The 56,823-nt window shown below is 68.9% G+C and carries 51 protein-coding genes and 1 pseudogene (1 of these 52 only partly in view); 36 read left to right on the top strand and 16 right to left on the bottom strand.

Features of this window, described 5'->3' with window-relative positions; translation table 11 throughout:
* Positions 1-25, top strand: partial view of a universal stress protein gene (locus ACFZDE_RS37850; protein ID WP_391213276.1) — the 3' end only. 446 nt of this gene lie to the left of the window's left edge; 25 of the gene's 471 nt are visible here — the last part of the coding sequence; the start codon falls outside the window, past its left edge; it ends in the stop codon at positions 23-25.
* 121 nt (positions 26-146) lie between these two features.
* On the opposite strand, the gene ACFZDE_RS37845 is transcribed toward ACFZDE_RS37850, so the two are convergent.
* On the bottom strand, positions 147-2,918 hold the full coding sequence (locus tag ACFZDE_RS37845) for an aconitate hydratase AcnA (protein WP_391213268.1): 2,772 nt from the start codon (positions 2,916-2,918) through the stop codon (positions 147-149).
* Positions 2,919-3,271: 353 nt separating this feature from the next.
* Between ACFZDE_RS37845 and gap the strand changes: the two genes are divergently transcribed.
* Positions 3,272-4,279, top strand: a complete 1,008-nt coding sequence (gene gap, locus ACFZDE_RS37840) for a type I glyceraldehyde-3-phosphate dehydrogenase (RefSeq protein ID WP_391213258.1) — start codon at positions 3,272-3,274, stop codon at positions 4,277-4,279.
* Between the two features lie 144 nt (positions 4,280-4,423).
* Here gap and ACFZDE_RS37835 read toward each other — a convergent pair whose 3' ends face one another.
* From ACFZDE_RS37835 to ACFZDE_RS37825, 3 genes are all read right to left on the bottom strand, one after another.
* Positions 4,424-5,674: an FAD-dependent oxidoreductase gene (locus ACFZDE_RS37835; RefSeq protein ID WP_391213250.1), complete on the bottom strand. Its 1,251-nt coding sequence runs from the start codon at positions 5,672-5,674 to the stop codon at positions 4,424-4,426.
* 2 nt (positions 5,675-5,676) lie between these two features.
* Positions 5,677-6,801: a transaldolase gene (gene tal, locus ACFZDE_RS37830; RefSeq protein WP_391213243.1), complete on the bottom strand. Its 1,125-nt coding sequence runs from the start codon at positions 6,799-6,801 to the stop codon at positions 5,677-5,679.
* Positions 6,802-6,970: 169 nt separating this feature from the next.
* On the bottom strand, positions 6,971-7,372 hold the full coding sequence (locus ACFZDE_RS37825; protein ID WP_391006477.1) for a cyclic nucleotide-binding domain-containing protein: 402 nt from the start codon (positions 7,370-7,372) through the stop codon (positions 6,971-6,973).
* Positions 7,373-7,883: 511 nt separating this feature from the next.
* Between ACFZDE_RS37825 and ACFZDE_RS37820 the strand changes: the two genes are divergently transcribed.
* From ACFZDE_RS37820 to ACFZDE_RS37745, 16 genes are all read left to right on the top strand, one after another.
* Entirely contained in the window at positions 7,884-8,957 is a 1,074-nt protein-coding gene (locus ACFZDE_RS37820; RefSeq protein ID WP_391213231.1) for a CNNM domain-containing protein, read from the top strand.
* A gap of 168 nt (positions 8,958-9,125) precedes the next feature.
* Complete coding sequence (locus ACFZDE_RS37815) at positions 9,126-9,509, top strand: DUF202 domain-containing protein (protein WP_391213312.1); 384 nt, start codon at positions 9,126-9,128, stop codon at positions 9,507-9,509.
* Positions 9,509-9,883, top strand: a complete 375-nt coding sequence (locus ACFZDE_RS37810; protein WP_391213216.1) for a DUF202 domain-containing protein — start codon at positions 9,509-9,511, stop codon at positions 9,881-9,883. The genes ACFZDE_RS37815 and ACFZDE_RS37810 overlap by 1 nt, the downstream gene beginning before the upstream one ends.
* 281 nt (positions 9,884-10,164) lie before the next feature.
* On the top strand, positions 10,165-10,302 hold the full coding sequence (locus tag ACFZDE_RS37805) for a hypothetical protein (protein WP_391006469.1): 138 nt from the start codon (positions 10,165-10,167) through the stop codon (positions 10,300-10,302).
* A 356-nt stretch (positions 10,303-10,658) separates the two neighbouring features.
* Complete coding sequence (locus ACFZDE_RS37800) at positions 10,659-11,165, top strand: DUF6328 family protein (protein WP_391006466.1); 507 nt, start codon at positions 10,659-10,661, stop codon at positions 11,163-11,165.
* A gap of 245 nt (positions 11,166-11,410) precedes the next feature.
* Positions 11,411-12,823 (top strand): sulfatase-like hydrolase/transferase, encoded by a 1,413-nt coding sequence (locus ACFZDE_RS37795; protein ID WP_391213193.1) that lies wholly within the window; start codon positions 11,411-11,413, stop codon positions 12,821-12,823.
* A gap of 38 nt (positions 12,824-12,861) precedes the next feature.
* Positions 12,862-13,638 carry a bile acid:sodium symporter gene (locus ACFZDE_RS37790; protein ID WP_391213185.1) on the top strand — a complete coding sequence of 259 codons (777 nt, stop codon included), beginning with the start codon at positions 12,862-12,864 and terminating at the stop codon, positions 13,636-13,638.
* A gap of 283 nt (positions 13,639-13,921) precedes the next feature.
* On the top strand, positions 13,922-14,437 hold the full coding sequence (locus tag ACFZDE_RS37785) for a DUF2231 domain-containing protein (protein ID WP_391006460.1): 516 nt from the start codon (positions 13,922-13,924) through the stop codon (positions 14,435-14,437).
* 289 nt (positions 14,438-14,726) lie between these two features.
* Positions 14,727-16,511 carry a glycoside hydrolase family 15 protein gene (locus ACFZDE_RS37780; protein ID WP_391213168.1) on the top strand — a complete coding sequence of 595 codons (1,785 nt, stop codon included), beginning with the start codon at positions 14,727-14,729 and terminating at the stop codon, positions 16,509-16,511.
* Complete coding sequence (locus ACFZDE_RS37775) at positions 16,508-16,990, top strand: hypothetical protein (protein ID WP_391006454.1); 483 nt, start codon at positions 16,508-16,510, stop codon at positions 16,988-16,990. The genes ACFZDE_RS37780 and ACFZDE_RS37775 overlap by 4 nt, the downstream gene beginning before the upstream one ends.
* 110 nt (positions 16,991-17,100) lie before the next feature.
* On the top strand, positions 17,101-17,598 hold the full coding sequence (locus tag ACFZDE_RS37770; protein WP_391213153.1) for a VOC family protein: 498 nt from the start codon (positions 17,101-17,103) through the stop codon (positions 17,596-17,598).
* Between the two features lie 22 nt (positions 17,599-17,620).
* Positions 17,621-17,983: a DUF488 family protein gene (locus ACFZDE_RS37765; protein ID WP_391213148.1), complete on the top strand. Its 363-nt coding sequence runs from the start codon at positions 17,621-17,623 to the stop codon at positions 17,981-17,983.
* Positions 17,984-18,128: 145 nt separating this feature from the next.
* Complete coding sequence (locus ACFZDE_RS37760) at positions 18,129-18,587, top strand: cyclic nucleotide-binding domain-containing protein (RefSeq protein ID WP_391213139.1); 459 nt, start codon at positions 18,129-18,131, stop codon at positions 18,585-18,587.
* A 493-nt stretch (positions 18,588-19,080) separates the two neighbouring features.
* On the top strand, positions 19,081-20,127 hold the full coding sequence (locus tag ACFZDE_RS37755) for an alcohol dehydrogenase catalytic domain-containing protein (RefSeq protein ID WP_391213130.1): 1,047 nt from the start codon (positions 19,081-19,083) through the stop codon (positions 20,125-20,127).
* A 36-nt stretch (positions 20,128-20,163) separates the two neighbouring features.
* Positions 20,164-20,673, top strand: a complete 510-nt coding sequence (locus tag ACFZDE_RS37750; RefSeq protein ID WP_391213125.1) for a gluconokinase, GntK/IdnK-type — start codon at positions 20,164-20,166, stop codon at positions 20,671-20,673.
* A 285-nt stretch (positions 20,674-20,958) separates the two neighbouring features.
* Positions 20,959-21,627 carry an FCD domain-containing protein gene (locus ACFZDE_RS37745; RefSeq protein WP_391213116.1) on the top strand — a complete coding sequence of 223 codons (669 nt, stop codon included), beginning with the start codon at positions 20,959-20,961 and terminating at the stop codon, positions 21,625-21,627.
* Positions 21,628-22,238: 611 nt separating this feature from the next.
* Here ACFZDE_RS37745 and ACFZDE_RS37740 read toward each other — a convergent pair.
* Positions 22,239-23,003, bottom strand: coding sequence for an SDR family oxidoreductase (locus ACFZDE_RS37740; RefSeq protein ID WP_391213108.1), 765 nt, complete (start codon positions 23,001-23,003; stop codon positions 22,239-22,241).
* A gap of 123 nt (positions 23,004-23,126) precedes the next feature.
* Between ACFZDE_RS37740 and ACFZDE_RS37735 the strand changes: the two genes are divergently transcribed.
* The 9 genes from ACFZDE_RS37735 (at position 23,127) to ACFZDE_RS37695 (ending at position 33,308) form a co-directional block, all read left to right on the top strand.
* Positions 23,127-23,762 (top strand): bifunctional 4-hydroxy-2-oxoglutarate aldolase/2-dehydro-3-deoxy-phosphogluconate aldolase, encoded by a 636-nt coding sequence (locus ACFZDE_RS37735; protein WP_391006431.1) that lies wholly within the window; start codon positions 23,127-23,129, stop codon positions 23,760-23,762.
* Positions 23,759-24,703 (top strand): PfkB family carbohydrate kinase, encoded by a 945-nt coding sequence (locus tag ACFZDE_RS37730; RefSeq protein WP_391213086.1) that lies wholly within the window; start codon positions 23,759-23,761, stop codon positions 24,701-24,703. The genes ACFZDE_RS37735 and ACFZDE_RS37730 overlap by 4 nt, the downstream gene beginning before the upstream one ends.
* Positions 24,700-25,584, top strand: coding sequence for an SMP-30/gluconolactonase/LRE family protein (locus ACFZDE_RS37725; protein ID WP_391213077.1), 885 nt, complete (start codon positions 24,700-24,702; stop codon positions 25,582-25,584). The genes ACFZDE_RS37730 and ACFZDE_RS37725 overlap by 4 nt, the downstream gene beginning before the upstream one ends.
* Positions 25,585-25,942: 358 nt before the next feature.
* Positions 25,943-27,118 carry an enolase C-terminal domain-like protein gene (locus tag ACFZDE_RS37720; protein WP_391213069.1) on the top strand — a complete coding sequence of 392 codons (1,176 nt, stop codon included), beginning with the start codon at positions 25,943-25,945 and terminating at the stop codon, positions 27,116-27,118.
* 111 nt (positions 27,119-27,229) lie between these two features.
* Entirely contained in the window at positions 27,230-28,549 is a 1,320-nt protein-coding gene (locus ACFZDE_RS37715; RefSeq protein WP_391213062.1) for an extracellular solute-binding protein, read from the top strand.
* A gap of 8 nt (positions 28,550-28,557) precedes the next feature.
* Positions 28,558-29,508 carry an ABC transporter permease subunit gene (locus ACFZDE_RS37710; protein ID WP_391213044.1) on the top strand — a complete coding sequence of 317 codons (951 nt, stop codon included), beginning with the start codon at positions 28,558-28,560 and terminating at the stop codon, positions 29,506-29,508.
* On the top strand, positions 29,505-30,326 hold the full coding sequence (locus tag ACFZDE_RS37705; RefSeq protein ID WP_391006412.1) for an ABC transporter permease subunit: 822 nt from the start codon (positions 29,505-29,507) through the stop codon (positions 30,324-30,326). Before ACFZDE_RS37710 ends, ACFZDE_RS37705 begins: the two co-directional genes overlap by 4 nt.
* An 83-nt stretch (positions 30,327-30,409) precedes the next feature.
* On the top strand, positions 30,410-31,078 hold the full coding sequence (locus tag ACFZDE_RS37700) for an FCD domain-containing protein (RefSeq protein WP_391213018.1): 669 nt from the start codon (positions 30,410-30,412) through the stop codon (positions 31,076-31,078).
* 403 nt (positions 31,079-31,481) lie between these two features.
* On the top strand, positions 31,482-33,308 hold the full coding sequence (locus ACFZDE_RS37695) for an AMP-binding protein (protein WP_391213008.1): 1,827 nt from the start codon (positions 31,482-31,484) through the stop codon (positions 33,306-33,308).
* 225 nt (positions 33,309-33,533) lie between these two features.
* On the opposite strand, the gene ACFZDE_RS37690 is transcribed toward ACFZDE_RS37695, so the two are convergent.
* Entirely contained in the window at positions 33,534-34,289 is a 756-nt protein-coding gene (locus tag ACFZDE_RS37690; protein WP_391213305.1) for a methyltransferase domain-containing protein, read from the bottom strand.
* Between the two features lie 261 nt (positions 34,290-34,550).
* Complete coding sequence (locus ACFZDE_RS37685) at positions 34,551-35,864, bottom strand: MFS transporter (RefSeq protein ID WP_391213003.1); 1,314 nt, start codon at positions 35,862-35,864, stop codon at positions 34,551-34,553.
* A gap of 576 nt (positions 35,865-36,440) precedes the next feature.
* Here ACFZDE_RS37685 and ACFZDE_RS37680 point away from each other — a divergent pair.
* Entirely contained in the window at positions 36,441-37,352 is a 912-nt protein-coding gene (locus ACFZDE_RS37680) for an alcohol dehydrogenase catalytic domain-containing protein (protein ID WP_391212993.1), read from the top strand.
* Between the two features lie 134 nt (positions 37,353-37,486).
* On the top strand, positions 37,487-37,990 hold the full coding sequence (locus tag ACFZDE_RS37675; protein ID WP_391212984.1) for an ATP-binding protein: 504 nt from the start codon (positions 37,487-37,489) through the stop codon (positions 37,988-37,990).
* Positions 37,991-38,324: 334 nt separating this feature from the next.
* Here ACFZDE_RS37675 and ACFZDE_RS37670 read toward each other — a convergent pair whose 3' ends face one another.
* Positions 38,325-39,866: a hypothetical protein gene (locus tag ACFZDE_RS37670; protein ID WP_391212974.1), complete on the bottom strand. Its 1,542-nt coding sequence runs from the start codon at positions 39,864-39,866 to the stop codon at positions 38,325-38,327.
* Between the two features lie 632 nt (positions 39,867-40,498).
* Here ACFZDE_RS37670 and ACFZDE_RS37665 point away from each other — a divergent pair.
* The gene (locus tag ACFZDE_RS37665; protein WP_391212969.1) at positions 40,499-41,965 is read left to right on the top strand and encodes a hypothetical protein; all 1,467 of its coding nucleotides are present in this window, start codon (positions 40,499-40,501) and stop codon (positions 41,963-41,965) included.
* Between the two features lie 166 nt (positions 41,966-42,131).
* Here the strand turns inward: ACFZDE_RS37665 and ACFZDE_RS37660 are convergent, their stop codons facing one another.
* The 3 genes from ACFZDE_RS37660 to ACFZDE_RS37650 all read right to left on the bottom strand — a co-directional run bounded on the left by ACFZDE_RS37660 (position 42,132) and on the right by ACFZDE_RS37650 (position 47,325).
* Positions 42,132-42,665, bottom strand: a complete 534-nt coding sequence (locus ACFZDE_RS37660; protein ID WP_329324642.1) for a TetR/AcrR family transcriptional regulator — start codon at positions 42,663-42,665, stop codon at positions 42,132-42,134.
* A gap of 872 nt (positions 42,666-43,537) precedes the next feature.
* The gene (locus ACFZDE_RS37655; protein ID WP_391212953.1) at positions 43,538-44,635 is read right to left on the bottom strand and encodes an RICIN domain-containing protein; all 1,098 of its coding nucleotides are present in this window, start codon (positions 44,633-44,635) and stop codon (positions 43,538-43,540) included.
* Positions 44,636-44,856: 221 nt separating this feature from the next.
* Positions 44,857-47,325 (bottom strand): LuxR C-terminal-related transcriptional regulator, encoded by a 2,469-nt coding sequence (locus ACFZDE_RS37650; protein ID WP_391212943.1) that lies wholly within the window; start codon positions 47,323-47,325, stop codon positions 44,857-44,859.
* An 801-nt stretch (positions 47,326-48,126) separates the two neighbouring features.
* Between ACFZDE_RS37650 and ACFZDE_RS37645 the strand changes: the two genes are divergently transcribed.
* The 3 genes from ACFZDE_RS37645 (at position 48,127) to ACFZDE_RS37635 (ending at position 49,893) form a co-directional block, all read left to right on the top strand.
* Positions 48,127-48,588, top strand: a complete 462-nt coding sequence (locus ACFZDE_RS37645; RefSeq protein ID WP_391212931.1) for a carotenoid oxygenase family protein — start codon at positions 48,127-48,129, stop codon at positions 48,586-48,588.
* A gap of 335 nt (positions 48,589-48,923) precedes the next feature.
* Positions 48,924-49,166 carry an alpha/beta fold hydrolase gene (locus tag ACFZDE_RS37640; protein ID WP_391212923.1) on the top strand — a complete coding sequence of 81 codons (243 nt, stop codon included), beginning with the start codon at positions 48,924-48,926 and terminating at the stop codon, positions 49,164-49,166.
* Between the two features lie 595 nt (positions 49,167-49,761).
* On the top strand, positions 49,762-49,893 hold the full coding sequence (locus ACFZDE_RS37635) for a hypothetical protein (RefSeq protein WP_391212911.1): 132 nt from the start codon (positions 49,762-49,764) through the stop codon (positions 49,891-49,893).
* 72 nt (positions 49,894-49,965) lie between these two features.
* On the opposite strand, the gene ACFZDE_RS37630 is transcribed toward ACFZDE_RS37635, so the two are convergent.
* A complete protein-coding gene (locus ACFZDE_RS37630) occupies positions 49,966-50,169 on the bottom strand; it encodes a hypothetical protein (protein ID WP_391212905.1) in 204 nt (67 codons plus the stop codon).
* 183 nt (positions 50,170-50,352) lie between these two features.
* On the opposite strand from ACFZDE_RS37630, the gene ACFZDE_RS37625 reads away from it, so the two are divergent.
* A complete protein-coding gene (locus tag ACFZDE_RS37625) occupies positions 50,353-50,934 on the top strand; it encodes a S26 family signal peptidase (RefSeq protein WP_391212899.1) in 582 nt (193 codons plus the stop codon).
* A 29-nt stretch (positions 50,935-50,963) separates the two neighbouring features.
* A complete protein-coding gene (locus ACFZDE_RS37620) occupies positions 50,964-52,838 on the top strand; it encodes a BTAD domain-containing putative transcriptional regulator (protein WP_391212892.1) in 1,875 nt (624 codons plus the stop codon).
* Here the strand turns inward: ACFZDE_RS37620 and ACFZDE_RS37615 are convergent.
* The 4 genes from ACFZDE_RS37615 to ACFZDE_RS37600 form a co-directional block, all read right to left on the bottom strand.
* Complete coding sequence (locus tag ACFZDE_RS37615) at positions 52,819-54,780, bottom strand: ATP-binding cassette domain-containing protein (RefSeq protein ID WP_391212885.1); 1,962 nt, start codon at positions 54,778-54,780, stop codon at positions 52,819-52,821. The two genes, ACFZDE_RS37620 and ACFZDE_RS37615, sit on opposite strands and share 20 nt — an antisense overlap.
* A 2-nt stretch (positions 54,781-54,782) precedes the next feature.
* The gene (locus ACFZDE_RS37610; RefSeq protein ID WP_391212873.1) at positions 54,783-55,286 is read right to left on the bottom strand and encodes a TlpA family protein disulfide reductase; all 504 of its coding nucleotides are present in this window, start codon (positions 55,284-55,286) and stop codon (positions 54,783-54,785) included.
* A 10-nt stretch (positions 55,287-55,296) separates the two neighbouring features.
* Positions 55,297-55,869 carry a MauE/DoxX family redox-associated membrane protein gene (locus ACFZDE_RS37605; RefSeq protein WP_391212866.1) on the bottom strand — a complete coding sequence of 191 codons (573 nt, stop codon included), beginning with the start codon at positions 55,867-55,869 and terminating at the stop codon, positions 55,297-55,299.
* A gap of 80 nt (positions 55,870-55,949) precedes the next feature.
* Positions 55,950-56,147, bottom strand: coding sequence for a hypothetical protein (locus ACFZDE_RS37600; protein ID WP_391006656.1), 198 nt, complete (start codon positions 56,145-56,147; stop codon positions 55,950-55,952).
* Between the two features lie 122 nt (positions 56,148-56,269).
* Here ACFZDE_RS37600 and ACFZDE_RS37595 point away from each other — a divergent pair.
* Positions 56,270-56,666, top strand: a pseudogene (locus tag ACFZDE_RS37595) (transposase); the annotation flags it as partial.
* Positions 56,667-56,823: the final 157 nt, after the last annotated feature.

Genomic DNA, 56,823 nt, shown 5'->3' with positions numbered 1-56,823 from the left:
GGACGTCGGCACCCAGGCCGAGTGAGACGGGGCCCGCTGCGGATAAGGGCCCTCGTTGGCGCCTCATCCCGTGGCGCACAGGCGAGGACGACTTTCGTGGGTTTCCGATGATTCGGGAAGCCGGCGGTGCGCTTCTCGGCGCGGTGTCATGTGGGGAGCAGGGCGCGCAGGGCGTAGGGCAGGATGCCGCCGTGCCGGTAGTAGTCGGCTTCCGTTGGGGTGTCCAGGCGCACGCGTGCGGTGAACCGTTTGGTGCCGCCAGCCCCTTCCGCGTCGACGGTGACCTCGTGGGGCAGCTCGGCAAGGCCCTGGATGGTGTACTGCTCCTCACCGGTCAGGCCCAGAGAACTGGCGCTGTCGCCGGGGGCGAACTGCAGCGGCAGGACGCCCATCCCGATCAGGTTGGAGCGGTGGATTCGTTCGAACGACTCGGCAAGGACGGCCCTGACACCCAGCAGTGCGGTTCCCTTGGCGGCCCAGTCCCGCGACGATCCGGAGCCGTATTCCTTGCCGGCGATGACCAGCAGGGGGATGTCCTCGGCGGCGTAGCGCATCGCGGCCTGGTAGATGGTGGTCTGCTCGCCGCCGGGCAGGTGCCGGGTGTAGCCGCCCTCGGTTCCGGGGGCCAGCAGGTTGCGCAGCCGGATGTTGGCGAAGGTGCCACGGATCATCACCTCGTGGTTGCCGCGCCGGGAGCCGTAGGAGTTGAAGTCCCCGGGGGCGATGCCGTGGGATTGCAGGTATTCGCCTGCCGGTGAGTCCCGTTTGATGGCGCCGGCGGGGGAGATGTGGTCGGTGGTGACCGAGTCGCCGAGCAGGGCCAGTACCCGGGCACCGGTGATGTCGTCCGGGGGCCGCGGACTGCGGGGCATGTTCTCGAAGTAGGGCGGCTTGCGCACGTAGGTCGAGTCGGGATCCCAGGCGAACAGGTCACTGTCGGGGGTGGGCAAGGCCCGCCACCGCTCGTCCCCGGTGAACAGGTCTGCGTAACCGTCGGTGAACATGCTCGGCCGCAGGCTGGTGGAGGTCACCTGCTGGATCTCGTCCTGGGTGGGCCAGATGTCGCGCAGGTGGACGGGCCGGCCGTCGTTGTCGGTGCCCAGCGGGTCGCGGGTGAGGTCGACGGCCATGGATCCGGCCAGCGCGTAGGCGACGACCAGCGGTGGTGAGGCGAGGTAGTTGAGTTGCGTCTCGGGGTGGATGCGGCCTTCGAAGTTGCGGTTGCCGGAGAGCACCGAGGCGACGGTGAGGTCTGCCTCGGTGACCGCCTGCGAGACCGCGGGGATCAGCGGACCGGAGTTGCCGATGCAGGTCGTGCAGCCGTACCCGACCAGGTCGAAGCCAAGCGTGTCCAAATATCGGGTCAGGCCCGCGCGTTCAAAGTAGTCCATGACGATCCGCGACCCCGGCGCCAGGCTGGTCTTCACCCAGGGCTTGGACCGCAGGCCGCGCTCGACGGCGTTCTTGGCCAGCAGCGCGGCGGCGACCATCACCTGTGGGTTGGAGGTGTTGGTGCACGAGGTGATCGCGGCGATCACCACGGCGCCGTGCCCGATCTCGAAGCTGCCGCCGTCCTCCAGTGTCACCGGGACACGCTCAGGCGGCCGGGCCTTGCCCGTTCCAGTCGCGTCGAGGCACCCCGGCCGGTCACCGGGGTGGCTGCCGGTGACGGCCACCGGATCGGAGGCCGGGAAGGACTCCACGCCACTCTGGTCCAGCCCGACCGGGGCCGCATCGCAGGTCACGTCGCCGTCCAGGACAGCGGTGAGGACCCGCGATGCGTCCGCCAGGGCGATGCGGTCCTGCGGCCGTTTGGGCCCGGCGATCGACGGGACGATGGCCGACAGGTCCACGTCGATGGTCTGCGAGTAGTCAGGGGTGTGGCCGGGATCGTGCCACAGTCCCTGCTCCTTGGCGTACGCCTCCACCAGCGCTACCTGGCCGGGGTCCCGGCCCGTGAGCCGCAGGTAGGAAAGGGTCTCGGCGTCGATCGGGAAGATCGCGCAGGTCGCGCCGTACTCCGGGCTCATGTTGCCGATGGTGGCCCGATTGGCCAACGGCGCCTCGGCCACGCCAGGTCCGTAGAACTCCACGAAGGCGCCCACCACGCCGTGCTGACGCAGCCGCTCGGCGATGGTCAGCACCATGTCCGTGGCGGTGCTCCCTTCGGGCAGCCCGCCGGTGAGCCGCACGCCGACGACCTTGGGGATGAGCATGCTCACCGGCCGGCCGAGCATCGCGGCCTCCGCCTCGATGCCTCCCACTCCCCAGCCGAGCACGCCGAGCCCGTTGACCATGGGTGTGTGGGAATCGGTCCCGACCAGAGTGTCTGGAAAGGCCGTGCCGTCCTCGGCGAACACCACACGCGCCAGGTGCTCCAGGTTCACCTGGTGACAGATGCCAGTGCCCGGTGGCACGACGCGCAGGTTCCGCAGCGCGGTCTGCCCCCAGCGCAGGAACTGATAACGCTCCTGATTACGCCGGTACTCCAGCTCCACGTTGCGGCCGAACGCCTCGGGAACGCCGAAGTAGTCGGCGATCACCGAGTGGTCGATCACCAGCTCCACTGGCCGCCGCGCATCGATGAGCGCCGGATCGCCGCCGAGCGCAGCCATGGCCTCGCGCATCGCCACCAGGTCCACGATGCACGGCACGCCGGTGAAATCCTGCATCAGCACCCGCGCAGGCGTGAACTGAACCTCGGTCGCCGGCTCCGCCGCAGGGTCCCATCCGGCCAACGCCGCAATCTGGTCGGCAGTGACGGTGCGACCGTCCTCATGGCGCAGCAGGTTCTCCAGCAACACCTTCAGGCAGTACGGCAGCCGTTGGGAGTCAGGCAGGGCGTCGAGCCGGTGGAGCGAGTAGGAGGCACCGTCGGCGTCGAGCGTGCCGCGGGCGGCGAAGCTGTCCAGGGACATGGGCGTGCCTCCTCGGTACGGACCGGGCGGAGGCCGGCACGCGCCCGGGTCCCACCCACGCGCCCCGGTGCAGGATCCGCGCCTGGATCGGCGGTCCGTCCTGGAACGCGTGTGGATACCTTCGGCGCAACTCCCAGCGCAGTACCGCCTAGACGGGCGGAACCAACCATGGCCAGTCTCGACCACGCACACCCGGCCCGCAATCGGGGCGAAACCGGAAACCAAGGGGAGGGGACCGAGACGCGGGGGCTCCGGTCTCGGTGCATCCCGCCTGCACGCGGAGCGGAGGGGTGATAGGACGGATCGAGGGTTTCGTCCGCATTTGCCCGAAATTGATGAGAAGGAAGTGCCGGATGGCGAAGATCGCGATCAACGGGCTCGGACGCATCGGACGAGCCGCGTTCAAGATTCTGCACGACCTCGACGGGGTCGAAGTGGCTGCGGTCAACGACCTGGTCTCCGCCGAGAATCTGGCCTACTTGCTCACCCACGACACCGTCTACGGACGCTACGGAAAATCCGTCACCACTGCCGGTGACGCGCTGGTCGTCGACGGACACACCGTCCCGCTGTACAGCCGCCGCGACCCGGCCGAGCTGCCGTGGCGCGAGCTGGGCATCGATCTCGTCCTTGAGTGCACAGGAGCGTTCCGGCGAGAGGAGGAACTGTCCCGGCACCTCTCCGCGGGCGCACGATTCGTGATCCTCTCGGCGCCCGCCCGCACCGAGACGATGGCCACCGTCGTCCACGGCGTGAACAATTCCCCGGCCGGGCAACAGGTCATCTCCTGTGCGAGCTGCACGACCAACTGCATCACCCCGGTGGTGGAGGTGATGAACCGCAGAATCGGCGTGGAGCGGGCCGTGATGACCACCATCCACGCTTACACCTCCACCCAGCAGCTCATCGACGGGCCCAGCAAGGACCTGCGGCGCGGCCGGGCCGGGGCCGCAAACATGCTTCCCGCCTCCACCGGCGCCGCGCTCGCGACCACCAAGGCACTTCCGGAGCTGGCCGGCCGCTTCGACGGCGTGGCTGTCCGGGTCCCGATCCCGGTCGGCTCGATCGCCGACATCGTGCTCGTCACCGCCCGCCCGACATCGATCGAGGAAGTGAACGAGTGCTTCCGTGCGGAGGCCACCACCGACCGCTACAGCGGCGTCCTCGGCGTCTCGGACGAGCCGATCGTCTCCAGCGACATCATCGGCGACTCACGCGCCTCGATCGTCGACGCGGCGATGACCCGGGTCGTGGACGGCACCCTGGTCAAGATCATGAGCTGGTACGACAATGAGTGGGGCTTCACGCATCAGATGGTCCGCGAGGCGCTCTCCGTGCTAGGCGTCACCCAACCGCGGTGAAACACCTCACCGAAGTGGGAGGGCGATGACGTCAGGAGGAGGCGCTGCGGGAGTCGGCCGGCACGACTACGACGTGCACCGCTACCGGGGCAGCCGCTGTCACACCGCACCGGCCACAGTTGTGGCCGGCGGTCGCTGAACCGCTCACGGGTGCCGGGCGCCCGGAACGAGAGCATCGAGGGGCACCTGTGGGTCGGTGAGCATACGTGCGTCCACTGGCTGAGTGGTGCGGACGAGGGCCTGGAGCTGGTCGTTGACGTCCCACATATTGACGTTCATGCCTGCGAGCACCCGATTGCCGGCGAGCCAGAAGGCGATGAACTCGCGTCCGGCCACGTCACCGCGGAAGACGACCCGGTCGTAGCCGCCGGGCTCGACGTATCCGGCGTACTCCATGCCCAGGTCGTACTGGTCGGTGAAGAAGTACGGAACCCTGTCGTACACGGCGCCCTGCCGGCCGAGCATGGCCTTGGCCGCGGTCTGCGGCTGGTTCAGCGCGTTGGCCCAGTGCTCGACACGGATGTGCTTGCCCAGCAGCGGGTGAAAGGCGTTGGCCACGTCACCGGCGGCGTAGATGTCCGGGTAGGAGGTACGCAGCCGTTCGTCGACGCGGATGCCGTTGTCGACCTCCAGGCCCGCCTCCTGCGCCAGCCCGATGTTCGGCGTGATGCCTACCCCGACGACGACCACGTCGGCGTCGATGCGGGTGCCGTCGGACAGCCGTACCCCGTCCGCCGCGCCGCCACTGCCGGTGATCTCGGCGACCTGCGCGCCGAAGCGCAGATCCACACCGTGCTCGCGGTGCAGGTCCGCGAAAACCTGGGCGACCTCGCGACCGAGGACCCGCAGCAGCGGCAGCTCGGCCATCTCCAGCACGGTGACCTCCACACCGGCCGCGCGGGCAGCAGCGGCCGTTTCCAGTCCGATCCACCCCGCGCCGATGACCACTGCCCGTGAGGCGGACTGGAACGCTTCCTTGATCTGGTCGCTGTCCTCCACCCGCCGCAGGTACAGCACCCGCTCCAGGTCCGCGCCCGGGACGGGGAGGCGGCGCGGGGAGGATCCGGTGGCCAGCAGCAGCTTGCCGTAGCCGACCCGGCCGCCGTCGGCGAGTGTCACCTCGCGCGCGGCCGGGTCGACGGCGGTGACCGTGATGCCCAGCCGCAGGTCCACGTTGTGGTCGGCGTACCACTGCGGCGGATGGACGTAGATCTGCTCGCGCGGGTCCTTGCCCGTCAGGTAGCCCTTGGACAGCGGCGGCCGCTCGTAGGGCCGTTCGCTTTCGTCGCCGATCAGAAGCAGCGGACCGTCGAAGCCCTCCTCACGCAGGGTTTGCGCGGCCTTGGCCCCGGCCAGGCTGGCCCCGACGATCACACACGCGTCGTTCTCGGACATCGTCAGTTCCCTTCCCGGGCTGCGACGGGACGGCTCCGCAACGTGTCGGCGAGCTGCTCGGACAGCTGCTCCCAGCTGGCGTCGAACTTCGACACGCCCTCGTCCTCAAGGGTCTGCACGAGGTCGCCATAGTCGACGCCGACGGCCCGCAGCTCGGCGAGAACCTGCTCGGCGCCGTCGTAGTGGGCGCGGACCGAGTCGGCCGGTACTCGGCCGTGGTCGGCGACCGCGCGCAAGGTGGCCTCCGGCATGGTGTTGACCACGCCGGGTGCGACCAGTTCCGTCACGTAGCGGGTGTCGGGGTAGGCCGGGTCCTTCACGGAGGTCGAAGCCCACAGCGGACGCTGCGGATGGGCTCCCGCCCCCCGAAGAGCCTGCCAGCGGGGTGAGGAGAGAACCCGCTCGTAGTGCTGGTAGGCCAGCCGTGCGTTGGCGATCGCCAGACGGCCGCGCAGCTCGGTCGCCCGCGCGGTGCCGGCCTTGTCCAGGCGTGCGTCTGCCTCGGCGTCGACGCGGGAGACGAAGAATGAGGCCACCGAACCGATACCGGAGAGCTCCCGGCCCGCGTCGCGGGCACGTTCCATCCCGTCGAGGAAGGCGTCCACGACCTCGTCGTAGCGGGCGAGAGAGAAGATCAACGTGACGTTGATGCTGATTCCCTCGGCCAGGCACGCGGTGATCGCCGGCAGGCCCTGCCGGGCGGCCGGGATCTTCACGAACAGGTTGGGCCGGTCGACCAGCCACCACAGCGCCCGCGCCTCCGCGATCGTCGCCGCCGTGTCGTGGGCGAGCCGAGGGTCGACCTCGATGGAGACCCGCCCGTCGACACCGTCCGTCGCGTCATAGACCGGGCGCAGCACATCGCACGCCCACCGCACGTCGGTCGTGGTCAGCGCCCGCAGCGCCTCACCGACCCCGACTCCGCGGGCCGCCAGGTCACGGATCTGCCCGTCGTAGGCGTCACCGCTGGTGATGGCCTTGGCGAAGATCGTCGGATTGGTGGTCACCCCCACCACCCGGTCCCGCGCGACCAGATCCGCCAGGCTCCCGGACACGAGCCGCTCACGGCTGAGATCGTCCAGCCAGATCGACACTCCGGCATCGCTCAGTGTGTTCAAGGGATTCATGACGCCGCCGCTCCTCCCGCACGCCTGACCGACGGGCTTCCTGCTGCTCGTCCGCGGCCCGCACCAGAGCTTGCCTGTCGTTCCATCGTCTCCAGGAGGCCAGTGGCCCGCATCCGCACACCGGCCCAGGTCGACAGTTCGTCGGCCTGCGTCATGACCGCTTGCCTCGTCAGGGCACTTCGCCGGCGCCGTAGGGCGCGTAGAGGTCGAGCAGCCGCACCCGGGCGGATCTGAGCCGGCTTCCGATCACCTCGGCGACATAGGCCCACAGCTCGTGCCGCAGCTCCGGGTCCTTGCCGTACAGCTCGCGGACCTCAGTCGCGTCGAACTCGTAGGCGCGCACCGGGCTGGCGGCCTGGGCTCCCAGGTACCAGTGATGGGGAGGGACCAGCCAGGACCAGCCCAGCAGTTCGCCGGCGCCGAGTCTCTCGATGACTGCTGCGGGGCGGCCGGGCACGCGGACGTCGAGGGCGACGGTGCCCGTGCGGATAATCCAGAAGCGGTCGGCCTTGCCGCCCTCGTCGAAGATGCGCTCGTCGACGTCGAACGACACCTCACGAGCGAAGGACATGAGCTGATGGCGATGCTCATCGGTCAGGGCGCTGAAGACGCCGGTTCTTGCCACCGCAATCGCCTTCCCTATTCTCCATGAGCGCGAAGTGGAGGCGGGCTCCGGTGAGTTCACGGACGCGTCTCACCACGCCTGCTGCTCTGGACGGCGCAAGCACCGGTCACCTCCAGAGGCACCACTGCGCATCCGGCGCGGTGCGTCTGCTGCACATCGGTCTTGCACGACGGACCGCACAGCAGCCTCGGCGAGGGCACCCCGATGCGTCGGGCCGGTGCCGCAGGGCCTCCTCCGTCGCGGACGTGTCGGTGTTCTGCCGTTGGACGCGCAGGTGGAGCAAGCCGATCCAGCATGCGAATGCACGCCACAGAGGCAAGGAGAACCACCGCGACCGTGCCGAGGGACAACCCGGTGGTCCGATCCCAGCCCATGACTCCACGATCGTCGCAAATCGGCAGGGTGCAACCCGAGCCAGAATCTTCTCCGCTTGCCACCGTGCCGGCGGACTGACCTGGTGCTCATCGCCGTGCTGATCGTGTTCAACGCGCTGTTCGCCGGCAGCGAGGTCGCACTGATCTCACTGCGTGAAAGCCAGGTGCGCCGCCTGAACCGTGGCGAAGGCGCGTCCGCGACTCGGCTTGTACGTCTTGTTCAGGAGCCCAACCGGTTTCTGGCCACCATCCAGATCGGCATCACCCTGGCCGGATTCCTGGCCTCGGCCACAGCTGCGGTGTCCCTGGCCGAGCCCTTGGTGCCCGTTCTCAGCTTCGCCGGACAGGCAGCCAGGCCGCTGGCCGTCGCCTCGGTCACTCTCACGCTGACCTTCGTCACCCTGGTGGCAGGTGAACTTGCACCCAAGCGCCTGGCCATGCAGTACGCGGAGCGGTGGGCCCTGCTGGCCGCACCCCCTCTCGACATCCTCGCGACCATGGCCCGCCCCGCCGTGTGGACGCTGAGCCAGGCCACAAACCTGATCGTGCGCCTGTTCGGCGGCGACCCGCGGCAAGGTCAGCGAGCTCCCAGCCGCGAAGAGCTGCGCGACATCGTCGTCAGTCACCGAGGTCTGACCGTCGAACAGCGCACCATCATCTCCAGCGCTCTGGAAATCCACGACCATCCCTTGCGTGCCATCCTCGTCCCTCGCGGCTCGGTGTTCACACTGTCCGACGGAATGCCGGCGGAGCAGGCACGCCTCGCCCTGGCCCGTTCTGGTCACTCCCGTGCCCCGGTTCTCCGCGCGGGTCACATCGACGACGTACTCGGCGTCGTTCACCTACGCGACCTGCCCCTTGCCGACGACGCCAGTTCCGTCGCCGAGGCCGCCCGCCCATCGCTGGCCGGGCGCACCTGGACAAGCGCGCCGAGCGCCCCTTGTCCCGACGCCCTCGACACCGAATCCGCCCAGGCGGCCTACGACAACGGCGTCCTCACCCTGCACATCGCACCGGCCGCACACACCAAGCCCGGCAAGATCGCCCTTTCCCTCGGCGCGCGCAAGCGACACGACCAAACGCCCATCCGGCTCCTCACCGCGACGAGGTTGTCCGAGCGGTCCTTGAACACTACGAGGACGTCTGATTCGATGTAGTTCAGGGGAGATTGCGTTTTATGCGTCTCGCAAGGTTGCGGCGGTTTCGCCGATTGCTCGTTTGGCGAGGTTGGGGATGTGCGACGAGTCGGATCGAGCTCTCGGGGTCACGGATAGGAGTCCGAGGCCGAGCAAGGTGCGGCTGTGATCGGCTCCGGTTCCGGCTTCATGCCGCATCTGCGACTGTGGTTCGCGCCCGAGCGAATGCGTGACGAGGGCGGGACCCCCGACTACCGCTTCTCGCTCGCCAACGAGCGCACCTTCCTGGCCTGGATCCGTACCGCTGTAGCCCTGGTCGTCGGGGGCTTCGCGGTGGGCCTGTTCCTGACGGGCCTGTGGGCGCCCGTCCGGATCGGGACGGCGCTCACGCTCCTTGCGGCCGGCGCACTGGTGGCCCTGCGGGCGACGCATCACTGGGTACGGTGCGAGCGAGCCGTGCGACGTGGGGAGGAGCTGCCGGTGTCCCGATTCCCGGTGCTGCTCAGTCTGGTCGTGGGCATGGTGGGGCTGGTGATGCTGGCGGTCGTGCTGTCCCGCTGGGGCGAAGGGTGATGAGGGCGCCCCGGCCCAGCGACCCCGGCCTTTCAGACCGCGGTGCCGGGGGGTCCCGCCCGCCAGATGGCGGACTGAGGGATCCCGGCCTGCAGCCGGAGCGCACTCGGCTCGCCTGGCGACGTACGACGCTGGCCTGCACCATCGTCGCCGGGCTGGCCGGCAGACAAGCCGTCCACGAGGGGGTCACCGCGCCTCGGGCGGTGACAGTGGCGCTGAGCGCGCTGCTCTGGCTGGGCTTCCTGGCGGTGGCGCACCGGCGGATCAGAGCTCTGACGGCCGCCCGGCCGGTGCCGCTCGCCCGGCGCGCTGCGGTCGCCGCGGCGGCCTGCGTGATGGTACTCGCCTGGCTCGCGCTGGCAGCCGCGTTCTGAGACCTGCTGGGTCAACGTGCGTGCGCCGAACTGGCGCGTGCAACGCTTGTTCTCACAGCTGACGGTGCCTGACGGTGGACGTCACCCCCTGGCTCGCACCGGCCAGCCCGAACCGCTCACGTCTACGGCCGCAACGGCCGGTTTTCGGGCGCCCGGCGAAAATTCACCCGGACGGCTTACATGCTCCCGCGGTGAGCGAGCGCCGTTTCCCTGCTCGGATCAGTCTGGCTAGGAGACTCTGCCACCGCATTCCCGTGATCACCGCTCCACCGGGAGGCGTCATGGCCATGATTGCCCTGCTCCTGCCGGTCCTGCTCATGCTCATGCTGTTCGGGATGGAAGCCTGGGAGGACTTCCTGTTTCGCTCGGACACGGAACGGTCCCAGTCCGACGCAGGAGAACCTCCCAAACTGCTTTAGGCCAGGAACGACGACCAGCGGTCCCAGGGTTTCCCCGGGAGTATCCCCTGCGTGCCCTTTTCTCGTGTATCTACGGCGAACGAATATGTAGCGCCGCATGCGTGAGCCCGCAGCCGTTGCGGACACGGATGCTGGGCGCATACTGGCCTTGTCATGCCGGGTTTGTTGCGGCTTATTGAAACTTTGACGCGGTGCTCCAAGAAGCCCTCGTACCAGCAGCCATCGGTCCAGACCGACAGCCGCAATCTGGCAAGCCGCTGAGACCCAACGCCGCCCGTCGCCAGGTGCGGTTGCAGCCCTACGGACGCACGGCGGCACGGCAGTTGTGCGCCGCCGTGCGGGCAAGGATCCTCTTCATGAAACAAGGAGAAAACGCCGATCCCGATGCCGGCGAGTCCGACCGCCGGGACTCCGGGCGGCGCGAGACGGAGATGGAGCAGGCCGACCGCAACTATGCCGAGGTGCTGCAGGAACTGCGTGTGGCTCAGGTGGGCGTGCAGATCCTCGTCGCCTTCCTGCTTTCCCTGGCCTTCGCTCCGAGGTTCGCCGACTTGGACGACTTCCAGCGCGGCACCTATGTGGTCACGCTGCTGCTCTCGGTGACTGCCATGGCGCTGCTGACCGCCCCCGCCCCGCTGCACCGAATGCTCTATCGCCGCCACGCCAAGAGGCTGATCGCCGATGCGTCGTCCCGGATAACGAGCATGGGGCTCGCCATCCTCGCCCTGGCCCTGTCCGGCTCGATGCTGCTCGTCGTGGACTTCGTGCTCGGGAGGGCTCAGGGGGCGGCAGTCGCCGGAGCCTCCCTGGTCCTGTTCACCGTGTTGTGGGCTGGCCTGCCGTGGTATGTCCGTTCGAAGTAGGGCGGCCATGTGGACCACCTTGCGGGCCGAGCCGAGTGCGGCGCCACGGACCGACCTGCCCTGTTACGGCAGCGGCTCTCGATCCAGGCGCTTCGTGCGCCACCCTGACGTATCGGTTCCCTCGCACTCACGCAAAGTCTCGATTGCGGACAGGAACGTCAGCGCTGCGGTCGTTTTGCGCACAGCGTCGCGCGGTACCCGGTGCGAAAACTGGAGGCTCCGCGAGAAGAGTGGAGGATAGTTGTATGTCGAACATTATCCCCGGCAAGCAATTCTCGTTCGAGAGCCTGAGACGCGGTCGACCGGCCAGAGTCCCCAATATCTTGTACGTCCTGGCCGACGATCTGGGGTGGGGCGATCTGGCGTGCTACGGCTCGGCATCGATCCGGACCCCGAACCTTGACCGTCTGGCTGCGGAAGGAGTCCGTTTCACTCACGCCTATGCGGGCTCACCGTGGTGCTCCCCGACCCGTATCAGCCTGTACACGGGGCGGTTTCCGACCAGACTGCCGGCGGGTTTGGAAGAACCTCTTGCCACACATGCCGAGGGAAACGGCATCCCGGAGGGGCATCCCACGCTGCCCTCTCTGACGGCCGACGTAGGGTACCGGACCGCTCTGTTCGGTAAGTGGCATTGCGGTTGGCTGCCCTGGTACAGCCCTTTGCGCATCGGCTTCCACACGTTCTTCGGCAATTTCGACGGCGCGATGGACTACTTCGAGCACGTCAACACGATCGGCGAGCACGACCTGTACGAGGGCGAGACTCCGGTCGAACGCGTGGGTTACTACACGGATCTCATCTCCGACCGCGCCGCCGAGTTCGTTGCCGCGGAATCCGCCGAGCCCTTCTACGTGCAGCTCAACTACACGGCGCCACACTGGCCGTGGGAGGGGCCTCACGACCGAGAGGTCGGTAGGGAGATTCGCCGCAGGTACGACGAGGCTTGGACCCATTCGCCGCTGATGCATTTCGACAGAGGATCGCTGGCGAAATACGGCGAAATGGTCGAGGCCATGGATGCCGGTATTGGCCGCGTTCTCACGGCGCTGGCCAACGCGGGTAAGAGCGACAACACCATCGTGGTGTTCACGTCGGACAACGGCGGTGAACGCTGGGCGAAGAACTGGCCTTTCGTGGGGGAGAAGGGAGACCTCACCGAAGGCGGCATTCGGGTGCCGCATCTGTTGCGCTGGCCTGAGGCCGTGGCGCCTGGCCAGGTCAGCGACAAGCCGGTCAGCACCATGGACTGGACAGCCACCCTGATCGATGCCGCGGGGACCTCTCCAGAGCCCGGCTGGCCGCTGGACGGGATGAGCCTGTTGCCGTGGCTGTTGGACGGCGCGGACTTTCCCGAGCACGATCTGTTCTGGCGCACGTCCAACCAAGGGGCGTTGCGCCGAGGCAAGTTCAAGTATCTGTTCGACAAGCGCGACCGCCCTGTGCTGGGCAACTGGCCACGTTGGCCGGGCGACTACCACCTGCTCTACGACGTGACGGTCGACGGCCGGGAACAGGCCAACGTCGCCGAGCACCATCCCGACCTGCTCGCCGCGATGAAGTCCACGTGGAATCGCATCGAATCCGAACTGCTCCCCTACCCTCCAGAGCATCCGGGCGTACCTCGCGAGGGGCTGGTGGTCAGCGAACCCGACTGACAACCTGCAGGGCTTCATGAACCGGAGAGGGACCTCGGGTGTCGAACTCGCTCTCCTACATCATCCCGGTAGCAGTGCTGGTGTACTCAGTGGCCTCCATGCTCTCGGTCGGCCTGGGTACCGCTCTGCGAAGTGTCCTGGGGCCCCTGCGTGATGTGGGTGCGGTCTCACGTGCCCTGATCGCCAATTTCGTGCTGGTTCCCCTGTTGGCATTGGGAATCGTGCGGCTCGTGCCACTCGACTGGCCACTGGAAACCGGTCTGCTGCTGCTCTCCACGGCAGCGGGAGCACCGTTTCTGGTCAAGCTGACCGAGGCCGCCGAGGGGCGGATGGGCACGAGCGCGGCCCTGCTGGTGGCTCTGCTGCCGGTGACGGTGCTGTATATGCCTCTCGCTGTGCCCGTGCTCGTGCCTGGGACCACGGTCAGCGCGGTGGCCATCGCTACACCGCTCGTTTTGACCATGCTGCTGCCACTGGTGGCCGGGCTCGTCTTCCGTGCGCGTCTGAAGGAGTGGGCGCCCCGGTTGCTGCCGCGGGTGCAGACCGTCTCGACGGTGGCGTTGCTGGTGTTCGTCGCGGCAACGATATGGCGCAATGCCGCCACGATCGCCGACCTGCTCAGTCAAGGGACGCCGATTCTGGCCGGCGTCTCAGCGATCGTCAGTGCGTTCGTGATCGGCTACGGTTTCGGTGGTAGACAGCGGCACCGCCGCGAGGTGCTGGGGCTGGGTACGGCACAACGCAACGTCGCGGCATCCATGGTCGTCGCGACGCAGAGCTCCACGACCCTCGCGTCAATGCCATGGTCGTGGTGACCTCGTTGCTCACGCTGGTCGTCCTGTTCCCCATCGCTTTCACGATGAGAAGGCTGCGCCCCCCGGCACCGCGAGACAACCGACCACCGCCTGGGCGGCGACCCCGGTAGCTTCCGCGTAGTAGACAACGGCCCGTCGCCCTGAGAAACCCTTCGGGCCAGCCGAGTTGAGAGGCCAAGGCTCCTCGGTGCGCGCAATGCCGGAACTGTTGACCGGCCCGCGTTGGCGCTCCTGTCCATCGAGGGAGAGCCTGGAAAGGAACGGACAAGCGCCTGGAGGTGCCATGTACAGCAAGGTCACCATCGCAGGTCATCCCCTCCACCCGATGCTCGTCGGTTACCCCGTGGCCTGCTACACCGGAACCCTGGTGGGTTTCGCCGTCTATGCGGCCAGCGGGCAGCAGTTCTGGCTCAACCTGGCCATCGCCCTCAACATCGCCGGAGTCGGCACGGCACTGCTGGCGGCCCTGCCGGGCATAGCCGATCTGGCGTTCGGCGTTCCCCGCCGGTCGGCGGCCAAGACCGTCGGCATCGCCCATGGCAGTCTCAATGTCGCGGCGCTAGGCCTCTTCGGCGCGAGCCTTGGTATCTACGCCACCCACTGGGACGGCCCCGCGAGAAGCGCCACCGCCGGACTGGCCCTGTCCGCGGCCGGACTCGCCTGCACGCTCGGAGCCGGCTTCCTGGGCTGGATGCTGGTCCAGGACTACCACGTCGGTATCCGGCTCACCCCCCTCCAGGAAAGCGACGAACAGGCGGTGCAGAGCGCCCAGCCGCTCCACCTGCACCGCGTGAGTTGACCAGGCGTAGGCAGGCCGCTCCCCGGCCGAAGCCGTACGGGCGGACCTGTCCCGCAGCACTACCGTCATGTCGAACGGGGCTAGACCGGCCTCCGGCGCGATGGTGGCCCGAGGCGCACCGCTGGCGTCACCCGGCGTATGACGCCGATGCACTCCCTACTGGGAGGGTGTCTTCGTGACATCCACACCGTCCGCTTCGGGACCTGCGTCGCCACCGCCGGACAGGCCCCGGAATCGGCAGGAGGCCCTGCCGGCTCTGCCAGATGCCCCGACAGGGTGGCCGGTACGCGTGGACGGGTACGCGGAGCTGCGGGACTACGCGGTGATCGGTGACGGCCGTTGCGTCGCGCTCATCGCTCGGGACGGCGCGGTGGACTGGCTGGCCTGGCCGGACCTGGACTCGCCGACCCTGTTCGCCGCCGTCCTCGACCCCGTCCGCAGCGGCAGGTTCCTCCTCCAGCCCGACGTTCCCTGCAGCGTCGCCCGCCGGTATGTGCCCCACACCAACGTGCTGGAGACGACGTTCACCACCGCGGACGGCACGGCCCGGGTCACCGACGCGCTGACCATCGCCACCTCCGACGACCTGGCGCCCGGGCGGGAGCTGGTCCGGCGGATCGAGGGCCTGGCGGGCAGCGTCCCCATGCGCTGGAGCGTCCAGCCGCGCTTCGGCTACGGTACCCAGGCGCCGCACATGACCCACCGCGCCGGCGTCCCGGTGGCCACCTTCGGACCCGATGCCGTCGCGGTCCGCGCCTGGAACGCGGGACAGCCGCGGCTCACCGGTGATGCCGTCACATCCGAGTTCCGGACGGAGCTCGGTACCCGTGCGCTGCTCGCGCTGCCGTACGCGCACCAAGAGCCGCTGATCCTGCCCACGCGCGCCGAGTGCGAGGCCCGCCTGGAGCACACCAGCGCCACCTGGAGGCACTGGGCGGACAAGCGCTCATACGCGGGCCCCTGGCGCGAGGCGGTGCTGCGCAGTGCGCTCGCCCTCAAACTGCTGGTCTTCGCGCCCTCCGCCGCGGTCGCAGCCGCCGCGACCTGCTCACTGCCCGAGGAGCTCGCAGGGGAACGCAACTGGGACTACCGCTTCAGCTGGATCCGCGACTCCGCCTTCACCCTGAACGCCTTCCTCAAGCTCGGCTGCGCGCCGGAGGCGACCGGCTACTTCTGGTGGCTGATGCACGCCTCCCAGCTCACCCACCCCCGCCTGCACGTCCTGTACCGCCTCGACGGCGGCACCCGGGCACCGGAAAGGACGCTTCCGCTGGCGGGCTACCGCGGCTCGGCGCCCGTACGCGTCGGCAACGCCGCCGTCGACCAGCTCCAGCTGGACACCTACGGGGAACTGCTGCAGACCGCCTGGCTGTACACCGCCGCGGGCCACCGGCTCGACGCCGACATCGCCCGCCGGCTGGCCGAGACCGCCGACTTCGTCTGCACGGTCTGGCAGATGCCGGACGCGGGCATCTGGGAGGTACGCAGCGACCCTGAACACTTCACTCAGTCCAAGATGATGTGCTGGATCGCCCTCGACCGCGCCCTCGACCTCGCCCGCCGGCAGCTGATCCCGGACCGGCACGCGGCCCGGTGGCAGCGCGCGCGACAGGCGATCGCCGAGTTCGTCGACGATCGCTGCTTCTCTGCGCGGTTGAACAGCTATGTGCGCTCCGCCGGCGGTGACGAGGTGGACGCCAGTCTGCTTCTCGGGCTGCTGCACGGCTACCGTCCGCCTGACGACCCGCGCATGCGCGGAACTCTCACCGCCGTCCAGCAGGCGTTGCAGGACGGCCCCTACGTCCACCGCTACCTCGGCGCGGACGGCGTCCCGGGCAGCGAGGGCGCCTTCCTCGCCTGCTCCTTCTGGCTCGCCGAAGCCCTCGCCCGCTGTGACCGTGCCGACGAAGCCGTGTCACTCATGGAGCGGCTCGTGGCGCTCAGCAACGACGTCGGCCTCTACAGCGAGGAGATCGACCCGCCGACCAGTGCCTTCCTGGGCAACCTGCCCCAGGGCCTGACCCACCTGGCCCTGATCAGCGCGGCCTGCGCGATCGAGGAGGCGGCGCGATGAGCATCTGGGCGGCCCTGGCGGGCGGGTTCGTCGGCACCCTGGTCCTGACCACGGGTCTGCGCGCAGCCAACGCTCTCAATCTGACCCGCGTCGACCTGCCGTTCCTGCTGGGGACCGCCTTCACCGGCGACCGGACTCGCGCCAAGGCCCTCGGCTACGGCGCGCACTTCATCAACGGGCAGATCTTCGCCCTGCTGTACTACGCGGTCTTCGCCGCCATCGGCTACAGCAGCTGGTGGCTGGGATGTGTCTTCGGCCTGGTCCACGGCCTGTTCGCCGCCACCGCACTGGTCAACATCCTGCTGCCCCTCATCCACCCGCGCATGGGTACCTCCCAGACCAGCGCCCCCGACGTCGCCCTGCTGGAACCACCCGGATTCCTCATGCTCAACTACGGCCCCAGCACCCCCACCGTCACCCTCGCCGCACACCTCGCCTACGGAACCCTCGTCGGAGGCTTCCTCGCCTGGCCGGCCTGACAACGCGTTCCCTGCGTGATTCCGGTGGGCAAGACGCAGGCCGAGTAGCGTGGAAAGGGAACCGGAAATGCGTACCGAACCTCGCACAACGGTTGAAAATGGAAGGACTCATGGCGCATCCACATGAAGCGGCGTCTTCCAGTCGGCGCCCTGCACCGCTTCCGGACGGTTCAGATCCGACCGGTACCGGACCCGACGGGTACGGGCCGCGGCTGGCCTCGGTCGTGCTGTTCGTCCACGACCACGACGAATCAGCGGACTTCTACCAGGAGCTGCTGAAGATGGAGCTCACGGTCCGCACGACCACTGCCGCGCTGCTCGTGAGCCAGGGCGGCTTCCAGGTATACCTGCGCACGGTGGGCCCCAAGGCCATGCACCCGGTGGGTCACGTCGGCGCGCAGTACGTCATCTGGACGGCAGACGGACCCGACGACTTCCAGCGGTGCGAGCGCGTGCTCAGAGCCCGCTCCGATCGTGTCAACACCCGGCAGGGGGACGGCTTCACCCTCATCGAGGGCCGGGATCCCAGTGGCCTGCCCGTGCTGGTGGCCCATCCAGGACCCGACGAAGTGGCGCGGCTCGAGATCATCGCTCGCTACTACGTATGACGCCCCACCAGGAGGTCCCGTGATGGCACACAACAAGGCCGTCCACGTCCGCCGCATCTACGAGGAGCCTGCGCAGACCGATGGCACCAGAGTGCTGGTCGACCGCATCTGGCCCCGGGGAATGACCAAGGAGCACGCACACCTCGACGAGTGGTGCAAGCAGGTCGCCCCCTCAACAGAGCTGCGCAAGTGGTACAGCCACGACCCTGAACGATTCCATGAATTCAGCCGCCGCTACCGGACCGAACTCAAAGACCCCGCACACGCGGACGCTGTGGCACACCTGCGCGAGCTCGCCCAGCAACGGACCCTGACACTGCTCACCGCAACCAAGCATCCCGAGATCAGCGAAGCCGAAGTACTCGCAGAGCTGCTCCGAAACTGACAGCACCGGTGCAGCTCCCCACTCGCCCAGCCGGGAGGTGCCACAACATCGCCGGCGGCAACACCGGGCACGGGGCGTAGTGACGTATGGCTGCCGCCCTGGCACGGGCCCTCCGCAGATTCCGCCCAGAAACGGGAGGACGGCCATGAGGTCCACGACAAACCTGCTGGAAATGCTCTCGCCCGCACACCGCGACCGGCTGCTGGCATGCGCGACCCACGTGTCCTTCCCGACGGGCGCCCGCATCTTCGAGGAGGGCACCAGAGCGGACAAATTCTGGGTCATCCGCACCGGCAGGGTCACCCTCGACATCCATGTTCCCGGCCGCAGGGCGGCCACCATCGATGCCCTCGGCTCAGGCCAGTTGCTCGGCTGGTCGTGGCTCGTCCCGCCGCACACCTGGCAGCTCGGCGCCGAAGCGCACGGCACGGTCCACACACTGGAATTCGACGCCGCAGCAGTGCGCACCATGTGCGAGGAAGATCCGGTGCTGGGGCAGGCGGTCACCCGCTGTGTGGTCACCGTGGTCGGGAACCGGCTGCAGTCCACCCGGACGCGGCTGCTGGACCTTTACGGGCCGGCCGGCAGCGGGCTCCGACTTTGACCGTCAACTCGACTCAGTGTGCTGCCGCAGCCGTGGTGGGCTCGCGCAGCGCTCGCGCACGGATCAGCCAATAATGGAAGCGATCGACTCCGGCGAGACGTGAGCGCACGGCGCGCCTTGGGGCTGCGTATGAACGATCAATCCATGCCGATGGAGTGGGCGGCTGTGTCGCCGCGGCACATCGCCCCGGAGGAATGGCAGCGGTTCGAGGGCTACGTCAAGGAGATCTTCGAGGCGCTCGGCCTGGCTGTGGGTTCAGCGGCCACCGCGGACACGCCCCGCCGCCTCTACCACCCACTGGCGGGGCACCTAAGACGTGCGGGGCCGGCGGTGTGCGCGGCGCTCCCGCCCATACAGGCTCGGGACCTCGCATCCCCCCGCCTGACCATTTGGTGCTGAAGGCTCTGGGCGGGACACACCTCGGAGAAGGACAACCGGAAAGCAGCGGCGCGCGGACTTCAGGCGCCGACGGACGAGTGGGACGAGGTTGGCGATGCGTGCATTGACGGTGCGGCCCGGCGCGCGGGGATCCGTTGAGGTACGGGATGTGCCGGAGGCCGTCCCGGCAGCCGGTGAGCTGTTGGTGCAGGGCCTTGCGGCGGGGGTGTGCGGAACGGACAGGGAGATCGCACGCGGTGAGTACGGCTGGCCCCCTCCGGGCCGTGAGTGGCTGGTGCTCGGGCATGAGTCTCTCGGGCGGGTGCGCCAGGCGCCTCCTGGCAGCGGATTCTCGGCCGGTGACCTTGTCGCCGGGGTGGTGCGCCGGCCGGACCCCGAGCCCTGTGGGGCCTGCGCCCGGGGGGAGTTCGACATGTGCCGCAACGGCCGCTACACCGAACGCGGCATCAAGGAGATCGACGGTTATGGCGCGCAGGTGTGGTGCGTGGAAGCCGACTACGCGGTGAAGCTGGAGCCCCATCTGGAGCGCGTGGGTGTGCTCATGGAACCGACCACCGTGGTGGCGAAGGCGTGGGAGCAGGTCGAACGTGTCGGTGCCCGTTCGTGGTTCGAGCCGCACCGCCTTCTGGTGACCGGTGCGGGTCCCATCGGCCTGCTCGCTGCTCTGCTGGGTACACAGCGCGGGTTGGAGGTCCATGTGCTCGACCGGGTGACCGAAGGGCCCAAGCCCGCTCTGGTGCGTGACTTGGGTGCCGCGTTCCACACCGAGGGCATTGAGCAGGTCGTCTCCGCCGTGTGCCCGGATGTCGTCATCGAAGCCACCGGGGCAAGCGAGCTCGTCTTCGCCTCGCTGACGGGCACCGCGCCCTACGGGGTGGTGTGTCTGACCGGTGTGTCGCCCGCAGGCCGCAGAGTGACCGTGGACGCGGGCGCCATCAACAGGGAGATCGTGCTGCAGAACGACGCGGTCGTGGGATCGGTCAACGCCAACCTGCGCCACTACCGCCAGGCTGCAGAGGCACTGGCCGAAGCCGACCTGTCATGGCTTGAGCGCCTGATCACCCGACGTGTGCCGCTGGAGCGCGCGGCAGAGGCATTCACGCCGCAACCAGACGACGTCAAGGTGGTCATCGAGTTGTAGCGGGCACGAGCCGTAGGCAGGCCCTAGCCTGGACGGATGTCGCAGAACACCGCTCCGCTGGTCGTGATCATGGGCGTGTCGGCCTCGGGAAAGACCACGGTGGGCCAGATGCTTGCGCAGCGCCTCGGGGTTCCTTACGCCGAGGCGGACGACTTCCACCCCCCAGCCAATGTGGCGAAGATGCGAGCCGGCCACCCGCTCGATGACGAAGACCGAGGCCCCTGGCTGGACGAGATCGCACGATGGCTGGCTGATCATGCGGACAGCGGGGGAGTGGTGTCATGCTCAGCGCTGAAGAGGCGCTACCGTGACCGGTTGGCTTCCGCCGCGGCGCACGTCTTCTTTCTGCACCTCGATGGCTCGCGTGAGCTGATTGCCGCACGGATCACTGCGCGAAAGGGCCACTTCATGCCGCCCGACCTGCTCGATAGTCAGTTTGCCGACCTCGAACCGCTGGGCGACGACGAAGCGGGCGCGGCCATCCCGGTTGACGGTACGCCGCAGGAGACCGCTGCCCTGGCTCATGCCGCCGTCACCTCCTCCTGAAGCTCGCGTCGCGCGGGTGGTCGCAGGTTGCCGAGCGTCCTCCCTGATTGTGGAGGGCGAAGGTCGACTCGGCGCAGCAGCTGTGCGTTGAGGGCGACGACGATGGTGGAGACGCTCATCAGCGCTGCGGCGAGAGCGGACGGCATGTTGACCCCAGGCCGCGCGAGGCACCGAACGACGACGTGTAGCGATTGACGACGGCGAACGTCGCGGCGTCCATGGCTATTGAGTACGTGTGCCGTGAAGGGGATGCCCGGCGAGTAGGATATCGCATACGATGAACGGATGACCGCGATGAAGTGGGCCGGGCGTCTGCCCGCCGTGAAGAGCAAGGCCGACCTCGTCTACGACAGCGTGCGTGCCGCTGTCGCTTCTGGGGAGCTCCGCCCGGGGGAGCGGATCAACATGGATGAGCTCGCCCGTGCCTTCGGGGTGAGCAAGATTCCTGTGCGGGAGGCCGTCAAGCGCCTGGAGTCGGAGGGACTTCTCATCTCGCGTGTCCACTCGGGTGTGACGGTGAGTGAGGTGGACAAGAACGAGATCCGCGGGGTGTTCCTGGCGCGTGAGGCCATCGAGGGGCTGGTCGGGCGTCTGGCGGCGCAGAATGCCGACCCGGGGCTCATCTCGGGTTTGCAGGATGTGCAGCGGCGGATGCGGGCTGCGGTGGGGGCGGGGGACGATCAGGTGCTGTCGGCTCTCAACACCGATTTCCATCGACGTCTGGCCGCGGCCAGCGGTTACCGCGTCCTGGCCGAGCTCACCGAGCAGTTGCTGTTGACGATCCAGCGCTACCGCCTGATCGCTCCGAAGGAGGGGATGGACTGGAGTTCGGTGGTCGAGGAGCATGAAGCGGTGATCCGGGCCCTGCGCGGTGGTGATCCCGAGGCGGTCGCGGCCGCGGCGAGCGCGCATACGGTCTCCCAGTCGCGGCTGGAGGGGGACCGGGATCGCTGAACGCCGGCCCTTCCGGGGCGCAGCAGGGGTGGGGGTGCACCGGTGATCTTGAGTAGTGCGCTGCTTCGTGCAGTGGTGGTGGAGCGCGTCCGGTGCTTCGGTTCCGGCTGTGCCGGTGCGCTGCGGTGGGCGGCACGCGGGTGTCCTGGCCCGGTGCCTGCGGGGTGGCGGGCCCTGGCGGTGTGCGGGCGCCCCCGGCGGTTGGGCCGACGCGGTTCGGTGGAGGGCCTGCCCAGCCGCGCCCACGCGTGTGCCAGGTGCCGACCCGTGCTGCGGGCGAGGCCGGCGCGGAGGTTCCGGGTGTGGCCCTTGGGGGTGCGTACATCGGCGTCGTGCCCGCCCTGGTCAGGACGGTGATGTCCGGCTGCCGGAGTTGCGTCGTGCCTGAAGGGCCGCCTGGCGCGGATGCTTCGTACGCTCTTGCTCACGTCGGCGGGCCGACCGTGCGGCGCACGGGTGGGTCAAGCGGCCGTCCCGACCGCCGGTCCGGAGCCGGGACGTCTGCCCGGCGCTGGTGGGTTCGGTGGCCGTCCCGACCGCCACCGGGGTGCGCTCACCGGGTCACGCCTGCCGCTGTCCCCAGGGCGGGTCTCCGGTCACCGGTGGGGGCGTCACAGGGGCGGTAGGCCCATCTGCCGGCGGTGGGTGTCGCGCAGCAGGCTCGCCGGGCTCACCACGGAAGCTCCGGCGTCCAGCACGAGTTCGGTCCCGGTCAGCAGCGCGGCCCCGGGGCCCGCGGCGTAGGCGACGGCGGCCGCGATCTGCTCGGGTGTGCCGAGCGTGCGCAGGGGGTTGCTGTGCCGCAGGCGCTGAAGGTCCTCCTGGTCGCCGAGCCGGGATTCCGTCGCGGGAGTGCGCACCCAGCCGGGTGAGACGGTGACGAAGCGGATGCCGTGCTGCCCGTAGTCGACGGCGAGCTGGCGTGTGAGGGCTGCGATCGCCCCCTTGGCCGCCGCGTAGGCGGGCAGTCCGGGCGCCGCGGTGCGGTGCAGCACGGACCCGACAGTGACGACCGAGCCGGAACCCGCGGTGATCATCCCGGGCAGGACTTCGCGCACACACAGGTAAACGGAGGTGAGGTTGGCCCGCAGTACCGCCTCCCATTCCTCTGCGGTGGTCCGGTGCAGGGGCCGGCCCTCGGTGAGGCCCGCGCAGGTGACCAGGGTCTGCACGGCTTCACCGGCGGGCACCGCGCCGCGTACCGCGGTGGCGACCTCGGCGGCATCGGTCACGTCCGTGTGGACGTAGGTCACGCCGGGCAGTTCGGGGTCGCTCAGGTCAAGGCCGACGACCCGGGCGCCATCGGCGGCGAAGCGGGCCGCGACGGCCCGGCCGATTCCGCCGGCTGCTCCGGTGATCAGGACGGTACGGGACATCTGTCAGCACCTCACGGTCGGCCGCCCGACGCGGAGCGGACCGGTCGCGGCGGCGGGTTGAACTCGACTCTCCCAGAAGGTATACGATCTACTAAACATCCTCAATGTGCATCGGAGGGTCCCTTGCTACGCCCTGACCTCCTCGCCGCACTCACGACCCGGCGTCTGCTGGCCATCGTGCGCGGCAACAGCCCCGAGGCCGCGCTCGACACGGTGGTGACACTCGCCCGGTCGGGGATCGACCTGATCGAGGTCTCACTCACGTGCGCCGACGCCCTGCGGGTCATCGAACGCGCGCGCGCCGTTCTCGGACCGGATGCGCTGCTCGGCGCCGGGACGGTGCTCACCGCCCAGGACGCCGGGTCGGCGGCTGACGCCGGTGCGGCTTTCATCGTCACGCCGGGCATCACCGACGCGGTCGCCGCGTCCCGGGCCATGGGCCTTCCCGTCCTGGCCGGGGCGTTGACTCCCACCGAGGTCGCACAGGCTCTCGCCGAGGGCGCCACGGCCGTCAAGCTCTTCCCCGCGGGACCGGGGGGCGGACCGCAGCTGCTGAGAGCCCTGCGCGGGCCGTTTCCTCAGGTGCCGTTTGTGCCGGTCGGCGGGATCGATGCGGCAGCGGCCCGTGCGTATCTGGCCGCCGGAGCCGTTGCCGTCGGAGTGGGAAGCCCTCTGGTCGGACGCGCGGCCGACGGTGACCCGGCGGGACTGCGCACCCGTGCCGAGGCTTTCCGTTCCCTGGCCGGGGAGGACCTGTGACCGACGTGCTGACCTTCGGCGAGGCCATGGTGTCGCTGCGCGCCGACCAGCCTGTGCGCACCGGCGGAGCGCTGCGCATGTCCGTCGCGGGCGCGGAGGCCAATGTCGCCATCGGCCTGGCGCGCCTGGGGCACCGGGTGCGCTGGATCGGCCTCACCGGAACCGACGAGCTCGGTGCTCTCGTGCTGCGCACGCTGCGCGCCGAGAACGTCGACACCAGTCACGCGGCACAGGCCGACGGGCCCACCGGGCTGGTCGTCTTCGAGCCGCGCATCGCCGATCTGACCCGGGTCTCCTATTACCGGGAGGCGTCGGCCGGTTCCCGTCTCATACCGGCCCACATCGAGCCGTCCCTCAAGCAGGGCGCCCGCATCGTGCATACGACCGGCATCACGGCGGCGCTCGGCCGGGGTGCACTCGACGCGGTAGAGGCCGCGGTCCGTTCCGCGCCCGCGGCCGGGGCGACGGTGTGCCTGGACGTGAACTACCGGTCCAAGCTGTGGTCTCCCGAGCAGGCGGCCGCGGCGCTCAGACCGCTGATGCCGCACGTGGACGTGCTGGTCGCCTCCGAGGACGAACTCGCCCTGGCGGCGCCGGCCGGGGCGGCGGGTGAGGCCAAGCAGGTCCAGGCACTGCTGGAATGCGGTGTGCGGGAGGTGGTGGTCAAGCGCGGAGCGGAGGGCGCGGAGGTGTTCGACGCGTCGGGAGCGACGGCGCAGCGAGCGGTCGCGGTCACTGTCCGGGACACGGTGGGCGCCGGAGACGCCTTCGTCGCCGGTTATCTCTCCGCCCTGCTCGACGGGGAGCCGGTCGCCGGCCGGCTGCGTCGGGCCGTGGCGGTGGGGGCGTTCGCCGTCGCATCCAGCGGCGACTGGGAAGGCCTGCCCACACGTGAGGACCTCACCCTGCTGAGAGCCGCGCCCGGCAGCGCGATCCGGTGACGGCCGCCCGGAGGCCCGCTCCCTGGCGGCCTCTCACCTCCACCCGGTACCAACTGGCCGAAGGGGCACGCTGGACCGCGGACGGACGGCTGCTCTTCGTCGACCTCCTGCGCGGCGACCTGTACCGGTGCCGGGCCCCGTCCACGGGTGTCCGACGGCTGCTGAGCCTGGGGGTGCCGCTCGGCGCGGTCGCCCCGGCGGCAGACGCCGGAGCGGGATGGATCGCCGCGGCCGGCGACGGCATCGCCCTGTGCACTACGGCAGGCCGGGTCCATTGGCTGGCCCGGCCCGCCGCGGTCCGTGGCCGCGTCATGCGCATGAACGACGGCGTGTGCGATCCCGCGGGCCGCTTCTGGGCGGGCAGCATGGAGGCCGGCGCCGCGGACGGCGCCGGCTCGCTGTTCCGCACCGACCCGGACGGATCGGTCCAGCAGGTCCTCGACGGACTGACCGTGCCCAACGGGCCGGCTTTCACCGCCGACGGGAAGCGCCTCTACCTCGCGGACAGCGCCCGCGGCACCATCACCCGGCACACCGTCGACCCGGCCACGGGTGCACTGGCCGGCTCGGAGCCCTTCGTCCGCCTCGCGCCGCGCGAAGGCCGCCCGGACGGCATGACCGTGGACGACGACGCCAACCTGTGGGTCGCTCTGTGGGGGAGCGGTCAGGTCCGCTGCTACGCGCCGGACGGCCGGGTACTGCGCATCGTCGCCGTGCCGACTGCGCACCCGAGCAGCGTCGCCTTCGGGGGCGGCCTGATGTTCGTCACGACGGCCAGACATCGGCTGCGGCGGCCCGGCCCCTGGGCCGGAGCCGTGCTCGCCCGCACCAGCACGGTGACAGCTCCCCCCGCCTGCGCATACACGGCAGACGGCCTCTGACCTCGGGCGCTCGGGCGTCGCCGACCGCGGAACGGGAGAAGTTTTCTCGCCACCCCTCTAGCAATTATTTCGTATATGGAATACCTTCAGGGGTGTCGGGAGCACCGTGACCCGGCAACCGCACTCAGGCGGTGTACGACCCTCGCATCACACTTCCTGGCCCTCACCGGGCCGGCCGGCGAACCGGCACCCACTCACCGGCTGCGGCCTCACGACGGCCGCCCGGTGCAGGGACGGTCCCGCTGAGCGCGGGCTTCTGCGGCCCGCACGGCCCTCTAGTCCCGCCCCTCGCGGCGCCCGGCCCATGCCGCCGGGCGGCACGTCAGCCGGCGGCACCGAACACCTGGAGAACCACCCCATGTCCACGCCCTGCGTGCGCATCACCAAGATCGAGGCGCTGGCCCTGTCGGCCAGCTTCGACGATCTGTACGACTCCCCGGAGGACGTACCCGACTGGCTGCGCTACCCGGCCTCCAGCCACCTCGTTCTGCCCCGCCGCGGCCAGTACGCGACCCTGGTCAAGGTGCACGCCGAGGACGGATCCGTGGGCATCGGCGAGTGCTACGGCCTGCCCTCGCCCCAGGTGACCGCCACGGTGGTCTCCACCGTGCTCGCCCCTCTGCTGATCGGCCAGGACGCCACCGCGAGTACCGCCGTGTGGCAGCGCCTCTACCAGGGACAGGCCGCCGGCGGCCACAACCGCGGCTTCTACCTGGAAGCGCTGGCCGGCGTCGACCTCGCGCTGTGGGACCTGCGCGGCAAGATCACCGGCCTGCCGGTGCACCGGCTGCTGGGCGGGCCGATCCGTGAGCGCGTCGACTGCTACGCCAGCCCTGTCGCCCTGCACGCCGACCCCGCCGACTCCGCACGCCAGGCACTCGGCTTCGTCGACAACGGCTTCCGCGCCCTGAAGGTCAAGATCGGCCGCGGGGCCCGCACCGACCGGGCCCATCTGAACGCGGTGCGGCAGGCCGTCGGGGACGACATCGAGATCCTCACCGACGTCAACTGCGCCTACGATCTCGACGAGGCCACCCAGGTCGGATCGGTGCTCCACGACCTGGGCATCTCCTGGTTCGAGGAACCCCTGCAGGTGGACGACCTGGCCAACCTCGCCGAACTGCGCCGCCGCACAGGCCTCACCATCGTCAACGGCGAGACCCACTTCACCCGGTTCGACCTGCGCGATTCACTGCTGCACCGGGCGATCGACGTCTTCATGCCGAACGTAGCCCGCTGCGGTGGCATCACCGAGGCGTCCCGGCTTTCGGCACTCGCCTCGGCCTTCCACGTCGACATTGCCCCGCACGGCGTTGGCTCCGGCGTCAGCCTGTGCGCGGCCCTGCAGTTGTGCGCCGCCGTCCCCAACCTGCGGACCTACGAGTACAACCGCCTGCCCAACCCCATCCGGGAACGGATCCTGACCAACCCGCCCGAGTTCCGCGACGGGGCCCTGACGGTCCCCACGGGCCCCGGCCTTGGAGCGGAGATCGACGACGCGGTCGTGGACCGCTACACCGTCGCCCGCTACTGACCTTCCATGACCCGCGGTGCGCCGCCCGCCGGGCAGCCACCGCTGACCCCGCACACCCCCTTCCTGTCCACTTCGTCACTTTTGTAGCCATCAGTTCAAGGAGACTGCACCATGGCACGACCCAGACGCCGTCTGCTGCTCGCCGCGTCCCTGGCCACCGTCTGCGCGATCACCGCATCGGCCTGTTCGACGTCCAGCTCCCCCGACTCCTCCGCCGGGGGCCGATCCACCGTCGAGTTCTGGTCCATGCCGTTCTGGATCGGCCAGGACAGCAAGGTCAAGGAACTCGTCGATGAGTTCAACAAGTCCCAGGACAAGGTGACCGTCCGCCTCACCCAGCTGGAGTGGAAGGACGGCCGGGAAAAGATCAAGCAGGCGGTGGGTGCCGGCACCGGACCGGACGTGTGGCTGATGAACAACGGGCTGGAACTGCAGTACCTCAAGGCCGGCTCGCTGGCCCCGCTGGACAGCCTGGGCTACACCAAGGAGGACACCGACAAGTACCTGGACCTCGCCAAGATCGACGAATACAACGGCAAGCTCTACGGCGCGCCGCTCTACTTCGACGTCGGCGTCATGATGTACCGCACCGACATCCTCAAGAAGTACGGCTTCGCCGAGCCCCCCGCCACCTGGGAGGAGCTGAAGTCCACGGCCTCGACCATCACCAAGCGGTCGGCCGCCGACGGACACAAGGTCAGCGGCTGGCAGTTCAAGGGCATGGACGACCACCTCAACGCCATCAACTCCACCTGGGAGAGCTTCCTCTGCCAGGCCGGCGGCAGCCTCACCTCCTCCGACTACACCACGTCGACGCAGAACTCGGCCGCCGGCAAGACCGCGATGAAGTACATGAAGTCCTTCTACACCGACAAGATCTCCCCCGTCGGGACCAGCGCCCTCAACGGGTTCATCGACGGCAAGGTCGCCATGTTCCCCTTCTTCCAGTCGGTGATCGCCGATGTCCAGGCAGGCGGTGAGAAGACAGACGGCAAGTGGGCCGTCGCGCCCATGCCCAAGGGACCCGCCAGCGGCTGTTCCATGGTCGGCGGACACAGCCTGGTGGCCAACTCGCGCGCCAAGGACCTGAAGGCCGCCGGCACGTTCATGAAGTGGCTCGCCTCACCCGAGCGCAGCGCACAGTACATGGACTTCCACGCGATCTTCCCCTACCAGCCCTCCAAGGTCTCCGCCGAGGCCAAGGCCGCGTTCGACAAGAAGGTCAACTCCGACCCGAGCTGGAAGCCGATCCTGGAACAGCTCAGCCGTAACTCGCCCGACCTGGTGCTGCAGGACCGGCACGCCTGGGACACGCGCTGGGAGGCTCAGAAGGCTTCCATCGTCGCGGGCGTCGGCGGCCAGGTGCCGGTGGGTGAGGCCCTGAAGTCCATCGACGACCAGGTCGGCAAGGCCCTGGAAGCGGAGAAGTAGCAGCCGCCATGCCCACCTTCACCGAGCTTCCCGCAAAGCTCCCCACGCGCAACGGGGGCGGCAGCCACAACCGCCGCCCCCGCGGCGCCGGGCGCAGACGGCGCCTGCCGACCGGCGCACTCGCCGGCTGGCTGTCCGTCGCCCCCGCCCTGCTGGTCATCCTCGGCTTCACGTTCTACCCCATGGTCCAGTCGATGCTCCTGAGCACCGACCGGTGGAACCTGCTGGGCCCCAAGCAGTTCGTCGGCGCGGACAACTACGCCACCCTCCTCGGCCCGGGCCCCTTCCGGGAGAGCCTGGTCAACACCCTGGTGTTCACCCTTCTCACCCTCATCGGCACCTACGTGCTGGCCCTGGCGACAGCCATGGCAGCCAACCGGGAGATGGCCTCAGCCCGCCTCGTGCGCACCATCACCGTGCTGCCCGCGGTCATCCCGATGGTCGTGGCAGGCCTCATCTGGAAGTGGCTGTACGAACCCGACCACGGACTGGTCAACAACCTCATCGCCCTCGTCGGCGTGGACGGCGCCCGATGGCTGTTCGACCAGCACCTCGCCCTTCCGGCCGTGGCCCTGGTCAGCATCTGGAAGGACTTCGGCATCTACGCCCTGATCCTCCTCGGCGGACTCCAGCGCATCCCCGCCGAACTCTACGAGGCGGCGACCATCGACCGCGCCGGCCCGTGGCGGCAGTTCCGCTCCCTCACCCTGCCGATGCTCCGGCCGGCGAGCGCAGCGGTCTTCCTGCTGCTGCTCTTCAACTCCTTCAAGGTCTTCGACCAGGTATGGGTGATGACCGAAGGCGGACCGGGCAACGCCACCCTGACCGTGGTGACCTTCATCTACACAAAGCTGCTCACCGATGTCGGCGTGGCCTCCGCGGCCTCCGTCGTGCTGTTCGTGATCCTGCTGGTCATCACGATGATCCGGCTGCGTCTGTCCTCCCGGGAGGAATCATGAGACGTCTTCCCAGCGCACTGCCGCGAGGACTGTGGCTCACCCTCATCAGCATCTTCGCGGGCCTGCCGGTCGTGTGGATGGTGCTGACCTCGCTGCAGCCCATGGAAGACCTCATGGGCACCGAGGCGAGCTTCCTCCCCGACACGGTGTCCCTGGATGCCTACCGCGAGGTCCTCTCCCGCTTCCCCTTCTGGCAGTGGTTCGCCAACTCGGTGATCGTCTCCGGCGCCGTCGTAGCGGGCAACCTCGTCTTCGACACCCTGGCCGCCTACGGCCTCAGCCGGATCAGGTTCAAGGGCCGCCAGGCCGTCCTCACCCTCATCCTCGCCACCCTGATGATCCCCACCCAGGTCATCCTCGTCCCGCTGTACCTCGTCATGCGCGACCTCGGCTGGATCGACACCTACTGGGCCCTGATCATCCCCTTCCTCGCCAGTCCGACCGGCATCTTCCTGCTGCGCCAGCACTTCATCACCCTGCCCGCACAACTCGACGAAGCGGCGGCCATGGACGGAGCCGGCCGGATACGGACCCTGGTGAGCATCCTGCTGCCCAACTCCTGGGCAGCCCTGGGCACCGTCGCAGTGCTGAAGTTCATGTGGACCTGGGGCGAATTCGCCTGGCCCAGCCTCGTCACCAACAACGAACTGCTGCGCACACTCCCGGTCGGTCTGGCCCGGTTCCAGAACCAGTTCGCACCCCGCTGGGACCTGCTCATGGCCGGCTCCGTCATGGCAGCCATCCCCGTCGTGCTCTGCTTCGTCCTCCTGCAGCGCTTCTTCGTACGCGGCCTCACCGGAGGCGCCGTGAAGGAATGAGTCCCAGGGGCCGGCCGGCCCCTGGGATGCGTCTCCGGTGGACCGCCCCACACTCGCTGCTATATATCGCATACGATGATGCGGTGACGCAGAACAGCTGGGCAGGGCGACTCCCTACGGTGAAGAGCAAGGCCGACCTCGTCTACGAGAGCCTGCACGCGGCCATCGCCGACGGGCAGCTGCGCCCCGGCGAACGGATCAACATGGACGAGCTCGCCCGCACCTTCGGAGTGAGCAAAATCCCGGTCCGGGAAGCAGTCAAGCGCCTTGAGTCCGAAGGACTGCTCACCTCCCGCGTCCACTCCGGTGTGGCAGTCGCCGAGGTCGACACCAAGGAGATGCGGGGTGTCTTCCTGGCCCGGGGCGCGATCGAGGAACTCGTCGGCCGGCTGGCCGCGCAGAACACCGACGACACGCTGCTCGCCGGCCTCGACCGCGTCCAGGACGCGATGCGTGAGGCTCTCGGCAGGAACGCCATGAGTGAACTGCCGGAGCTCAACTCCCGCTTCCACCAGCTCCTGGCCGAAGCGAGCGGTTACCGCATCCTGGGCGAGCTGACTGACCAGCTCTTGCTCACCATCCGCCGCTACCGCATCGTCGCCCCTATCGACACGGCGAACTGGCGGTCGGTCGTCGAGGAACACGAAGCGATCATCGATGCCTTGCGCGCCGGTGACGCGGACGGCGCAGCCCGGGCAGCGCGCGAGCACACCGCCTCCCAGGCCCGCCACGAGGTCTCCGAGGACAACTGAACCTGCGGCAAGCAGTGCGCTCCGCCCGGCCTGGTCCTCTCCGCAGGGCGGGGGCACCGCGGAGCGCGCCGCAGGACCGAGCCGGGCCCACCGCCGGGCGACGGCGTCCGCGGATCCGGCCGCTTGGCCGCACCGCAGTACACCCCTCATGAATTGCGGGGCGCCTGAACCGTATCCGCCCCCTACACCGGACGTGCTTGAAGGGCGCAGGCCGTGGAGAGGCGCGAATCGCAAGGTATACTAAATCCTATTCGTGGCGGGGGGTTCCAGTCCGCGGTCAAGGCCTGAAAGGGTCCTCGCGCGCCGGACCCTGTCTCCAGACGGCTCTCCGCCTGTCGGCTGCGGCCTGGCGGCGACCCGCGCGCGTTGTAGCCCTGCGGCGGCAAATTCTCCAGGAGGACAAGTGAACGGCTCCGGGCTGCGTGAGGTCACCACTCCCGCGGCATTCGTTCCGCCGAGGGCCGGCGGGCTCGCGGACCTGGTGTTCGACCGCGCCGGGGATCGCCGGGGGCGGGTCGCCGTCCAGGCACAGGAGGGCGGGGGCCTGCGCGATGTGGACGCCGGCCGCTTTCGGCAGGACGTTCTGTCGCTCGCCAAGGGGTTCCTGGCCGCGGGAGTGGGACTCGGTGACCGTGTCGGCGTGATGTCGCGCCCACGCTACGAATGGACCGTCCTCGACTTCGCCCTGTGGTCGATCGGGGCGCTGCCCGTGCCGGTGCCCTACGGTGCCTCCACCGCGCAGGTCGAGTGGATACTGGGCCGGTCCGGGGCGCGTGGCTGCGTCGTGGAGGACGTCGGACAGGCCATGACGGTGGGCCCGTTGACGAGCAGGCTTCGTGGACTGCGCGACCTGTGGCAACTGGACACCGCCGCGATGCGCGACCTGGCCGAGGCGGGCCGCGGGATCGACGATGACGAGGTCCATCGCCGTCGGCGGTCCGTCATGCCTGACTCGCCGGCGACGGTGGTGCACACCGCGGGGACCACGGGCAGACCGAAGGGCTGCCTCCTCAGTCACGGCAGCCTCATGACCTCGGCCGGCAACCTCCTGCACGTCTACGCGGCCGTGCTGCGGAAAGGCCCTGCGAACAGTACGGGGATCCTGCTGCACGCCCCCCTTGAGCATCTCACTGCCCGCGTGACACAGATCGCCGCGGTGTCCGGCGGGGTCCCGCTCGCCTACCAGCCGCCCTGCTCGGCCCCCCAACTCGTGGACACCCTCGGAATCGTACGTCCGGGAGTACTGCTGGCCGGCCCCCGTGCCGTGGAAGGGCTGGTCGCCGCATTCCGTGAGACGGCGGAAATCAGCGGGCGGGTCGGCTCGTTCGGACTGGCGGTCGACGTGGCGGTGCAGCACGCGGAGCTGAATGAGCGACGGACGCGCGCCCGTCGCGGCGCCGGGTTCGGCGTGCAGCACGACCTGTTCGAGCACGGTGTCTACTCCGCTTTCCGCAGCTCTCTGGGCGGCCGACTGCGGCATGTGATCCTCTGCGGTTCCGGTGTGCGCCGACGCCTGGGCCTGTTCATGTCCGGCGCCGGCATCGACGTTCACGAGAGCTACGGCCTGACCGAAGCCGGTGGCCCCGTCACGCTGGGGCCACCGGACCGTCTCCGGCACGGTACGGCCGGACGCCCTCTGCCCGGCAACTCCCTCTACATTGACGACGACGAACAGATCTGGGTGCACGGCGCGCAGAACTTCGCGGGCTATCTCGGCGGCCACGGTCACGCAGTCCCGGCACCCGGCGACTGGCTCGCCACCGGCGACCTGGGCCGGCTCGATGCCGACGGCCACCTGACGATCGTCGGTCGACATGGCGACACCTTCGTCACCGCGGGCGGGAACCGCGTCGTCCCCCTGCCGCTGGAGGAGGAGATACGTTCCCACCCGCTCGTCGTCCACTGCGTCGTCGTCGGCCGGGGGAGGCCGCATGCCGCAGCCCTGATCACACTCGACCATGAGGCCGTCGCCCACTGGCTGCACGTCTCCGGCCGTCCGCAGGTGCCCGTACGCCGCATGCCCGACGACTCCGCACTGCAGTCCGAGATCAACCGCGCCGTTCTCGCCGCCAACAAGAAGGTGCCGCCGCAGTCAGCTATCCGCACCTTCCGGCTGCTGACCCGGCAGTTCACGGCTGGGCATGGGCTGGTGACCAGCTCCTTGGAGCCCCACCGCGCGGAGATCGAGGAGCTTTTCCGGGCTGATGTGGAAGCCCTGTACGAGGTGTGAGACGCCGCGCGCCCAGCAAGCCGGGCAGTATGCTCACGGCGGTGAGAGAGCGAGTGGGCCCGCGCGAAGCACCTGGAAGGCGGACCCGATCGGGGCACTACCTCCTGCCGCGCTGACCGGCGAGGGAGGCAGCGGACCAGCCGGTTCCCCCCGTAACGCGAGGGCCCCCGGCGGGGCGTCCTGCGAGCAACCGCGCGGTCCTGCCAGAGACTGAGAGCCCGGTGTCTATGCCTTGCTCGCGACCACCATGTAGTTCTCGGCCTCGAGATCGAACGTGCTCACTTCCGTCCGGAGTCCGGCCCGGTCCAGCTCGACTTCGAGCTCCTCGTACCGGTACGGCCAGCAGGACAGCAGCTCCGAGCGGACAAGAACCAGCCCAGTCGCATCAACCTGGGCGATCGCAATCTCGATGTGGTGCTCATCCTCCCAATGCGGCGCAATCTCCCAGCGGTAGACCACGACGGCATCGCGACCGTTCCGGCGGACGAGTCGGTCCCGGATGTCCAGCCGAGAACCTCTGGCCCTCACGAGCTCCCAGGTGCGGGATGTGAGCACCAAGCGCCCGCCGGGCCGCAGAAGCCGTGACATCGACTCCAGAGCAGCACCCCTGCCTGTCGCGCCCGCGGCATGGTGAAGCGAGTTGCCGACGCAGAACACCATGTCGAACGTGTCGTCCTCGAAATGGTCGGGCAACTCTTCCCAGTTCGCCCGCACGGCCCGGACGGAGGCCCCGAACTCCTCAGACAACTCTGCAGTCCGGCGAACCATCGCATCGCTGGCGTCAGTTGCGACAACCTGCATGCCACGACCGGCGAGGCCGACCGCCAACTGTCCGGTTCCGCACGAACAGTCGAGGACGTGAGCGTTCGACGGCAAGAGACTGAGGACGTCGTCGAACGACGCGGCAAACTCGGCTGGAGGCAACTTTGCATCCGAGATGAGCCATTCGTACACCTCGGCAAGCACGTCATATTCCGTCACAACCACTACCTCCGTCACACAGCAGACTCACGGCAGGACGTCAGCCCATCAGAGGAGCAAGCCGGGGCGCCAAGGGTTTTCCCAAGGACAACCCGTCCGCCCATGCCGCGGGCAGCGCGAGCTGATCCGCTCGGTTTCGTCAGCCCGGCGGTCCGCCGATGCCTCCGGACCCGGTGTGGGGGAGAAGTCATGCCGGATTCGGAGGCCGGAGGTCCCATAGGGCCATTTCACAGTCCTGCCGCAGGTGCCGGGGCGATTGGCTCAGCCGTACGCCTCCTGGTCGTAGGCGGTCTCCCGGCCGGCGTACACGGCGATCGCGGTGAGCAGACAGCTTGCGACGACGTAGAGCGCCACCGGGGTGATGGAGCCACTGGCTGCGTGCAGTGCGGCACCGATGAAGGGCGCTGTTCCTCCGAAGATCGCACCGCCGAACTCGCGGCCCACGCTGACGCCGCTGTAGCGGATCCGGGGATCGAAGAGCTCCGCCACCAGGGCGGCCTGGGGACCGAAGACCATGTCCTTGCACACCGGGATGGCGAGCACCATCGCAAGGACGATCAGGGGAGTGCTTCTGGTCTCGAGCAGCGCGAAGAACGGGAAGACGTACATCACCGTGCAGAACAGGCCTACCCCCACCATGGCGCGTCGGCCGATCCGATCGCTCAGCCAGCCCCAGAACGGGATCGCCGCGATCTCCAGCGCCGATGCCATGGTGATGGCCCAGAGCATGGTGGACTTCTCGATGCCCAGCGTGTCGGTGGCGTAGGCCAGGCCGAACGCCTGGATCAGGTAGCCCCACACGAAGCCGGAGACAGTGATGCCCAGAACCCGCAGAACGGCGACCGGCTGCCGCCGGACGGTCGCCAGCAACGGGTGCCGTTCCCGGGCACCGGCCTCCTCCAGTTCGGCGAAGACGGGTGTCTCGCTGATGCCATGGCGTACCAGCAGGCCCAGCAGCGTCAGGACCGCGCCGGCCAGGAACGGCGCGCGCCAACCCCAGGACTCGAAGGCCTGGTCGGGCAGCATGGAGACCAGACCGAACACGCCGGCGGCCAGGACGAATCCCGCGCCGGTGCCCATCGCCGGAATCGCGCCGAACAGGCCTCGCCGGCCGGCCGGGGCGCCCTCCACCGTCAGCAGCGTGGCGCCGGCGAACTCGCCGCCCACCGCGATGCCCTGGCACACCCTCAGGACGACCAGCAGGAGCGGCGCCCAGATGCCTGCTGTCTCGTAGGTGGGCAGGACACCGATCAGTGTCGTGGCCGCGCCCATACCGAGCATCGTCATCAGCAGTACGTGCTTGCGGCCGACGCGGTCGCCCAGATGACCGAAGATGAGGCCGCCGATCGGCCGCGCGGCGAAGCCCACCGCGAAGGTGGCGAACGAGGCGAGGGTTGCGGCAGTGCCGGACGAGCCGAAGAAGAACGGGCCGAACACCAGGGCCGAGGCGAGGCCGTACAGATTGAAGTCGTACCACTCCATGACGGTGCCGAGGGTGCTCGCCACTATGGTGCGCCGGTCGGTGGGGCGGTGCGGCAGGGGCCGGGAGTCTTCGGTCACTACGACGGTCGTCATTGCAAGGGCGCCTTGAAGTCGGGATCAGAACAGACGGGAAAGTATTCGATATACGGTACGTTTGGCCAGGGGTTGGGGCCGGTTCCTTCTGGGCGCCGGAGCGGGCCGGTGGTTCCGGCGCCGGTCAAGCGTCGATGGCCTGGACGGCCATGCAGGCAAGTGCCGCACCCGCTCACCGGATCGGTATCGCCGTCCAGGCTGACGACGCCGCGATCTTCCAGCACGGCGGCCACCGCGCGCGTGACGTGAGGGGGGCGCTGGCTCCGGAGTGTCCTGAACCGTCACAGGCGGGATGCCCGTCGGCGCGAGGGTCTGCGGCAGCGGTCTGCCGGGATCGCCGGGCTCGCGGTCTCGTCTCCTGATGTGGGTCATGGCGCACATCCCCGGTCTTGCGGCTGTCGTCTGAGCGTGTTGCCTTCACGGATGGCGGCGGCCGGGCCGGATACGGCGACCCGGCCGCGTGATGGAGCGGAGGCCCTCCCGCTCGTATGCCTCACACTGAAGCATCTAACACACAAAGTGTATGATAGCTTGCGTTGAAGTAGTCAACGACTTTGGACAGAGGCGGAGACCGGCATGAGCGTTGCCATCACCTACGAGAAGTTCGGCGGACCTGATGTTCTGCAGTTCACCGACACCCACCCCCCGGTCCCCGGCCCGGGCCAGGTCCGCATCCAGGTACGGGCCGCGAGCGTGAACCCTATGGATGTCAAGCTGCGCAACGGCGACCTGGCCAAGGTGTTCCCCGCCGAATTCCCGGTGACTCCGGGAATGGACGCCGCCGGGGTGGTCGACGCCCTCGGCGAGGGAGTCGACCACCTCAATATCGGCGACGAGGTGTTCGGCCCCACCGCCACCGGGGCATATGCCGAGCACGCGATCATGCGCGTCGCCGCCCCCAAGCCGGCGGAGGTGAGTTTTGAACTGGCCGCCGCCCTGGTGACCGTCGGCGAGGCGGCATGGCGAGCACTCGCCCACCTTGACCTTGCCGAGGGAGCGACCCTGCTGGTCCATGGAGCCGCGGGCAACGTTGGCTCACTTGCCGTTCAGCTGGCGCGCGGGCGCGGCATCAACGTGATCGGATCTGCCCTCGCCGAGCATCTGGACCAGGTCAAGGCCCACGGCGCGCAGGCCGTGACCGCCGGTACCGACCTGGTGGCACAGGTACGCGCACTCGCCCCCCGCGGCGTGGACGGTGTACTCGACGCCGCCGGGGCAGGTGTCCTGCCCGAGTCGGTCGAACTGACCGGCGACCCCGCCAAGGTGGTCACCCTCGCCGACCCCCGTGCCCGGGAACTGGGCGTCCGGTTCACGGGCATGACCCCGCAGGACCGGATGTACGACTGCCTGCCCCAGCTCGCCGAGCGGATGGCGGCAGGAGAGCTGGTCCTGCCCATCTGGCGTGTCCTGCCCCTGGCGCAGGTCGGCGAGGCCCATCTCGCCATCGAGGAACGTCGCGCCGAAGGAAAGATCATCCTGATCCCCTGAAAGCCCCGCTGCCGGGCGTCGCGCACGCACTGAGGCCACAAGCCGTTGGCCCCGACGGGCCGCACCGGCACCCCATCCCCACTCCGGCCGCCCCGCGACCGGTTCCAGCCCCAACCCCTGCGGGAGGTCTGGACATGAAGGCCATGACACCTGCGGCAGCCGGTACCACCACCGCCGTCATTCCTTCCCCCTCCGTGCTCCGGACCGGGTGGGAGGTGTGTATCTCCTGCACGCCCACCAGCGGCGGCCGAAGGCCGCACAGCCAGGACGCCTGGCCCCGCCGACTTCGCCGCCTGGCCCGGCTGACACTGCGGTCCCAGGCCACAGCCCCGCTGACGGACGACGTCGAACTGGTGCTCACGGAACTGACCAGCAACGCGCTGCGCCACGCAAGTTCCGGTGACGTGAGCATCCGCCTGCTCGTCGCTCCTGAGTCCGTGACCATCCAGGTCAAGGACACGACGAGCTCCCCGGCGGTGCTGCGCAGGGTCGGGCCCCTGGAGGAGAGCGGCCGGGGACTCTTTCTGGTGGACGCCCTCAGTAGCGCCTGGGGTGTGAGCGACGCAGGCACCACGACCTGGTGCCGTCTGACGCTCACGGCGGACACGGAACACGTGCCCGCACGCACTCCGCACTGAAGACGTCCCCTGAGCAAGAGTGGAGAAGGGGGCCGGCCGCCGGGCACCACCCGGCGGCCGGCCCCCTTCTTCCGTGCCCAACTGTGGCTGTTCCTGCCCAACATGCTGCCTGATGCCGGACTCGAGGGTCGGCGACCCGCGACCCACGACGCCTCCAGGGCGTTGAACGGGATGCTTCACAGCTCAACCCGCAGCCGGGAACGCGTGAGTCAGGGCGGGACCCGGGCCTGGCGGTGAGCCATGGCCGGGCCTCGCCCTGCTGCAAGGCGACGCTGCTCTCTTGGTGGAGCGCACCGGTGCTCTGCCGAGTGAACCCGCAAGAGCCGCCGCGGCGTCAGTAGTTGCGGATCCAGAACTCGATCGAAGACGGGGGCACCGTGATGGTTAGGGTGGGCCCGGCCTTGGCGCCCAGGTGCTCGTTGGTTGTCGTGAGACCGAAGCGGTAGCCCTGGAAGGTCGCCGCCGTCTGGGAGTCGATGGTGTACGTGTACGGGGTGTCCGCGGAGCGGTTGGTGAGGGCGAAGACGGGCTTGCCCCCGGGGGTCTTCCAGGCCATGATCCGGTGGTCCGGAGAGACGGCGGCCTCGTCGACGCCGTACCGGACCGAGTCCCAGGGCATGTAGCGCACGAAGCCGGCAACACCGTTCCAGTTCTGCGGGTTCCACGTCCAGTGACCGGCCTGCAGGTCGGGGAACCGGCTGAAGTCGGTGTCCGACGGCGGCCTCCAGTAGCCCAGGGCGTAGCCGGTGGCTTCACTGTTCGCGATCGGCTTGAGGGCGTGAAGCCAATACCAGGTGCGGGCGTTCTGGAACGTCATCCAGTTCATGATCGACTGCGCGGTGTTGACGCACTTGTAGGCGGGAGGCTTGTCCGAGGAGGGGCCCGCGACGAGGTACTCGAACTCGTTGTTGTACACGAGGCGGTTGCCGTTTTGGTCCTTTTGACTGTCGTTGGCGTCGGCATAACTGGACTTGCCGGCGAGGCTGTAGTAATCGGATGTCCTGGCGTCTTCACTGTTGGACCCGATGCGGTGATATGTCCAGGCATCCACGTACTTCAATGCCTCCGGGTCGGCGCGCAGGAGTTGCCCCCGTAGTCCTATCGCGCCGTCCAGGCTGTCGGCGTGGATCTGGACGTGGGGAAAGTTTGCACGGATCTTCGGGGCGATCCTCTTGAAGGCCTTCAGGTAGTTCTGAGGCTCGTAGTAGCAGCAGGAGTACATCCGGTCGCCGTAGTTCGGCTCGTTCTGCAGTCCCCAGGCCGAAATCGGCACGCCGTACGAGGTCAGGTACGTCAGGTCGGCCACCATGGCGTCGCCGAGGGCGTTCAGTTTGACGTCGTCGAACGCAGTGAGGGTTCCGCCGACGAACGCGCCGGTGGTCTTCCAGTACGTTGCCGGCGACCAGTACTCCGCGGAGATGCCCTCGATGCCGGCCTGGCTGATCATGTCAGCCAGAAGCGCGGTCTGACCGGGGTAGCGGCCCTTCAGGCGCTTCTTGTCGTCCGACAGCCCTCGGTAGTACAGGCCCATGGCGAGGCGGCAGTAGCGGAATCCGCGATCACTTCGCCCGCCCTTGAGCATCTCCTGGTAGAAGCGGGTGCGCTCGCTGGGCGTCAGGTCGTAGGGGACCCCCGACACATTCTCGGGCAGTCCGTTGTTCCCCGAGCCTATGGAGTCGGACTGGATCTCGAAGCCCAGGCCGAGGATGGTCTGCTTCGGGCCCTGGTCGAAGCGGATGACGTACTCGCCCGACGTCGAGGCAGCCGCGGCCGGGGTGGCCCTGAGCAGGGGCGTCACTGCGGCGCCCGCTGCGGTGAAGGCTGCGCCGCGCAGGAGGGTTCTGCGGTGGACGTGGTGTGGCTCGGACGGTGACATGCCCTACCTCCGGTGTGTAGCTGGGTCGTCGTCCCGGGAGTGCCGAGGCTGAACAGTGGGCTTTGAACCACTGGATCCAGCCAAGATATTCGATATACGAAAGGTCGCCAAGGGGTGAGTGTGAAGATTCGTGCCCGCACAAGTGGTGAGGCCTGCCATGCGTGATGAGGCAGCCATGCGGTCTCCCGTGCTCGAACCGGCGCTGCGGGCGACTGTCGCCGGTGAGCCAGGCACGGGCATATCTGGCTCGCCGAGGGGCCCCGCGCGAGCCGCGCACGCCCCCGAGCGACCGGCGCCTGCTATCTGCCCTTGACCTGGAGGGACGACCGGGAACGCGGCCGCTCCGCGGGCATTGGTGACGAGGGCGTGAGACGTGGTGGCCAAGGCGATGGCCGCAAGGTGATCGCCGAGGAGATTTTCAGCAGGCCCAAGCGGATTCCTGAATCGCGCTCTTCGGGCTGCCCTGCCCCGGGCCCCAGCCTCCGGCCCCGAGTCGGTGGACTCGAGCGCGCTACCCCTTGGCAAGATTTCGTATATCGAATAACTTACCCGCGTCGATGGTCGCCCAGGCGCTTTCCAGTCATCTGCACCCGGGGCCTCGATACCGATCATGTGCCACGAGGAGGCAGGTCATGTCACCGTCCGAGCCACACCACTTGCACCGCAGAACCGTCCTGCGCGGCGCAGCTGCCACCACAGCCGGCGCGCTGCTGATGCCCGTGCTCAAGCCGACACCGGCGGCCGCCGCTGAGGGCGGGTACGTCATCCGCTACGACCAGCCCAAGCAGCAGACCATCCGCGGTCTGGGGTTCGAGATCCAGTCCGACTCCATAGGGTCGGGGAACAACGGACTGCCCGAAGCGATCTCGGGTGTCCCCTACGACCTGACTCCCGCTGAGCGCACGCGCTTCTACCAGCAGATGCTCAAGGGTGGCCGCAGCGACCGCGGGTTCCGCTACTGCCGTCTCGCCTTGGGTCTCTACTACCGGGGCTTGCGAGACAACAACACCCGTTTGAAGGGCCGTTACGACGGCCAGACCGCGTTGCTGGCCGACATGATCAGCCAGGCGGGCATCGAGGGTGTCGCCGCGGAGTACTGGTCCCCGGCACCGGCGTGGAAGAGCAACAACGCCTACATCGGCGGGACCCTCAAGTCGTTCGCCACCGCCGACCTGGAGGCGCTGGGAGACGCGATGGTGGACGACCTGGACTATCTCAGTTCCTTCGGCGTCCCGATCTCCGCCTGGGGGTTGCAGAACGAGCCTGAAATGGGCCATGTTGCCTACTCCTGCTGCAAATACAGCCCCGCAGAGTATGCGAAGGCCTTCAGGACGATCGCAAAAAAGATCGCCCTCGCCTACCCAGACGTTGAGATCCACGCGGACAGCTGGGATGGCTGGTCCGGGGCTTTCGGGACGGCGCTGCGCAACGACCCCGAGGCGATGAAGTATGTCAAAGCCTGGACGTACCACCGGATCGGTTCTGACAGCAACGACTCGATGCACCAGGACTACCACTCCGGCGCCTTGGGTCTTCCTGTGTACAGCAACGAGTTCGAGTACCAGGTGCCTACGTCCAACTGGAAGTGCATCAACACAGCACAGTCGATCATGAACTGGATGACCTTCCAGAATTCCCCGACCTGGTACTGGCTCCACGCTCTGAAGCCCATCGGAAACTCCGAGGCTTCCGGGTACTCACTCGGCTACTGGAGACCACCCGGCTACACCGAGCCTGGCAACTTCCCTGATCTGGCGGAAGGGCATTGGACGTGGAACCCCCAGAACTGGAACGCCGTCGCAGGCTTCCTGCGCTACATGCCGTGGGACTCCGCCCGCTACGTCGTCGACGAGGAGACGGCCTACGAGAACCACCGGATCATGGCCTGGAAGACGCCCGCCGGAAAGCCCGTGTTCGCCGTCACCAATCGCACATCCTCCGACTTCACCTACACCATCGACTGCCAGACGGCAGCCTCTTTCCAGGGCTATCGCTTCGGCCCCTCGACCACCAACCAGCACCTCGGCCAGAAGACCGGCCCTGACCTCACCATCACGGTCCCCAAGGAGTCGATCGAGTTCTGGGTCCGGACCCCCTGACACGGGACTGCTGCCCACGAACCGTCGTAGGGGACGAGTCGGGGTCATTCCGACTCTCTCGTGAGATCCGGGGCGGCAGGGGGCTTGCCGGGAGCCACGATCACCCGGTCATGTCTGCGCCCCGGACCAACACCTGGTCCGGGGACGCGGAGGACGTCCGGACAGCTTATGTGCGGACAGCGAAGTGGGTGCGGACGAGGTCGCGGATGAAGTCGTCACTGGGGGCGGTCCGGGCGAAGAATCGCTGATAGAGAACCGGACCGCACAGCTGCGCGAACTGTTCGGGCGTGACAAGCACTCCGGTGGGCCGCAACAGTGTGTTGAGAGCCTCCAGCCGGTTGGCAACGATCTGGCTGAGCGCTTCGTGACTGGGTGGGTCGTAATCGGCCTGGGCGACGAGCATCAGCAGGGCGGAGGCGGTGGCCTGCACCTGCATGCCAGCTCGGAAGCTGAGCAGGAACTCCGTGATGATCTGCTCCGGGGACCCCGTGCCGTCTGGGTAGGGCAGCGCCGGGCCCTCCAGAACGATGTCCAGGAAGAGACGTTCACGCGTGGGCCAGTGCCGGTAGAGGGTCTGTCGGGTGACCTGGGAGCGCGCCGAGAGTTCCGAGTACGTGACGGCGTCGGGGCCCTCAGCGGCGAGCAGCTCCCTGGCGTGCTGCAGAACGCTGGCGCGGGTCCGTCCGATACGCGGGTCCACCGATCGCCCTCCTGGAATCGCCATGGGTCGCCGGGAAGGATCCTCCCTACCAGCCGCTTCGACTAAATGATATGCCCCCTACCCGTGGGGCAGGAGTGCCCGCCCCGGCGGCAGGAGCAATGAGCCTCGGTGAGCGGGTCACCTGGACGGACTCGCGCACTTCGGGATCGCCACGATCCTGACGTCGGAGCCGTCAACCGAGCCTTGCGGGGTCTCAGCACCCAGCTCCACCACCTGCTGGCCGCGGCCTCCACACACCGCGCCGGCCCAGCTGCCTGCACCGGAGCGCGGGCAGGCCGGGCTTCTACAGGGGTGGCAGTGGGTATCACGCAGCAGGCTCGCCGAACCCGTGGCCAGTAGACGAAGCGGGCTGCTCTGCTGCGGCTGCCACAGATCTTCCTCGCCCACGCGCTGCGCATCCAGCCGGGCGAAACTGTGGTGAGTGAGATGCCGTAGCGCCCGCAGTCCACGGCCAGTTGACGCGTGAGCGCGGCGATCGCTCGGCGCCGTCACGGTGCTGACGGCCCAGGACGTCAGGTCGGCTGCCGATGCCGGGGAGCCCTTCACCGTCCCGCAGGGCGCGTGAGGCTGCCACCGTCTCGGTGACGGCGGCCGCCGAGACGTGCTGACCTTTGGCGAGCCCTTGGTGCCCCTGCGCGCCGAACAGCCCATCCGCACCGGTGGAGTGCTGCGGATGGGCTGTTCGGCGCGGGGGAGTGGAGGCCAACCTTGCCGTAGGGCTGGAGCTTGGAGATCGAGGAGACCCGGAGCAGAGGTCCTCGGTCATGCGTCAGGGGCGGGGAGCCTGTCGTGGCTGTGGGCTGGGCCGGCTAGGCCGGCCCAGCCCCGACGCCGTCGGCAAGCGGTATCGGTCAGTGGGTGTTGTTCATCGTCAGGTCCCAGGCCTGGTTGTCACCGCCGTTGCAGGACCACATGCTGACGCGGCTGGTGGCTTGTGTCGAGGCGCCGTAGACCTCCAGGCACTTGTTGTTGAGCACACTGGTGATCTTCTTGGCGCCACTGGGAAGGTTGCTCAGCCGCCAGGCCTGATTGGTTCCGCCGTTGCACTGCCACTGCACCACGGCCGCGCCGTCGGACTGCTTGCCGTCGGCGACATCCAGGCACTTGCCGCTGTTCATGGAGCTGATGGCGTAGGTGCCGTTCCCGTTCGGGTGCATGCTCCATCGCTGGTTGTCACCACCTGTGGCGGGGTAGATCTGAACGGCGGCTCCGTTGTCCTTGGATGCTTCCCTGACATCCATGTTGAGCCCGCTTCCCCTGCCCTGGACGGTGTAGGTGCACGGCTTGTAGACGGGGCGCCAGCTTCCGTCCGCCATGCCGTCACGGATGATGGGCGTCACCGCCTGAAGATCCGTGGAGCCCTGGTACGGGTAATACCAGAAGTAGTGCTGGTCTCCGGATGGCCCGACGGGCTTTCCGTACCGCGCCTCCAGCCAGCCCAGCGTCCGCATCTGACGCGGCCTGAACTCCACCCACCCGACATTGCCGGCCGGTACCTTCAGGGTCGTGGACTCCATGGCGGTGTCGGCAGTGCCGTACGTGGTGCTCTCGTTGAAGGAGATGTCGTACTTGAGGCCCAGCTGGAGCCCCTTGAGCAGGGGTACGTCCAAGCCCACGCTGAGCGTGTGAGTCGTCCCGTAGGTGAACGAGGAATTCACCTGGTGCATTCTCGTCACGGCCTTGTCCATGACGGAGTCTCCGTCGCAGTTCTCCACGACGTCACTGGCCCGTCTCCAGGAGCCGTACTCCTCCTGCCGTGAGACCGCGTGGAAGATGCAGCCGTCGCTGCCGGGCGAAACCCCTTCCCGGTAGGAGTTGGTGCGGTTGCAATCCCCAATGACGTCGGGGCGCCCAGTGCCTTCCCAGCCGGGGCTGGTCGCGCTGGCCGTGCCGGCTTGGACCGCCACCATGGAGGTGGCGGCTGCCAGGGCCAATGCTGCCGCTCGCACCGCTCTTGCATAGCGTCGACTCATGTCGTCCTCTCGGTCGTCGAATCGTGATTGAGCAGGGCACAAGGAGCCGAACAGACGGGGAGGTGAGCATCAGCGTCCCTGTGTGAGGCCGGAGTTGGCTCCTGAGCCTCTGCGGCAACCATGGCAGTGGCCGCCCGGGCGACGTCCTGGCCGTATACGCCAGTTACCCGTGGTAGCGGGTGGGGCGAGGACGGCCGTCAGTTCTGGCCCTCCATCACGAGAGCCCAGGTCGTACGCAGTTCGTAGCGATTGGACACGCCGAGCTTGCTGTAGATGTTGCCCAGGTGGTACCTGACACCTCTGGGCGACAGAAACAGCGTCTGCCCGATCTCCTTGTTGGTCAGCCCGCGCGCCGCAAGGGAGGCGACTTCCACCTCTCTGCGTGTGAGGTGATTCTCCACTGGCAGTGCCTCATCGCCCAGAGCGCAGCTGAACTGTGCCCGCACGAGCTCCCGTCCGCACGCTTCGGCCAGGGGCCGGGCATCGAGGCGTTCAAAGGCGCTTTGCGCGTTCCGCAACAAGGTCACGGCCTTGGACCAGCGGCCTGCGGAGGCCAGGAACCGGGCATGGTCCAAGCCGAGCAGGGCGCGGTGCCAGGCTCGTGACCGGGCCGACTGCGAAGCGGCGGTCTCAGCCCGGCCGAAGTACCGTGCGGCGTTTTCGTGTTGCCGGTCCGCCGAAGCGACCAGTGCGTGCGCCCACTGGCCGAGCAGGTACGTCCATGCCGTCGGCGTTTCGTTCATGAACGGCGCCAGCCCGGGGAGCAGTCTCCTGGCCTGGGTCACGGAGCCCGCGTGGCAGTGCGCCCTGACGTGCTCGAAGAGCCGCCAGGGCATGCGATATGACAGGGCGGACTCCTCGGCCGCCCGCAGTGCATCCGGTTCCGGACCGACGTCTGTTGTGCTTTCGAGAGCCCGGATGACGGAGGCGTGTGCTGTTGTAGCACGTGTCAGGGGACACGAGCTGATGCTGTTGTGCGGCTGAGTCCCGAGCCAGACGGGGCTGGCCGGCAATCCTCTCGCCGAGAGAACCAACCGGTGGGTGCTGCGGCACAGTTCACGCCAGCGCGGGCTCGCCAGGTCCACCGCGAGCCGGGCACAGGCCTCCGCGTCGTCCCATGCGCCGCGCATGCTGTGGGCCTGCGCAAGGACGGCCACTGCCGCCTCGGGTGCGAACGTCTGGGCCCCCGCCTGGGTGGACAGGCGCAGCGCCGACAGAGTGTCGGCCTCCGCCGCGTCCGGTTGACAGTTCTCGAGTCGGAGCCACCCGCGTACCTGCAGACAGGCCGCGAGCCTCGGACTCACCTGTGTCGGATCGGCAGGGAGGAAAGACAGGGCGTCCAGGCCTGCCCGCACACCGTGGGCCGCGACCGAGCGCAGTGCCCTCGCCAGGGCTGCGGTGTCCTGGCATCGATGGCTCGGCTCATGGCAGTGCTCGATCGCGTCGACCGCGCGGCCGAGTGCATCCTGGTCCTGCAGCGCCCAAGCGGTCTCTACGAGCCATACGGCACACGCGACCAGGGTGTGGTGCTCGTCGTCCTGATCAGCTTTCAGTTCGGCCAGCACACGGACCAGATGATCCCTGGACGCCTCCAGCCGCCCTTCCGCGTATGCCAAGCGGGCGTGCAGCAACCCGACCCGTGCGCCTCCGGCCTCGTTCAGCGCGCCGCGCATCATATGGGGTTCCGGGGTGGGGACCGCGCGCAAACCGATCTCCACACTCGTGAGGAGTCTTCGGTCGTGGTCGATGCCGGCTGGTGACAGCTGGGCCGCCAGTCTCACCAGCTGTGCGGCGCGCGCTTCCTGCCCGGCCTGCAGGCTGTCCTGGGCAGCGGCCTCGAGTGCGTGCGCCGTTGCCGGATCGGGCCGGTCCGCCGCTGCTGCCCGGTGGAGCAGCGAAGTGGTCCCTGTGGTGCAGTTCGCTGCCCAGTGTCGCAGCCGGTTGCGCACCGCCACGTCCATGGACTCCAGTACCGCGGCCCGGATGGTCTCCTGCGCCAAGGAGGCCCCCGATCCTCCGCCAGCCCAGCGTACGAGCCTGGCGTCCACAGCGGGTGCGAGGATGTCAGCAACCGGCTGGCCGGCTCCGAGCAATCGGGCCAGCTGCGCCAGAAGTACCTCCGCGCCGTGCACGGCCAGGGCCTGAGTCAGCAGCCGAGCGTGCGGGGCCAGCTGCTTCAGACGGGCCGTCACCAGTGCGCCGTAGGGGGCTGGGGTGGCCGGCACGGACAACTCCGCGGGCAGGCCCCAGGCACTGTCGCGTGCTCTGCGCACCAGATGGCCCACGAGTCCGGGATCGTGGCACGCTCCGTCGATGAGATGCTGCGGAACGCGTCCCGTCAGGAGGATCTCGGACAGCACGCGCAGTCCGGCCGGGCACGCGGCGGGGATGGCGGCGGCGTGAGCCTCCGGCGCGGAGCTGATTCCGCCGCGCAGCGCCACGGATTGCGACACCGCCGTGGTCAGCAGGCGCTGCTCGTCGATCCAGCCGCCCAGGGCGAGAAAGAGCTCCGCGTTGTGCTGGTCATGGTGCAAGAAGCCGTCGACCAGGACGATGACGGGACCCGCCCCCGCGGGTGATGCGCTGACCCTTCGCAGCAGGGTCAGGCCCACCATCGCCAGGGCCGCACCCACACCGGGGTCGGTGTCGCCGTCGTCCAGGCGCACAACGCTGTGATCGTCCAGGACAGCCGTTGCGCTTGTGACGCGAAGAGGGACCAGCGGCGCCAGTTCCCCTTGGACCACCAGTGACTGCATGCGTGCCGGTGTGATTCCTGGAGTCAAGGGGCCGGAACGAGGGCCTGGGGCACGATCAGGTCTTTCGGCTCGGTTCATGGCGCGCGGGTCCCAGTTCTGTAGGCGGTTACTGCCGTAGGGGGTGAGTCGTGCCTGCTGCTCGCGTGCATGCGACCGCACGGGCGAAGCCACGTAACATACAGAGTGTATGATAATCGTGGTCGAGTAGTTGAGGTCGCTAGCGAAGCGGAGCGCGACCTCAACGTCGCTATCACCTACGAGAGTTCGGCGAACCGAACGAGGTCTTCGGCCCACTGCAACCGGGGGATACCCCGAGCACGTCGCACTGCGAGCGGCGGCGCTCAAGCCGGCAGGCGTGAGTTCCGAGTCTGCCGCCGCGTTGGTGACGGTGAGTGAGGCGGCGCGTCGGACGCTTGCACACCTCTCCCTCGCCCCCCGGAGCGACGCTGCTCGTCCACGGAGCCGCAGGCAATCCCGAGCACCACGCCCAGGTGGAGACATGCTGGGCACGCCCTGTCACCGCCGGCCCTTGTCGAGGCAGGTGCGAACGCTCGCTCCGCGGGGCGTCGACGGTGTGCTGGACGCGGCCGGATCCGGTGTCCTGCCCGAATCTGTGGAACTGGCCGGCGATCCGGCCACGGGTTGGGGGGTTTGTGGCCATCTGCGCGGGTCGGGGGTGGCGCGGCTTGTGTCCGCTGGTGCTGTTGGGCAGTGTCAGGCGGGAGATGTGAGGGAGGACGGGTAGCCTGTGTCGGGCTTAATGCGGGTGCTGGCAGTGATCGATCACCCGGAGCAGATGGCGCAGGTGCGGCGACGAGCAGACCATCGACGACTTCGCGGTGGAGTTTCCCACGCTCAACGAGAACTTCCTGGGCGCCGGGCGCCGGGCGCCGGGCGCCGCTACCAGTACGCGGTGTCTTTCCCCGACCAGGAGGGCTTCGGCGGGTACGGCGTGGTCAAGTACGGCCGGGTGACGCGCGGCTGCCCAGCGGGGCCGTCTTCGTCGCTGCGGCGGGCGCGGCCAGCGAGGACGACGGCTACCTCCTGACGGTCGTCTCCGACCTCAAACAGGACGCCTCACAGCTCCTGGTCCTGGACGCGTCCGGGCTCGACGGGGTCGCCGCCGTGCACCTGCCCCGTGGGGTTACCGCGGGCATCTGCGGTTCTGGATAGCCGACGACGCCCTGGACGGTCTCCAGCCCTGACGCAGTCCGTGGCCGTACCCACCCGGGGCGCGGCCACGGCCGGGGGGTGCCGGTTCAAAGACCGGCACCCCCGCCACAACCCGCCCCATCACGAACCCGCATGGGCCCGTACCCGCTCTTCCTGACTTCGAAAGGACGCCCCGTGACCAGTGCCACCACCGCACCGCCGCCCATAGCCCCGGACCTCCCGACGCCTCAAGCGCGTGCTGCCCGCGGGGTCGACAACCGCGTGGCTTACGTCAGTTTTGGGCTCGCCTACGTGCTCGGTCATGGCGCCCTGCAGCCTCCGGAGGCGACACCCCCTTGATCGCCCTGCCCGGCTGGCTGCCTATCACGCTCCTTGTCACCGGACTCGTGACCGGTATCGCCCTGGCCACCCTCGCCGCCCTGCGGGCCCAGGCCGTCCACTTTGAGAATGCGTTGCGGTTGATGGTGATGATTCCGTCTTCCCGGCTGTACCTCATCAACAACTGCGGCCACTGGGCGCAGATGGAACACGCCGAGGAGTTCAACCGCGTCGTGCACGAGTTCATCTCGGCACACTGATCCCCTCGGAACGGGCGGCCCGCACGATCGTGCGGGCCGCCCGTTCTTGCCGGAACCACGGGCGGTGTCCGTGGCCGGGCCCCTTCAAGTGTTTGCGGACCTCACCGTCACTCGTTGCTACTTCCCACCGGCACAATCAATGGCCGTAGCGGTCCGGTCGGAGGTCGTCCCCGCCCCTGTGATTTGAGCGTTCTATATCAGCGGACTGGTGGGCGCCACTCTGTTCTGTTGTGCGGTTCTTCGGCTATCACTGGAGGCTCACCCCCGTTACCACGGGCCATGTCGTCACCTGCAAGAGCGCTTGCCGTTTCTCGCTTCTGCTCACCGGTTCGCACTGAATCAAGACTGAAGGCGAAGCCACCCTTGTCACGTCCGGGTGTTTCGGCAGGGTTGAGATCACTGGCCGTCTCGGCTGCGAGAGGTACGGCTCGGCCGGTGCCGGCAGCGGGGTGGCTTTGTTCACGGTGCGCGACAGTAGTTGTTCGCGGGTTTGGGGAGGTTTCCCGATCCATGGCCGGTGATGGTTACGAGTTTTGACAGTGCTGCGGTTTTTGCCGGGGCGGCATCGGGATGCTTCTGGTGAAGGGTGCTGGTCGTGCTGCAGAGGTGGAAGGTCGAGCTGTTTGCGGCCATCGGGCGTGAGGACCGGGCGGGTGTCTCGATGCGGGTCCTGGAGTGCAGGGCCGCTGCTGCTGTCACCTGGTGGCGGGTGCGGGGCGACCGCTGAGCGCCCTCCGGGCCAGCAGTGCGCTGATGGGGCCGCGGACGGCGTGTCCGCGGCCCCGTCGCCGTGTCACCGTCAGGCTGATGGCCGGCAGGGCGAGCTGAGGTAGCAGGTGCCGCAGGCGGTGTGGCCACCGACCACATGGCAGGTGTGCCGGTAGTAGAAGCTGTTGCGCTGGCTGCAGTAGCAGATCTTCTGGAAGGTGGTGTCCGCCTGGGCCACGGCCCTGGGCACGAGCCTGCCCAGAATCTTGTCGCCCAACGTCCCCATGAATCCCATCACTGCCGTTTCCTTTCGAGTACGCACTGCCGGAAAGAAGCAGATTCGACCGTAGCAACGGCAGATACGGCGCTTCGTACAGTTCGGATACAGCGAGCGGAAGAGACCGGTCCGCAAACCGTGTCCAGCGAACCGCCCGATACACCCATAGACACCCAACTTCCACACGAATTGTAAAGGGGGGTGAACAGGGTGCGACGCCGTCCCCGGGTTTCCTGCGGGGACAAGGGGAAATACATTGACAGGCAATACGGCGGGCGGGCACGATCACACCGACCGGCAAAACCCACGGGGGGGGTGTCTGTGCCTGTTTGGTTGTTTGGCGTCGGGTTCCTTGCCGGCCTCGTCGGCCTGGCCGGCGCCGTCCTTGCCGCGCTCCGCATACGCGGCCGATACACCGTGGTCACCGTGGAAGGCACCAGCATGGCGCCGACGCTTTCGCCCGGCGACCGGGTGGTGGTGGAACACCGCACCGTCGACCAGGTGCGGACCGGGGACATCGTCGTACTGCAGCCCCCACGAAGGACGGGCGACTACGAACCGCTGAGCGACCGCGCATGGAACATCAAGCGAGCCGCCGCGCTTCCCGGGGACCGTATTCCCGAAGGAATACCGCCAGGCGGAGACCTCACCGAGGTCCCGGACGGGCAACTGGTGGTACTCGGCGACAATCCGGACAGTATTGATTCCCGTCATCGGGGATTTTTCGAGGCCGACCGGATCATGGGTGTAGCGGTCCGACGACTGGGCGGCAGCGCTTTGTAAAAATCACATACCGGGGGACAGCCACAAGCATGACCGTCGAGTTCCGGGCCCTCGGCCCGCTGGAAATCGTGGACGGTGGCCGGACCGTCCGTATAGCCGCTGACAAACAGCGCACCATTCTCGCGATGCTGGTCGCCCACCGGGGCAGCGTCGTCTCCGTGCCCGCCCTCGTGGAAGAGCTCTGGGGCGGCACCCCGCCCCGGTCGGCGGTGCCCAATCTGCGCACGTACGTGATGCACTTGCGCCGGCTCCTGCCGCCCGCCGCGGACGGCACGCACCCCCGGCTGATCACGTCCCGCTCCGGCTACGCGCTGCGCACGGACGACGGCGAGAGCGACATCGCCCGCTTCGAGGCCCTCGCCGAGCGGGCACGGCAGGCGGCGGCCGGGCACGACCTGGCCGGGGCCACCCGTGCACTGGGCCGCGCCCTGGCACTCTGGCACGGGGCGCCACTGGAGAACGTCGTCAAAGGACCCACCTTGGAGGGCATCGCGACGGACCTCACCGAGCGGTACCTGAGCGCGATCGAGGCACAGGCGGACGTGGAACTCGCGCGCGGTACCGGGGCGGCCGTGATCGGCACCCTGCGCCGGGCCGTGCGCCGGCATCCCCTGCGCGAACGGCTGCGCAGCCGCCTGATGCTCGCCCTGCACCACAGCGGCGACACGGCCGGCGCGCTCGCCGCTTTCACCGACGCCCGCGAAACGCTGCGCAACGAACTCGGCCTGGACCCGGGGCCGGAGCTGTGCCGCACCCAACAGGCCGTGCTGCGCCGGGAACCGGATCCGACGTCCGTTTCGGAGCCCACCACCCTGACGACGGCACGGCCCGTGCACCCGGCCACCGGTACGGTGCCGCGCCAGCTCCCCCGGGCTCCCGGGCCGTTCGCCGGACGGGCGCACGAGACGTCCCTGGTACGGGACGCTCTGCGCACCCGGGACGGGACGACCGCCGGGGCGCCGGTCGTGGTGCTGCACGGGCCGGCCGGACGCGGGAAGTCGGCGCTGGCCCTGCACGTCGCCCACCGGGCCGCCGCCCACTACCCCGACGGCCAGCTCTACGTCGATCTCGACAGCCCGCGGCCCGGCGCCGGCCCCCTGACCCCGGTCACCGTCCTGCGCCACTTCCTTCGCTCGCTCGGCATGCCCAGGGCGGACGTGCCGACCGCCCTGGGCGAGGTCTCGGCCCACTACCAGTCCTTGGCCGCCGGCCGGCGCGTCCTCGTGGTCGTCGACAACGCCTTCCACCGCGGCCAGGTCCTTCCACTGCTGCCCGCAGGCCCGGGGTGCGCGGTGCTGGTCACGAGCCGGAGCGTCCTGCCCGCGCTGGACGCGGTGCATGTGCCGGTGGACCCCCTGGACGAAACGGACTCCCTCCACCTGCTGTCCCTGCTGGCCGGGGACGCACGCGTCACCGCCGAACCCCGGGCGGCGCGGGAGATCACACGGCTCTGCCACGGAAACCCCCTCGCGCTCAGCATCGCGGGGGCCCGCTGCGCCGGCCGCCCGCAGGGAAGCCTCGCCCAACTCGCCGCCCGGCTGCGCGACCCGGCGCACACCCTCGACGAATTACGGGTCGCCGACCTGACGATGCGCTCGTCGTACGCCAGGAGCTACCGGGAACTGTCGGCCCACGACCCCGAACACCGCGCCGCCGCACGGGCGTTCCGCCGGCTGTGCACCCTCGGGGCGTCCTTCAGCGCGACGCGCGCCGCCGAGGCCATCGGCGCCGCCCTGCCGGCCACCGAGCGGGCCCTGGACTGCCTGGTGAGCGTCGGGCTGCTCACTGCGGTGGCGCGCGAGGGGTTCCGGATACCTGATCTCGCGGGCCTGTACGCGCGAGAGCTCGCCGCCCGCGACCAGGTCCGCTACAGGGAGCCGGCACTCAGCCGATCGGCGATATGACCGCGTGCGACGGCTCCGCCGCCGGCGGCCCGGCCCGGTCCGCCACGTCCGGACGAGCCGGGGCGTCCGCGACCTCGGATGCGTCCGGTGCGTCCGGGGCGCGATAGCCCTCGGCCTGGATGGCGAACAGACGCGCGTACTCGCCCTCCCCGGCCATGAGCTGCTCGTGCGTTCCCCTTTCCACGATCCGGCCGCCCTCCAGCACGACGATCGCGTCCGCCTCGCGGACCGCCCCGAGCCGGTGGGAGACGAGCAGGCTGGTGCGCCCCGCCCGGTGCCCGCGCAACCGGGCGTGGATCTCCGCCTCCGCCTGGGCGTCCAGACCGGCACTGGGCTCGTCCAGGATCAGCAGATCCCGGTCGTCGCGCAGCAGGGTGCGGGCGAGCGCCAGCCGCTGCCACTGGCCGCCGGAGAGCACGACCCCCAACTGCGGGTCCTCATCGGCCTGGTCGGCGAATATGCGGCTGAGCATGGTGTCGTAACCACGCGGCAGCCGCTCCACGGTGGCGTCGGCATCGGCGAGCCGGGCGGCCTCGCGCAGTCGCGGGCGGTCGCCGAGCGCCTGGAGTTCCCCGACGCCGATGTTCTCCGCCGCCGTCAGGTCGTAACACATGTAGTCCTGGAACAACACGCCCATACGACGCCGCAGTTCGGCCGGCGACACCTCGCGGATGTCCACTCCGTCCCAGTAGATCGCCCCTTGGGTCGGATCGTAGAAACGGCAGAGCAGTTTGATCAGGGTGCTTTTCCCCGCACCGTTCAACCCGACGAGGGCGACCGCGGTTCCGTGCGGGACGGTCAGGTCGACCCCCCGGAGAATCCACGGATGGTCCTCGGCGTACCGGAACCACACGCCACGCAGCTCGATGCCCCGCCGCAGAGCCGGCAGCCGCCTGGAAGGGCTGCCCGACGGCAGGTCGTCGGGGAGCGACATCACCTTGTCGTGGTACCCGAACACGAGCAGCGCCTCGTGCGCCATCGCGACGTTGTCCACCAGACCGGTCAGGGCGGCCTGGGCACCGGCCACAGCGGCGACGAACGCCGTCACATCGCCCACGCTCAGAGCCCCGGTGGTGGCGGCCCGCACCGCCCACACCAGCCCCAGTCCCGCGACCACCGTGGACAGCAGCGCGAGGAGGGACTGCGTCCGCGCCTCCTGGCGGTCGACCCGCTGTTCGCCCTCCTGCCGGATCGCGAGCTCCGTGAGCATGCGCTCCTTGAGGAAGTCGCCCAGGCCGAACAGCCGGGTCTCCATCGCGCTGCGGACGTCGGTGAGTAGCAGCGAGTAGAAGACCTGCCGGCGAATCGCGGGGGAGACTCCCGCGAGCATGCCGACCCTGCGCCGGGACAGGGAGAGCCGCGCGAGGAGCGCCGGGACGGCAGCCACCGTGACGAGTGCGGCCATCGACGGACTCAGCAGCGCCAACGTCCCGAGCAGGCTCACCAGCGTGATGACGTTGCGCGCGGTGTCGAACAAGCCCGTGGTGACGGGGCCGAGCCCGCCCCCGGACGCCTGCATGGCCATACTGAGGTCGTTACGGAACCCGGGGTTCTCGAACCGGGACAGCCCCTGCAGCCGGTTGACAGCGCCGTACAGGCGGTCCTGCATCAAGCGGTCCAGCCGACGGCCCAGTTCATTCTGCAGGTAACCGCTCAGATGCGGCAGCACACCGGCCGCGAGGCCCACGGCGGCCAGGCCCGCCGCCAACTCCAGCACGTGTTCCGCTCGCCCGCCGGCCAGGTCGTCCACGACGAGTTTCGTCAGCCATGCCGTGGCGGTCGGCAGCAGGCCGAGGACGACGGTGACGAGCGAGTACGCCAGTGCGTGCCACGCTCCCGCCCGCCAGCACATCGACCAGGCGACCCCGAGGTGCCGCACGGCCCGCCTCGGGCCCGCCGTCACCGCCCGCCCGGTGGACCCGGCCTGCGGACCGTTCCCCACGCTCACGCCGCCGGGGCCGGCTCGGCCAGCTCGGCCAGCTCGGTGGACGCCTGCACCACAAAGCCCTCCCCGTCGACCAGGACGAAGGTGGGAAAGGCCTGGATGCCCATGTCGTCGGCCACCGCGTGCGCGCCCTCACCCCGGACCACCGCCGCGTCCGGACCCACCGCGGCGACCAGCTCGTCGGCGCGCGCCCCGTCACCCGACACCACCGCCAGCGCCCCGTACCGGCGGGCCCGGACGGCGAACCTCGGCGCGTGGTCGTGACAGGTGTCGCACTGCGCGTCGAAGAAGGCCACGAGGGTAGCGCCGGATGCCCGGGCGGCCTCCGGCAGCCGGTGGCCCACCAGCACGCCCGGGTCGTACGAGGAGAAACCGGGCCGACCCGCCAGCCGTTGGAGTTCCGCACTGTGCTCGCGCAGCCGGCGCAGCACCGCGAAGGTGAGGAGCAGGTCGAACAGGCACAGCACACCGACCAGGACGACAGCGGCAATCAGAAAAGGCATGAAGAGAACCTCACTTGTGGACGGCGCGTGGACGGGCGGCGACCGGAGCCGGCCGGCCGGTGCGAAAGAGGGCGGCCAGATCGTCGAGCCGGGCGACCAGCAGGGCCGCGACGACCGCCGCGACCGCCGCGACCGCGCCGCCGCCGGCGTGAGCCGGCCATCCGGCGGCGGGCAGCGCGGTCATCACCGCGAAGCCGGCCGCGCCCGTTCCGGCCAGGATCAGGTTGCGGACCACGTGCAGCGGTCCCAGCGCAGTAGCCGACGCCCCGAAGCAACGGCACGGGGCGCGGCGTCCGCCACGCAGTGCCACCACGATGCCCGCAGTGAAGGCGAGCAGCAGCAGCACCGCGGCCGCCAGCCCCAGGGGCGCCGTTCGCGGAGGCACGAGCAGCACAAGTACCGCGACCTCTCCGGCGATCACCGCGGCGGCCGCCGCCCTCGACACCTTCCGGGGAAAGAGCCGCAGGTCAGTGATCGACCGGGCGAACGAGGCGAAGGCGGTCCTGCTGCGCACCTTTCCGGCGAGCGCCAGCAGAAAGACACCGAACAAGAGAATCCGGCATGCGAAAGCGACGTAGGTCATGCACGAAGTCCTCGTATGTGGGGCACGGGAGCGGACGGCCCGGACGCTGCCTGCGCCGCCCGCCCCGCACTCGTGTTCTGTCAGCAGCCGATGGAGCGGACGTTCTCGCACTTTCCGCACGAGCTCCGTCCGCCCACCACGTGACACAGGCGGTAGATCTTGCGCCAGTCGGCGGTGCAGTAGCAGTACTCCCACCAGCTGGTGTCCGCCGACGCGGACGCCTTCGGCACGAAACGCTCGAGCACCCGATCGGCGACCTTGCTCAATGACGGCATCATGAGTTCCCCTCCTCCTTTCGGCAGACGGTACGCACGCGCCATAGACCGGCCCGTACAGCGGACATACAGCGGCCGCCGGGCCTACGCCTTCGGTGTAACTCCCGATCATGGAAGACGCATCGATGACCAGTGAGAACGTGACCGATAGTCTGTCGAGTCGGCAGAGGCAGTGCCGGCGAAGGCCGTGGATGACCAGTTGATCGACGAACTGGTGAGCCGGGCCCAGGCCGAGCGCCTGCAGCTGACCGACGAGGGCGAGCTGCAGGCCCAACTGACCAAGCGACTACTGAAGTCCGCCCTGGAGGGCGAGATCACCGCCCCTCCGGCTATGACAAGCACGATGCGGTCGGCAAGAACGGCGGCAACTCGCCCAACGGCACACGCTCCAAGACGATGCTGACTGACGTGGGCCCGGCGGAGATAACCGTGCCCCGCGACCGCGACGGCTCCTCCGAACCGAAGATCGTCAAGAAGCGGCAAAAGCGCCTGACCGGCGTCGACGAGATTCATGGAGAAATCCCCCTCCGGGAGACGGCAAAGGCAGTCACCGATAACCACCCCCAGCCGCACTGAAACTCATGTGGGACTGCTGCAAGGTTGGGTGACACCTGACCTGGCTCGCTGAGAAGCGGCCTGGAAGGATGTTGCAGTGCCCAAGCCGTATCCGAAGGAGTTC

Source organism: Streptomyces sp. NPDC007929 (genome assembly GCF_042959065.1).
In the GTDB taxonomy this organism is placed as follows: domain Bacteria; phylum Actinomycetota; class Actinomycetes; order Streptomycetales; family Streptomycetaceae; genus Streptomyces.
Note: the sequence above shows the minus strand (reverse complement) of the source record. Positions and strands in the feature narration are given on the sequence as shown.

Excerpts from the sequence above, each read along its gene's own strand:
- ACFZDE_RS37845 (WP_391213268.1), bottom strand. The coding sequence starts at position 2,918 with ATGTCCCTGGACAGCTTCGCCGCCCGCGGCACGCTCGACGCCGACGGT.
- gap (WP_391213258.1), top strand. The coding sequence starts at position 3,272 with ATGGCGAAGATCGCGATCAACGGGCTCGGACGCATCGGACGAGCCGCG.
- ACFZDE_RS37835 (WP_391213250.1), bottom strand. The coding sequence starts at position 5,674 with ATGTCCGAGAACGACGCGTGTGTGATCGTCGGGGCCAGCCTGGCCGGG.
- tal (WP_391213243.1), bottom strand. The coding sequence starts at position 6,801 with ATGAATCCCTTGAACACACTGAGCGATGCCGGAGTGTCGATCTGGCTG.
- ACFZDE_RS37825 (WP_391006477.1), bottom strand. The coding sequence starts at position 7,372 with ATGTCCTTCGCTCGTGAGGTGTCGTTCGACGTCGACGAGCGCATCTTC.
- ACFZDE_RS37815 (WP_391213312.1), top strand. The coding sequence starts at position 9,126 with ATGCCGCATCTGCGACTGTGGTTCGCGCCCGAGCGAATGCGTGACGAG.
- ACFZDE_RS37810 (WP_391213216.1), top strand. The coding sequence starts at position 9,509 with ATGAGGGCGCCCCGGCCCAGCGACCCCGGCCTTTCAGACCGCGGTGCC.
- ACFZDE_RS37805 (WP_391006469.1), top strand. The coding sequence starts at position 10,165 with ATGGCCATGATTGCCCTGCTCCTGCCGGTCCTGCTCATGCTCATGCTG.
- ACFZDE_RS37800 (WP_391006466.1), top strand. The coding sequence starts at position 10,659 with ATGAAACAAGGAGAAAACGCCGATCCCGATGCCGGCGAGTCCGACCGC.
- ACFZDE_RS37795 (WP_391213193.1), top strand. The coding sequence starts at position 11,411 with ATGTCGAACATTATCCCCGGCAAGCAATTCTCGTTCGAGAGCCTGAGA.
- ACFZDE_RS37785 (WP_391006460.1), top strand. The coding sequence starts at position 13,922 with ATGTACAGCAAGGTCACCATCGCAGGTCATCCCCTCCACCCGATGCTC.
- ACFZDE_RS37775 (WP_391006454.1), top strand. The coding sequence starts at position 16,508 with ATGAGCATCTGGGCGGCCCTGGCGGGCGGGTTCGTCGGCACCCTGGTC.
- ACFZDE_RS37770 (WP_391213153.1), top strand. The coding sequence starts at position 17,101 with ATGGCGCATCCACATGAAGCGGCGTCTTCCAGTCGGCGCCCTGCACCG.
- ACFZDE_RS37765 (WP_391213148.1), top strand. The coding sequence starts at position 17,621 with ATGGCACACAACAAGGCCGTCCACGTCCGCCGCATCTACGAGGAGCCT.
- ACFZDE_RS37760 (WP_391213139.1), top strand. The coding sequence starts at position 18,129 with ATGAGGTCCACGACAAACCTGCTGGAAATGCTCTCGCCCGCACACCGC.
- ACFZDE_RS37755 (WP_391213130.1), top strand. The coding sequence starts at position 19,081 with ATGCGTGCATTGACGGTGCGGCCCGGCGCGCGGGGATCCGTTGAGGTA.
- ACFZDE_RS37750 (WP_391213125.1), top strand. The coding sequence starts at position 20,164 with ATGTCGCAGAACACCGCTCCGCTGGTCGTGATCATGGGCGTGTCGGCC.
- ACFZDE_RS37745 (WP_391213116.1), top strand. The coding sequence starts at position 20,959 with ATGACCGCGATGAAGTGGGCCGGGCGTCTGCCCGCCGTGAAGAGCAAG.
- ACFZDE_RS37740 (WP_391213108.1), bottom strand. The coding sequence starts at position 23,003 with ATGTCCCGTACCGTCCTGATCACCGGAGCAGCCGGCGGAATCGGCCGG.
- ACFZDE_RS37720 (WP_391213069.1), top strand. The coding sequence starts at position 25,943 with ATGTCCACGCCCTGCGTGCGCATCACCAAGATCGAGGCGCTGGCCCTG.
- ACFZDE_RS37715 (WP_391213062.1), top strand. The coding sequence starts at position 27,230 with ATGGCACGACCCAGACGCCGTCTGCTGCTCGCCGCGTCCCTGGCCACC.
- ACFZDE_RS37710 (WP_391213044.1), top strand. The coding sequence starts at position 28,558 with ATGCCCACCTTCACCGAGCTTCCCGCAAAGCTCCCCACGCGCAACGGG.
- ACFZDE_RS37705 (WP_391006412.1), top strand. The coding sequence starts at position 29,505 with ATGAGACGTCTTCCCAGCGCACTGCCGCGAGGACTGTGGCTCACCCTC.
- ACFZDE_RS37685 (WP_391213003.1), bottom strand. The coding sequence starts at position 35,864 with ATGACGACCGTCGTAGTGACCGAAGACTCCCGGCCCCTGCCGCACCGC.
- ACFZDE_RS37680 (WP_391212993.1), top strand. The coding sequence starts at position 36,441 with ATGAGCGTTGCCATCACCTACGAGAAGTTCGGCGGACCTGATGTTCTG.
- ACFZDE_RS37675 (WP_391212984.1), top strand. The coding sequence starts at position 37,487 with ATGAAGGCCATGACACCTGCGGCAGCCGGTACCACCACCGCCGTCATT.
- ACFZDE_RS37670 (WP_391212974.1), bottom strand. The coding sequence starts at position 39,866 with ATGTCACCGTCCGAGCCACACCACGTCCACCGCAGAACCCTCCTGCGC.
- ACFZDE_RS37665 (WP_391212969.1), top strand. The coding sequence starts at position 40,499 with ATGTCACCGTCCGAGCCACACCACTTGCACCGCAGAACCGTCCTGCGC.
- ACFZDE_RS37630 (WP_391212905.1), bottom strand. The coding sequence starts at position 50,169 with ATGGGATTCATGGGGACGTTGGGCGACAAGATTCTGGGCAGGCTCGTG.
- ACFZDE_RS37620 (WP_391212892.1), top strand. The coding sequence starts at position 50,964 with ATGACCGTCGAGTTCCGGGCCCTCGGCCCGCTGGAAATCGTGGACGGT.
- ACFZDE_RS37610 (WP_391212873.1), bottom strand. The coding sequence starts at position 55,286 with ATGCCTTTTCTGATTGCCGCTGTCGTCCTGGTCGGTGTGCTGTGCCTG.
- ACFZDE_RS37605 (WP_391212866.1), bottom strand. The coding sequence starts at position 55,869 with ATGACCTACGTCGCTTTCGCATGCCGGATTCTCTTGTTCGGTGTCTTT.
- ACFZDE_RS37600 (WP_391006656.1), bottom strand. The coding sequence starts at position 56,147 with ATGATGCCGTCATTGAGCAAGGTCGCCGATCGGGTGCTCGAGCGTTTC.